This is a genomic window from Streptomyces sp. NK08204 (genome assembly GCF_020400585.1).
GTDB lineage: Bacteria > Actinomycetota > Actinomycetes > Streptomycetales > Streptomycetaceae > Streptomyces.
In genome coordinates, this window is record NZ_JAINVF010000005.1 from 56344 (window position 1) to 114014 (window position 57671).

The following is a 57671-nucleotide window of genomic DNA, read 5'->3' on the forward strand; positions in this document are numbered from 1 at the left end:
GAGGACAGTGAGCAGCACCCATGAGCGGACACCGGCGCCGACCGCCACAGCGCTCCACGGGCGGCACGCATGCCGGACGCGACCGCGCGGCAGCCGGCCACCGGACGGAACGGCGTGACCGGACGCCCCGGCAGGACATGCCGCACCGCGGCCGCAGGAGGGCGCCGCAGCGGCGGCGCTGGATCGACTACCCACGACGGGGCAGGACGGGCCCGCGCCGCTGGCTGCCGTCGGTGCGCCAGCTGCTGGGGCTCTTCCTGTTCTTCCTCGGCGGCACGGCGGCGGCCGTCGGCTATGCGTACGCCACGGTCACCATCCCCGACCCCAACCCCACGACACTGCTGCAGAACAACGTCTACTACTGGTCCGACGGCACGGTGCTGGCGACCGACGGCAGCGTCAACCGCCAGAACGTCACCCTCTCGCAGGTGCCGGCGGACGTGCAGTGGGACTTCATCGCCGCGGAGAACGCCTCCTTCTACACCGACCCCGGCATCGACCCGAAGGGCATCCTCCGCGCTGTCGTCCACATGGCCGAGGGCGGCTCCGTGCAGTCCGGATCGACGATCACCCAGCAGTTCGTGAAGAACACCTACCTGGACCAGTCGCAGACGCTCTCCCGCAAGTTCAAGGAACTGCTGATCTCGTCGAAGATCGGTGCGAGCATGACCAAGCAGCAGATCCTCCAGGGCTATCTGAACACCTGCTTCTTCGGACGCCAGGCCAACGGGATCCAGGCCGCCGCCCGTGCGTACTACAACCTCCCCGTGGAGAAGCTCGACGCGAGCCAGGGAGCGTTCCTCGCCGCGGCGGTCAACGAGCCGAGCCTCTTCCAGCGCGCGGACTCCGACCCCGCGGCCCGCAAGCAGGCTCAGGCACGCTGGTCCTGGGTGCTCGACCGGATGGTCAGCACCGGCCGACTGACGCCGCAGCAGCGGGCGCGGTACGCCGCCGTCGGATTCCCGGCACCCAGGAAGTGGACGCCCGGCGCCGGGCTCACCGGCCAGACCGGCTACCTCGTCCAGCTCGCCCGGTCGTACGCCGAGGCCCACGACCGGACCATCACGGACCGCAGCCTGAGCCGGGGCGGCTACCAGATCCACACCACCTTCGACCGGAAGAAGACGGCGGACCTGGCCAGAGCGGTCGCCGAGGTGCGCACGGAACGCCTCGACCCCGGGCACCGGCCGGTCGACCGGGACGTCCAGGTGGGAGCCGCCTCGGTGGACCCCGCGACCGGCAGGATCCTCGCCGTCTACGGCGGCGCCGGATTCGACCACGGCCACTACTCCGACAACGCCGACACCTCCGGCGTCCCGATGGGCTCCACCTTCAAGCCCGTCGTCCTCGCCGCCGCGCTCCGGCACGGTGCCGTACTGCGACCCGGCCGGCCCCCCGAGCCGATCACCCCGGCCAGCAAGTTCGACGGCGACGACGGCATCAGGATCAAGGACCAGCAGGGCCACTACGTCACGGACGACAAGGACCCCACCGGCCTCCTCCACCAGCACAACGACACCCCCGACCACTGGGGGTACATCACGCTGCGCAAGGCGATGGAGATGTCGGTCAACACGCCGTACGTCCAACTGGGCGAGGACGTCGGCTACGGCGACGTGGCGAGCACGGCAGGCGCCCTCGGCCTGCGCCCGGCCAGCCTCGCCGCCCCCAGCGCCGGGTTCTACATCGGCACCTCGACACCGAGCGCCGTACGGATGGCGGGCGCGTACGCGACCCTCGCCGCCTCCGGCATGCGCGCCACCCCGTACTCGGTGACCAAGGTGACGCACAACGGCTCCGCGCTGCCCGGCTTCACCGCCCCCGCCCCGGTACGGGCCCTGCCGGCGGCCGTCGCCGACAACGTGACCGACGTTCTGCGGGGCGTCATCGCCCGGGGCACCGGTACCAAGGCCCGGGCTCTCGGCCGGCCCGCGGCGGGCAAGACCGGCACCACCGACGACTACCGGTCGGCCTGGTTCATCGGCTACACCCCCCAGCTCGCCACCTCCGTCGTGCTCTTCCGGGAGGACCCGAACCATCCGGAGCTGCAGTCCCTGGTGGGCGTGGGCGGCCTGCAGAAGGTGTTCGGCGGTGACATCCCCACCGAGATCTGGACGCGGTACATGAGCGACGCCCTCGCCGGCCTCCCCGCCGCCTCCTTCCCCGTCCCCGCCCCCCTTCGCCACGGCACCGACGAGCCCGGCGCTCCCGCACCCTCCGCGTCCGCCGGCAAGCCGGGCGGCCACAGCCACAAGGGGACGACCCCCACCGCCCCCGGGCCGGGCACGCCGACCACCCGCCCCAAGTGCCACGGCCACAGGTGCCGCTGACCGGAGCGGTCCCCGGCCGACGGTGGCCGGGGACACCAGGGTGATCCCGCGACAGCCGGGCGCTCCCGTCGTGGTGCCGTGACGGCTCCGACGCGTTCCGGCGGGCCCGGGCGGCGGCCGGTCCCCCGAGGGCGCTTGCGCCGGTGACCACGCGCCTGTCACTCGAACGGCGCAGTCTGCCTGGTCCTCAGGCGGCGCACGGCCGACCGTTCGAAGTGACGGATCAGCGGCCGCAAGGCCAGGCAGACAAGGGAGCAGCCCATGACCGCTCAACCCCGTCCGTCCCACTCGGACGCACCGTCCGCCGGCTACGGCGACACCAGCCCCTGGGCCACCGGCGGAGCGACCTTCGCCGGGGTCCTGATGCTCGTCAACGGCATCCTGGCCGTCCTGCAGGGCATCGCGGCGATATCCAAGGACGACGTCTACGCCCGCATCGGCGACTACGTCTACAAGATCAATCTGACCGGCTGGGGCTGGATCCTGCTGGTGCTCGGGGTCATCGCCGCCGCCGTGGGCTGGGGCATCCTCTCCGGCGCCGCATGGGCCCGTGCGGTCGGCATCGCGCTGGCCTCCCTGAGCCTGGTGGTCCAGTTCCTGTTCCTGCCGTACGCACCCCTGTGGTCCCTGATCAGAATGGCCATCGACGTGTTCGTCATCTGGGCGCTGGCCTCGTACAGGCCGGCCAGGGCGCACACGTGACACGCTGACGACCGGCCGGTGACGAACCGCGCGTCGCGGACTCGGCGGGCGGCCGGCTGCCGGGCCCGCTGGACGCGTGACGGCGCGTCCGTTCGGGCGCGTCGTGATGGCGCCTGCCGCAGCCGGGCCGCACGCTGAACAGGGACGCGCCGCCGCACACCATGCGGCGGCCAGGCTCTGGGAGGACCGTGTGACCGCTTCGTCACCCGCCACCGACGCACCACCGGCCCGCTACGACGACCTGCGCGCGCTGGTGATCAACTGCACCCTCAAGCGCTCGCCGGAGACGAGCAACACCCAGGGACTGATCGACCGCAGCACGGCCATCATGAACGCACAGGGCGTACGGGTGGACGTCGTACGGGCGGTGGACCACGACATCGCCACCGGGGTGTGGCCCGACATGACGGAGCACGGCTGGGAGTCGGACGCCTGGCCGGACCTGTACCGGCAGGTGATGGCGGCCGACATCCTCGTCCTGGCCGGCCCCATCTGGCTGGGCGACAACAGCTCCGTGACGAAGCAGGTGATCGAACGCCTCTACGCCTGCTCCAGCCTCCTCAACGACGCCGGGCAGTACGCCTATTACGGCCGCGTCGGCGGCTGCCTGATCACCGGCAACGAGGACGGCGTCAAGCACTGCGCCATGAACGTCCTCTACAGCCTCCAGCACCTGGGGTACACCATCCCCCCGCAGGCGGACGCCGGATGGATCGGCGAGGCGGGCCCCGGCCCCTCGTACCTCGATCCCGGCTCGGGCGGCCCGGAGAACGACTTCACCAACCGCAACACCACCTTCATGACCTGGAACCTGCTGCACCTGGCCCGGGCGCTGAAGGACCTCGGCGGCATCCCGGCCTACGGCAACCAGCGCACCGCGTGGGACGCCGGCTGCCGCCGCGACTACGAGAACCCCGAGCACCGGTAGGGACAGGAGGTTCCAGGAACCGTGCGCGTCTCGGTCGCCCTGTTCACCGCGGACCTTCGGGTGCACGACAACCCGGCCCTCCAGGCCGCCCTGAAGGAAGCGGAACACGTGGTGCCGCTCTTCGTCGTCGACACGGGCATCCGCCGCGCGGGCTTCGTCGCACCCAACCGCGCGGCGTTCCTCGCCGACAGCCTGGCCGACCTCGACGCGGCCCTGCGCGCCCGGGGCGGACGACTGGTGGTCCGCGTCGGTGACGTGGTCGAGGAGACCTGCCGGGTGGCGGCGGAGACCGGTGCCGCGACGGTGCACATCGCCGGCGGGGTGAGCCGTTACGCGGCACGGCGCGAGGACCGGCTGCGCGCGGAACTGGCCGGTGACCGGCGCGACCTGCACCTCCACGACGCCTCACTGACCGCGGTGCCGCCGGGGGCGCTGACGCCCGCGGGCCGGGGCAGTGACCACTTCGCGGTCTTCACACCGTACTTCCGCCAGTGGGAGCGGTACCCGGTACGCGCCGTCCTGCCGGCTCCCCGGACGGTGCCGGTGCCGGACGTACCCTCGGCCCGCCTGCCGGCTGCGCGAGCCCTCGCACCGGGCCCGGCCTCGCCGGCCCTGCCCGCCGGCGGGGAATCCGAAGCCCGCCGCAGACTGCGGTCATGGCTGTCCGGCCCGCTGGCCGCGTACGAGGACCTGCACGACGACCTGGCCGCCGACGCGACGTCCCGGCTCTCCCCCTACCTGCACTTCGGCTGCCTCTCCCCGGCCGAACTGCTGCACAGGGCCCGCGCACAGGACAGCACCGGGGCGCATGCGTTCGTCCGCCAGCTCGCCTGGCGGGACTTCCACCACCAGGTGCTGGCGGCCCGCCCCGACGCGGCCGACCACGACTACCGCCCCCGCCACGACCGCTGGCGCCGCCCCGCGAAAGAGATCGACGCGTGGAAGGAGGGCCGCACGGGCTACCCCGTCGTCGACGCGGCCCTGCGGCAGCTGCGCCACGAGGGCTGGATGCCGGGCCGGGCACGGCTGCTGGCGGCGAGCTTCCTCGTCAAGACCCTGTACGTGGACTGGCGGGTGGGCGCCCGCCACTTCCTGGACCTCCTCGTCGACGGCGACATCGCGAACAACCAGCTCAACTGGCAGTGGGTCGCCGGTACCGGCACGGACACCCGCCCGAACCGGATCCTCAACCCCTGCGTCCAGGCACGCCGTTTCGACCCCCACGGCGACTACGTACGCCGCTGGGTCCCCGAACTGCGCGCACTCGACGCCCGGACGATCCACGCCGTCCCGCACCTCGACGACGCCACCCGGGCCGGCCTGGACTATCCCGCCCCGATCGTGGACCTGGCGGCGGGTGCCACCCGTTTCAAGAAGGCCCGGCAGGCCGGCTGAGCGTCGAGGGCTCTTTAAGATCTCAGGTGTCGGGGCACTGCTGGCGGGGGAGGTCTGGTGTCCGGTGCGGCGCGCGGTGTCACGGGAGTGGTCCTGGCAGCCTTCGCGACCGTGTATCTCGTCGGCGGATCCGTACTCGCGCCGGTCGTGTTCGCCCTCCAACTGTGCTACGTCCTGCCTGCCTTCCGTCGCCGGACGAGCGGCCGGCTGTGGCTGCTCGCCGCCCAGGCAGCCGTCTGCTGCTCGGCGGTGTACATCACCGGCGCGTCCGTCGGCATCCTGGGGTTTCTCGGCGGTTCGCTGCTGCTGACCCCGGCGTGGCCGCTGGCCGTACCGGTCGCGGTGGGTGCGGCACTGACCGGACCGGTGGACTCGGTCATCAGCATGGTGCTGATGAGCCTGGTGATCTACGGCCTCACCCGGCTCACCGAACGGGCCGGCGAACTCGACGCCGCCAGGCTGGGCCTGACCGCGGCCGCCGTCGCCGAGGAGCGGCTGCGGATCGCCGGTGAGCTGAACGACGGCCTCGGGCGCGGGCTCGCCGAGATCACCACCGGCGTCCGGGCCGCCCTGGCAGAGCCGGAACGCGCTGAGGGGCTGCTCGCCGAGGTCACCCGCGCGGCCCGCGCCTGCCTGGCCGACGCCCGGGGTGCCGCCGCGTCGTACCGCGCCATGTCGCTGGCACCCGAGGTGACCACGGCACGGGCGCTGCTGACCGCCGCCGGGGTGCCCGTCGAGGTGCGGATCGGGCACACCGAACCACTGGGTGCCGCGGGCGCGCTGCTCGCGGACGTGCTGCGCGAAGCCGTGACCGACGTCGTCCGGCGGTCCACGGCCACCAGCGCCCTGATCGAGACGGGCGCCGAGCGGGGACGCGTACGGCTGCGCGTCGTCAGCGACGGTGCGCGGACGGCGGACGACGAGAGCCTCGGTGACCTGCCCGGCCGGATCGCCGAGGCGGGCGGCACCCTGACGACGGGACTGACTCCCGAAGGGCGTCATGTCACGGAGGCGGTGCTCCCCGGTCTGGGCCGGCCCGGGGAACCGGCCGGCGACCGGCATTCCCACCTGCTCGCCGTCGTACTGCTCGTCACCGTGCTGGCCGGCTTCTCGCTCAAGACGCTGCTGCTCGTCCCCGCAGGCGGCGTCCTGCCGGCCGCCGCCTGCCTCGCATCGGTGGTGGTGCTGCAGGTCCGCTCGGTACGCGGGCGGCACATGGTGGCGCTGGCGATGATGGCGCTGCTCACCTATCTGCCGCTGCTCGTGTTCGGACGCGCCTGGCTGGGGGTCGCCGGCTTCCTCGCGGGACCGTTGCTGCTCGCGTTCCGTCGCGGCGTGGCCTGGCCGCTGGTGGGCTGTGTCACCGCGAGCGTCGCCCTGACCGGGACACGGCTGCGGCTGCCGCTCGCGATGACGGTCAACTACACCGTCAGCACCGTGGTCACCGGGCTCGTCGTGTACGGACTGCTGCGGCTCGCCCAGATCGTGGACGAACTACAGGAGGCACAGCGGCGGCTGGCCCGTTCGGCGGTCGTCGAGGAACGTCTGCGCGCGGCCCGCGACCTGCACGACCTGCTCGGGCACAGCCTGGCCGGCATGCTGCTCACCTGCGAGCTGGCACGCAGGCTGCCGGCCGAGCGGGTGCCTGCGGAGCTGGAGAACGTACTGACCATGGCCGAACGCGGCGAGGCCGACCTGCGGGCCGCCGTCGGCGGCGTGGGCCGGATGTCGCTGACCGCCGAGGCCGCGTCCGTACAGGCGGTGCTGGCCGCCACGGGCATCGATGCCCGGGTGTCGCTCGCCCACGACCAAGCACCGGCCGGAGCGGAGACCACGCTGAGCGCGGTCCTGCGGGAGGCGGTCACCAACGTGCTGCGGCACAGCGACGCACGGTCCTGCGCGATATCGACGGTGGCGGAGGACGGCGGGACGCGGCTGCGGGTGCGCAACGACGGGGCACGCGGCCTGCGCGGACGGCGGGGATCGTCGGGCATGGGCAACCTGACGGCCCGGCTCGCGGCCGTGGACGGGCACCTGGCGGTGGAGGCGAGCGGCGACGGCTGGTTCGAGCTGACCGCGTGGGTCCCGCACCAGCGGTGCGAACCCCGCGGGACCCGCCGGGCCGCGCGGCGGTCCGGTGCGCCGGGACCGGATCAGCCCGTCAGATCCACCCCGCCTCCGTCGCAATGCGGACGGCGTCCGTGCGATTGCGGGCGTTCAGCTTCGTGACGACGGCCGTCAGATAGTTGCGGACCGTCCCGGCCGTGAGGTGGACCTGCTGCGCGATCTCGGCGGCGTCCGCGCCCGACGCCACCAGCCGGAGCACCTCGGCCTCCCGGGGGGTGAGCGGGTTGTCGGCCAGGTCCCAGGCGGTGACCGCGAGCGAGGGGTCCAGCACCCGCTCGCCCGCCACCACCTTCCGGACGGCAGCGACCAGTTGCTCCGGTGGCGCGGTCTTCAGCACGAAACCGGCGACTCCCGCACCGAGCGCCCGCCGCAGATGTCCGGGCTTGCCGTAGGCGGTGAGCATCAGCACCCGGCAACCCGGCAGTTTCTCGCGCAGGACGGCTGCCGCCTGAAGCCCGTCCATGGTTCCCGGCATGTCGATGTCGAGCACGGCGACGTCCGGTTCGTAGACGCGGGCCGCGTCCACGGCCGCGGCGCCCGAGTCGACGGTGGCGACGACCTCGATGTCCTCCTCAAGGCCGAGCAGCGCCGCCAGCGCCCCCCTGATGACGTGCTGATCCTCCGCAAGAAGCACCCGTATCACCAGGCCACATATACCAGTTGAGCGGCACGGCGTGTCCCTGTCGTCCGTCTCGTGACGAGGTCATGCTTCGGACATGATGCCGTCCGTGGGCCGCGTCGCCTCACGACAGCAGGCTTGAACCCATGTCAGCCACAGTGCGTCTGGACGCGGTCAGCAAGGTCTACGGCAAGGGGCGGGGCGCGGTCGCCGCGCTCCGTGAGGTCTCGGTGAGCATTCCGCGGGGCAGCTTCACCGCGGTGATGGGTCCCTCCGGCTCGGGCAAGAGCACGTTTCTGCACTGTGCCGCCGGCCTCGACACGCCTACGTCGGGCACCGTCCGGCTGGGCGAGACGGACCTGTCCGCGATGAACGAGACGAAGCTGACCCGCCTGCGCCGTCAGCGGGTCGGCTTCGTCTTCCAGGCGTTCAATCTCCTTCCCGCCCTGACGGCGCTGGAGAACATCTCCCTGCCGCTGCGGCTGGCCGGTGTCCGCGCGGACAAGGGGTGGCTGGGCGAGGTCGTGCGACGGGTGGGCCTGGAAGGCCGTACGCATCACCGTCCGGCCCAGCTCTCCGGGGGGCAGCAGCAGCGCGTCGCACTCGCCCGGGCACTGGCCACCCGCCCGGAGGTGATCTTCGGGGACGAGCCGACCGGGGCGCTGGACACGATGACGGCCCGCGACGTGCTGACCCTGCTCCGGGAGACCGTCGACGACATGGGGCAGACGGTGGTCATGGTGACGCACGACCCGGTGGCGGCCTCGTACGCGGACACCGTCCTGTTCCTCGCCGACGGGCGCATCGTGGACACGATGCACGCGCCCGCCGCCGACAGGATCGCCGAACGGATGACCCGGCTGGGAGCGTGGAAGTGATGGCCCTGCTGTCCCTCGCACTGAAGACACTGCGCCACCGCAAGGCCGCCTTCGCGGGCGCGTTCGTCACCCTGGTGTGCGCCGCGGCGCTGGTCACCGCCTGCGGGATGCTGCTGGAGACCGGGCTGCGCGGCCGGGTCGCACCGGAACGCTACGCGGGCGCCCCGGTTCTCGTCGCCGGTGACCAGTCCGTGCACCGGACCGTCCACAAGTCCGGTGGCAAGACGAAGCACAAGGCCAAACCGCTCGCGGAGCGCGCCTGGATCCCGGCGTCGCTCGCCCGGACGCTGCACAGGACTCCCGGCGTACGCAAGGTGGTCACCGAAGTGACCTTCCCCGTCGGCACCGGCAGCGGCCAGGCGCAGGGCCACGGCTGGGACTCGGCGTCGCTCACGCCCTTCGCCCTGGCAGCCGGCCGGGCCCCGGACGCCGCCGACGAGGTGGTCGTCGACGCCCGCTCGGGCGCCGCCGTGGGCACCCGGCTGGCACTCCTCACGCCGGCGGGCCCCGCCACGTACCGGGTGTCGGGTGTGACGCGGCAGGCCCTGGCGGGCCAGGACACGCTGTTCTTCGCCCCGGCCGAGGCACGGCGGCTCGCGGGTCGCCCCGGCCGGGTCAGCGCCATCGGCGTCTACCCGGAGCCGGGCCGCCACCCCGACCTGACCGCGGCCCTGCGCGGCACCCGGGCACGGGAGTACACCGGCGACGGCCGCGGTGGCGTGGAGTTCCTCGACGTGCGGCAGGCGCGGGTGAAACTCGTCAGCCTCGGCGGGGCGCTCGGCGGCACGTCCCTCCTGGTCGCGGTCCTCGTCGTGTCCGGCACCTTCGCGCTCTCCATCCAGCAGCGGCAGCGGGAGATCGCCCTGCTGCGCGCCGTCGCGGCCACCCCGAAGCAGCTGCGCCGGCTGCTCGGCGGCGAGGCGCTGGTGACCGCCGTCGCCGCGGGCCTGACCGGCTCCGCCGCGGGCATCGCACTGGGTTTCTGGCTGCGGTCCCGGTTCGTGGCCCTGGGCGCCGTACCCGATCGACTGCGGCTGGTGGTCAGCCCCTTCCCCGCCTTCGCCGCGCTGCTCGCCACGGTGCTGGCCGCATGGGCGGCGGCCCGCCTCTCGGCCCGCCGGGCGGCCCGGGTACGCCCGGTCGAGGCGCTCGGCGAGGCCGCGCTGCCGACGGCGCGGCTGCCCTGGCCCCGCCTGGTGGCGGGCCTGCTGGCCACCGCCGCGGCCGTCGTGCTCACCCTGGTCCTGTCGACCCTGTCCACCGAGGCGGCCAGCAGCCCGGTGACCCTGCTCACCGCCCTGATGTGGACCGTCGCCGTCTCCCTCCTCGGCCCGCTCCTGGCCCGCGCGGCGGCCGCCCTGCTCCCCCTTCCGCTGCGCGTCTTCCGGGTCGGCGGGTACCTCGCGGCGGCGAACCTGCGGACCGGCTCCCGGCGCCTGGCCTCCGTCGTCACGCCCCTGTGTCTGCTCATCTCGATGACGTGCACGATCCTGTTCACCCAGACCACGCTCGGCCACGCCGCCCAGCGCGAGCTGGCCGCGGGCACCCGGGCCGACTACGTCCTCGGCCCCCGGATCCCCTCCGCCACCGCCCGCTCCCTGCGCCACCAGCCGGGCGTCGAGGCCGTCACCGAGGTCCTGCACACGTCCGTACGGGTCGGCCTGACCAAGTACGGCGCCCAGGCGGTGACGACCGAGGGCCTCACGCGCACGACCGACCTCGGCGTGGTCGCCGGCACCCTGGACGACCTCGGTACGGAGTCCCTGGCGATCAGCGAGAAGGCGGCCGGCCGGCTCGGCGTGTCCGTGGGCGACACCGTCCACCTCACCCTGGGCGACGGCACCCCGGCCACCCTCGAGGTCGTCGCGCTGTACAGCCGGGGCCTGGGATACGGCGACCTCACCTTCTCCCACGACCTGATCGCTCCCCACGTGGACGACCCCATGGGCACCCTCTACGTCTCGGCTCCGCACCTCGGCCGCGCCCGCCTGACCGCTCTGCTGTCGACCGTCCCCTCGGCCGGCATCACCGAGCGGGCCCGGGCCGTCAGCGCCGCCCCGTCCGACGCCGAGGTCAACTACGTGGCCATGGGCCTGATCGTCGCCTTCACCGCGATCGCCGTGATCAACACCCTGGGCATGTCGACCTCGGACCGCTCCCGGGAACTGACCCTGCTGCGGCTGGTGGGCACCACGCGACGCCAGGTGCTGCGCGTCCTGCGCCTGGAGGCACTCGTCGCCATGGCCCTCGCGACGGTCCTCGGGACCGGCATCGCCCTGCTCACCCTGACCGCCTTCGCCACCGGCATGACCGGCGCCCCCACCCCGTACATCCCCCCGCTCACCTACCTCGGCGTACTCGCCCCGACAGCCGCCCTCACCCTGACGGCCACCGCCCTCCCGGCCCGCCTGGCCCTGCGCCGGCCCCGCCGCTGAACGTGCCCGCGAACCCGTCGGCCGGCATCCCCGGCAGACCCCGCGGACCGGGTGCGGAGCCGCCTGCCCAGATTCCATCAAGACCATTTGATGTACCATGGACGCCATGGCGTCCACTGGCCAGGCCGGCCCGGCGTTCGCGCACCTGGCGGCTCACCCGGTGCGCTGGCGCCTGCTGACCACACTCGCCGACAGCGACTACCGGGTACGCGAACTCGTGACACTGGTCGGCGAGCCGCAGAACCTGGTCTCGTACCATCTGCGGCTGCTGCGCGACAGCGGACTGGTCACCGCCACCCGCAGCAGTTCCGACGGCCGCGACAGCTACTACCACCTGGACCTGGACCGCTGCGCGCAGGCCCTTTCGGACACCGGGGCCGCCCTGCACCCGACGCTGGGCGCGGGCGCGGTGCCGCCGCCGCCCGCCACGGAGGGCCCGCACCGGCCCTCCGTGCTGTTCCTGTGCACCGGCAACAGCGCCCGCTCCCCGATCGCAGAAGCGCTGCTGCGCCACCGCGCCGCCGGTCTCGCCGATGTCCTCAGCGCCGGCAGTCATCCCAAGCCCCGGCTGCACGCCAACGCCGTACGCGTACTGCGCGAGGAGTTCGGCATCGATGTCGCCGACCAGCGGCCCCGGCATCTGAACACGGTGCTCACGCACCGGTTCGACCACGTCATCAGCCTGTGCGACAAGGTGCGGGAGGTCTGCCCCGAGTTCCCGCACTCCCCGCGCCGAGCCCACTGGAGCGTCCCCGACCCCGCTGCCGCCGGCGACACCGACCAGGCCACCTACCCCGCCTTCAGGCGCACGGCGCACGACATCGACACCCGCATCCGCTACCTGCTGCCCATCCTCGCCCAGTTACAGGAGACCCGCCCGTGACGACCGCCGAAGAACTCGCCAGCGTCCGCTACATCGTCGACGACGTCCAAGCCGCCATCGACTTCTACACCACCCATCTCGGGTTCACCCTGCGCACCAGCGCCCCACCCGTCTTCGCCGACGTCACCCGGGGGCCCCTGCGGCTGCTGCTCTCCGGCTCGGCCACCTCCGGGGCCCGCGCCACCCCCGAGGACGCCGCCGGCGCCGGCCGCAACCGGATCCACCTGGTCGTCGACGACCTGGACAGCACCGTCGACCAACTGCGCGCCGCCGGACTGACGTTCCGCAGCGACGTCGTCTCCGGCCCGGGCGGACGCCAGGTCCTCATCGCCGACCCCGCCGGAAACCTCATCGAACTGTTCCAGCCCGCCAAGGGCTGGGCGGCGGCAGCGTCGACCAAGCCCTGACGGGACGCTGTCGTGAGTGATCACGGCCGGCCGGTCGGTGCCCGCCCTCGGGGCCGTCGGCGTACCGCCGTCGTCCGCGGCGACTGATCCATGCGCACGACGATGAAGGCCCGGCCTCTGCGACCTGGGCCTTCATCGTCGCGGGCCGGTGACCGGCGCCGCCCCGGCGGGGACGGGAATACGTCGTGCCGTCAGCCAGCCGACGGCGGCCAGCGCGGCCATGCCGGTGATGGACACCGTGAGCGCCCGCTGCCTGGCTCGGCCGTTGATCCGTACCAGTTCGTCGGACGCGGCCCCCGTGATGCCCCGTGACAGCAGCTTCGCCCGAAGGGCGTCGTCGGACGCGGCGGTGATCTGCACCTGGTTCTCCAGGGTCCTTGTCACCAGCTCCTTCTGACGGGCGGCCAGGACGTGGCTGTCGTTCACCCCGGCCTCGAACGCGTACAGCAGCGTCCCGGTCATCAGGGCACCGGCGAGCGCGACCCCGAACGAACTTCCCAGATAGCCGGCCGTGTAGGAGAGCCCTGTCACGTCGCTGACCTCGTCAGGCTCAGGCGCCGACTGGACGAGGTCGGTGAGCGTGGTGGCCATGCCCCGGCCCAATCCGATGCAGAGAATGCCCGGCGCGAGTGCCAGACCCACGGCGGTCACCCCCTGTGCATGCGGACTGAACAGGGCGGCGACGGCGCCGCAGCCGACCCCCATGCACACGAACGCCCCCATCGCGGCGGCACGGTGGGTCATCCGCCCGTTCCCGATGCGCCGGGCAGCCGGCCGGGCGGCCAGCAGCAGCCCCAACGCGATCGGGAGCAGCACCACTCCGCTGTGCAGCGCGCCGAATCCAAGGGTCGTCTGCAGGAAGACCGGCACCAGAAAGAGCGCACCGCCGGACACCACGAACTGCATGATCTGGGTCGAGATCCCGGTCCGCACGGTGCGGTTGCGCAGCACCTGCACCCGTACCAGCGGATCCCCGCCGCCCGTGACGAGACGCCACTCCCGTCCGGCGAAGGCGGCCAGGACCACCAGCCCCGTGCCCGACAGGACGGGCACGGGTGACAGACCGCCGCGCTCCAGCAGCGTGTGGCCGAGCACCACGAAGTCCTGCCGGGCCTTGAGCAGGCCGTACCGCCCCGCCAGCAGGCCCGCGACGTCGAGGAGGATCAGTCCGGTCGTGGACAGCACCACCCCGAGGACGTCGAAGCGCCGTCCGGTGCGTCCGGGGAACCGCCCGGCATCGACCGTACGGCGCAGGAGCCATGTCACGGCCAGGGTGACCGCAGCTGCCATCAGGAACGAGACACGCCAGGTCAGGTAGTTGGTGAGCAGGCCGCCCAGAAGAGGACCGGCCGCCGAGCCGATGCCGGACGTCATGGCCAGCGTCGACAGCACCTTGGTACGCACGGCCCCGGTGAAGGCCGTGGTGAGCATCGCCATCAGCGCCGGATGCATCAGTGCGACGCCGAGCCCCTGGAGCACGGACCATCCGACCAGCATGAACGGCAGGCTCGGGGTGAAGGAGGCGATCAGCGCCCCCAGGACGAAGACTCCGCCGCCGAGGACGAAGATCCGCCGGTACCCGTGCCGTGCGCCGAGCTTGCTGCCGGTGATCAGGAACGCGGCGACCACCAGCGCGTACAGCGAGATCACCGCCTGTACGCCGGTCAGCGTGGTGCGCAGGTCCGCGACGAGCGCCGACAGGGCCACGTTCATGGCGGTGGCGGTGTAGTTGATCAGGAGGTTCTCGACGGCGAGGAGGAGGAACAGCGTCCTGGCCCCCGGTGTCTCCCCTTCGACCGGCCCCCTGGTCCGCCGCGCTCCGTCTCGCCATCGCACGAATGCGTCCCGCCGTTCGGTCGCTGGGCCCAGGCGGGCTCCCTGCCGCCGGGACCGGCCTTCGTTGCCGGCTCTGCCGGTTCAGAGTGCACGCTGCGCACTCCCCGGGCCCGCGGGACGCGCCCGCACCGACCCGAGCGGGCGACACGGCGCACCGCCCGGCGCTGCCGGACTGCCGGGCTGCCAGGCTGCCAGGCTGCCGAGGCTGCCGGGCTGCCGGGATGCGTCGCGCGGCGCGATGTGCTGGGCTGAGGGGTGGGAACGCGCCGCACAGCGCCGCGCTCCCGCGGTGCGGCACGGGCACGTCACGATGCCCGCGCGACGGCGTCGTGGACCGAGCCAGGGCGGCGGAGATGGTGATGACCGGCAGGTGCCCGCTGAGAGTGGGTACCTTCCTGCCACCCGCCCGCCACGGTGGGGCGGCCCCGCCCGGTGCGCCCAGGGAGGTCGGCAAGATCCCGGCCGACGACCACGCGCTGTTGATGGACCTGCTGTCCGGTCTCACGGACGTCGAGTTCCTGCACGGGCTGGACATCCGCCGCTCCTGTGTCCGCAACGGCAAGGTGTACTGCGGCGAGGTCTGCCTCAACGACCTCGACCTCTACATCTGGTACGCCCGTATGGCACGGGACCCCGGCGGCTACACCCGGGAGGCGCTGCTCACGCTCAGCCTGGACGTCCCCGTCGTCCCCGATCCGGCACGCTTTTCGACCGGCCTGGACAAGTACCGGGCACACCTCCGGCTGTCCCGGGCCGGCCTTCCGGTCCCCGACACGGTCCTCCTCAGCCACCACAACACGGAAGCCGCCGCCCCCGTTCTCGCCGAGTGGGGCCGCGCCCTGCTGAAACCACGGCTGGGTTCCTACGGGCAGGGAGTCCTCCTGGTGGAGGATTTCGCGACCCTACGTGACCTGGCGGGCTACCTGGACCGCACCGTCGGGGCCGGCACGGAGGGCAGCTTCCTCCTGGAACGGGTCTGCTCCAGCAGCGGCCCGGCGGACTGGCTCGGCACCACCCTCCTCGACGGCACGTTGATGTACGGCTACCGCAAGCGCGGCCACCGCTTCACCCGCCTGTCCACCGACGTCTGGAAGGTGTACGACCCGGAAGGGGCCGGCGGTGACGTCGACGGCTGCGAAGTCCCTCCGGCACTCGCCCGGCTCGCCCAGCTCGCCCAGCAGGCCCTGGACCTGCCCCTGGTCGGTTTCGACCTGATCGTGAGCGAGGGGCGGCCGTTCATCGTGGACGAGAACACCTTCCCCGGTCTCTACCCCGATCTCTTCGCCGCCGCAGGCCGCTCGCTCGGCCGTGAACTGTTCGCCTTCGTCCAGGGTTTGATCGGAGAGCTGAGCGCGAACCGCCCCAAGGCGCCGATGCCTGCCCGCCGGGCGGCGGCGACGCTCCCGGCGCATCCCGGCCACGCCCTCGCCGACCCGGGAGGGACCGGAACCCCGATCAGCGTGCGCAAGCGCACCTGACGCAGTGGCGGGCGACTCGTCACGGGACCGCTCGACGACCGTTGCGCGGCCTGCCCCGGCTCATGCCCCATGACGTCATGTGCGGGTGATCTCCCTCAGCTTGTGAGCCGCGATCAGGTCCCCGACGTTGGTGCTCGTGTAGTACTGGGTGCCCAGCCCGGGCTGGGCGAACCAGGGCCTGGCCGGCCCGGCCTCGACCGTGAACGGCGCGATGACCTTGTAGAGGTGGTAGTTGAACGGAGGATTCGACGCGCTGTATTCGTCCAGGTTGCTCGGCGGGATCGCGCGCTCGGCGTACGGCGTGCCTTCCGGTGCGAGGAAGTTGCCCGAGTTGCCCCTGCCGAAGAGGTCGATCCGCTGCCCTGGCCGGAGCGTCAGCGCATGTTCCACGGGGCGGCCGTCGCGGAGCAGGAACCCGTGGTGGTCCGGGAACCACCAGCCGCCGACCTGCTCTGCCGGCTCCTTCTGCGGATTCGTCTGCCAGTAGCACCCAAGAAACCAGTACCGCGACGTGTTGTCGTGCGGGTGGTAGCCCCTCAGCATCCTCCCGATGGGGCCGGTGCGGGGGAGTACCTGGGGGCCGAGCCGCCAGTCGCCGTCGTGGTACGCCTCCAGTTGCGGGTGCGGCGCCGTGGTTGTCGAAACCGCCCGGTGCCGGGTCGGGCAGGAGGCGGCGCCGTGCCCGTTCTGGGCTCGTGCGGCTTGGGCGATGGCGGGCGAGACGCCGACCAGCAAGAGCGCCAGAAGGACGCTCCCCACGATGTTGCGCGGTGTGCGCATCCGAGTCTCCTTAACTGTGGCCGGCCGACGTCCCGCATCCCCACAGGTGAGGAAGTGGACAAGGACCCGCCATGCGGCCCGTTTTGTGGACGCGCTCAGTTCAGCCGCTCAACTCCGGGGCCTCGCGCAAGCAGTCACGGGTTGCCACTCGAATGGCGGCGCACGTACGCACGGGCAGCCGAACAGCACTGCGGCAATCGGTGTCGGGGGGGTGATTTTTCCGGCCCTGCGAGCGGTTCCCCGGGAAGCGGCGGGAACAGCGTTCCGACGGTGGGCCTCCGTCGCCGGCACAGACCCGACGGAGGCGCGCCGTGCCTCGCTTCCCTGCCCTCGGAGAAGACCATGACGTTTTTCAGACGCGGGCGTGCGCCCGGTGCGGTGCTCCTCATGGCTGTGCTCGGCATGCTCGTCGCGGCCGTACCGGCCGCTCCGGTCACGATCCCTCATCCGGCCCCGGTGCCGATGAAGCCCGGAACGCCGGGCGCCTTCACGCTCCGCTGGGGGAACGACCGGCGCGTCCAGGCCCGCATGCTGCGCGAGACCGTCAATCCGGGCGGCGCCCGGGTCACGGTGGGATCCATGCTGGACGCGGCCAACCGCCAGGCCCACACGGGGAACAACACCCACTGCCGCCACCGGGCCACCGGCAGCGGCGGTGCCCTGCACGGCGTACACGTGGCCGGGTTCTACTGCCTGCGCCACGACGACGCCACCGATCCCGACTGGTCCCCGCAAGGGGTCAGCGGCACCGAGGACGCCCGTTCGGGGGCCGGTACGGTGGACCGGCACAAGGCCATCGTCTTCTCCTGGCACGCCGGTCCCCCGGGAGGTTCGGGAACGGGCACCCGGCTGAGCTTCCTCGACACCGCCACCAAGAGGTACATCCACGTGCTGCTCGTGGTGCCGAACGCGTTTGGGACCGATTACAGCGAGGTGTCCGTCCACGCGGGCGGCATCGCCTGGTACCGGAACTACCTCTTCGTCACCGCCAACCAGGGCGGGCTTCACGTCTACGACACCAGGAACCTTCTGCGGCTCGCGCACAACCCGAAGGCGAGCGTCAGCCGGCACTGCCCGACAGGACGTCAGGAGCCCGGCGGCAGCTACTGCGGACGCGGGTACGACTATCTGTTGCCCGAGATCGGCCGCTGGAACAACCCGAACTCCGCCACCACCCGCTACGACTCCATGGCCCTGGAGCGCGCTCCCGGCCGCGCCCCGGAGTTCCTGACCAGCGAGTACCGGACATCGGGCGTCGGCCAGGTGGCCCGCTGGACCGACACCGAGCTGACCGGCTTCCACGGCACCATCCACCCGTACAGGGCATGGTTCCAGCCCGTCCGCTATGTCCAGGGCGCCTTCTCGCGCGGCTGCTACTACTTCAACACGGGCGGAGGAGGCAGCGGCAACCGCGATCTGGTCGTCGCCAACGCGACCGGCAACCACAGGACGCCGGTGTCGCGGACCGGCGGCCGAGGGCTGCAGGACCTCTACTGGCTCCGCTCGGCCGAACAACTGTGGACGCTCACCGAACACCCGGGCGACGGCAAGCGGGTTCTGTACGGAGTGAGCAGACCGGCCTGCCCCTGAACCTCCCGGACGGCCACCGGCCCGCAGCGTCGTCCAGGGGCCGGTGAGCAGCGATGGCGCCTGCCGGGTCCCTCGGCGTCCGACCCGGGCATCACGTCATTCAGGTGGCAGCCCCGTCGCCCGCCCGCCGGAGTCGGTGGGCGGGCGACCGCGAAGTGCGGTGGCACCGGGCGCCCGGCCCGGCCATGTTCCGAGGCCCCGGGCCGGCCTCTGTCGCGGCTTCGCCCGCGGCCCAGGGTGGCACAGAGCGGCTGTCCGGCCTTGCCAAGACGCCGCCGGCCCGGGGGCGATCACCCGCCCGAGGGTGCATCCGCTCGCGTCGTGGATGACCTCACCTGGTCCCGGTGGCGGTCCACAGCGCCTCCCCGTACAGGTGTCCGCGACCCCGGCCGTCGCCCGGTCGACGCCCGCAGGCTCGGCTCGGTGGGCGCGGAACTCCACCCGTGTCCACCCGGAGACGGTGTCGGCCGGGTCGAGCCGGTCGTCGGCAGCGTCGGCCCCTGTGGCACCGGTCCTCGCGCCCGGCGCGGCCGGTCACCCCCGCATGGCGCCTCCGCCGGCCCCAGGGCCGTGAAGGACGACGCAGGAGGCCGCGGATCTCTCCGCGGCCTCTGTGGCTCCCCCGTCCGGGGCTGCCCGGCGGCGAGCCTGCGCAGGGTCGGCACCAGCCTCGGACGACCGGCGCGCTCAGATGCCGCCTGTGCTGCCCGTCACCAGCCGGGCGACGCGTCTTCGGGCCTTGCGGCCCGCGGGCGGCGCATCACCTGCCGTCGTCCTTTGACGGCGTCACCAGCCGAGCGTGTCCTCGCCGACCCGTGTGTCCCTGGCCGGCGCGACCGGGCGAGCGTCGTGGCAGGTGAAGCCGAGTTGGGTCAGGGCCCGTCGCATCTCGCCCACCGTGAAGTCCCGGCGGTTCTGCCGGGTGATCACTTCTCCGACCTGCATCACGGGGTAGATGCGGCGGTCGATGGTCACGGACACACCGGTGACCGGTTCGGGCGTGATGCCGCTCATGGACTGTTCCACTTCGCTCTTGATCAGGTCGAAGGGGAAACGGGCGATGACACAGCGCATGGATGCCTCCACAGTGATGGGGAAGAACGCCGGAGGGCACGACCGCATGACGGCGGCCGGACGAGGGTGGACCGGGGGACGGGGGGACGGGGGGACGGGGGTCGACGGGGGTCGACGGGGGTCAGGGCGTGAGAGCGAGGACGCCCAGGGCGTAGCCGTGCTCGTCGATCACGGGGGAGACGTCCAGGGTCCGGCCCCGCATGGCGGCTTCCGCCTCGCCGAGTGCGGCCCTGGACGAGGTGAACGGTCCGCGGTCGAGCGGGATGTCCCGCAGCCGTGTCCGGTCGCTGTACCAGGAGCCGCCGCGGTGCGCGGCGAGCTGGGCCCGGGTGACCAGTCCCGCGCACCGGCCGTCCTCGTCCCGGAGGAGCAGATGCGGGACGCGCGCGCCGATGAGCACGGACAGGGCCACGTCGACCGCCATGTGGTCCTCGACCTGCGGGCCGGGGGCGTGCATGGCGTCGCGGGCGGTCAGACCGGTGCGATCGGCGCTGTCGGCCTGCTGTGTTCGGAGCGGAAACGGCGTCAAGGGCTTCTCCTCTTCGTCGGGGCGGGCAGGACGGGCGACGGCTCGTCCGGGCCGCAGGGAGTGCTTCCCCCGTGCTCGGGCTATGGGTTGTTCCTCGGTGCCGGCCGACGGACCCGCGCGGCGGCCCGGCCGCTTCCGCCACGACCGTCGCCCTGGCCGCTCGTCCCACGGCCCGTGACCCGGCCTCTGCGCTGCCGGCCGGCGGATCCCCTGCCCTCGCCCCGGCCGTCGACCGGGACGGCAAGGGTGACGGGGACGCCGGAGGGGGTCCGGGCGCCGGTGATGCGCTGCAGCTCGGCCTCGCCCGGCCGGATCCGGACGGTACGCGCCGCGATGCCGGCGTCGGCCATGAGGCGGTCCACCGCGCGTCGCTGGTGCGGCAGCACGAGGGTGACGACGGTGCCGGACTCCCCGGCGCGTGCGGTACGGCCGCCACGGTGGAGGTAGTCCTTGTGGTCGCCGGGAGGGTCGATGTTGACGACGAGGTCGAGGCCCTCGACGTGGATCCCGCGGGCGGCGACGTTGGTCGCCACCAGGACCGTGACGTGGCCGTCCTTGAACTGGGCGAGCGTGCGGTTGCGCTGCCCCTGGGACTTGCCGCCGTGCAGGGCCGAGGCGCGTACCCCGACGGACAGCAGGTGCTTGGCCAGCCGGTCAGCCGCGTGCTTGGTGTCCAGGAACATGATCACGCGTCCGTCGCGGGCGGCGATCTCGGTCACGGCGGTCTGCTTGTCGGCGTCGAGCACGTGCAGCAGATGGTGCTCCATGGTGGTGACGGCTCCCGCGGACGGGTCGACCGAGTGCACCACGGGATCGTGGAGGTAGCGGCGTACCAGGAGGTCGATGTTGCGGTCCAGGGTGGCCGAGAACAGCAACCGCTGCCCACCGGCGGGAACTTGGTCGAGCAGTGCGGTCACCTGCGGCATGAAGCCCATGTCGGCCATCTGGTCGGCTTCGTCCAGGACGGTGACGGCGACCTGGTCCAGCCGGCAGTCCCGCCGCTCGATGAGGTCCTTGAGGCGGCCGGGCGTCGCGACGACGACCTCGGCACCGCCGCGCAGAGCGCTCGCCTGGCGGCCGATCGACATGCCGCCCACCACGGTGGCGAGCCGCAGCCGCAGGGCGCGGGCGTAGGGGGTGAGCGCGTCGGTGACCTGCTGGGCCAGTTCCCGGGTGGGGACGAGGACCAGGGCGAGGGGCTGCCGGGGCTGGGCCCGCTGTCCGTCCAGACGGGCCAGCACCGGCAGGCCGAAGGCGAGCGTCTTGCCCGAGCCGGTACGGCCCCGGCCGAGGACGTCCCGGCCGGCCAGCGCGTTCGGCAGCGTGGCCGCCTGGATCGGGAACGGCGAGGTCACGCCCTCGGCCTCGAGGGCGGCCGACAGCCGTGCGGGCATGTCCAGCTCGGCGAACGTCTCGACCGCCGGCAGCGGCTCGGTGAGGGTGACCGGCAGGGCGAACTCCTGTCGGCGCGGGGCGGAGCGTGCGCCCTGGCCGCTCTTTCGTCCGGCGCCCGGACGGGGACCCTGGCGGCCCGCCCCCTGCGTACGGGAGCGGCTGCCGGGAGCGGAGCCTGCCGAACGGGTGAAGCCTGCCGAACGCGTGGATCTTCTGTCCGCGCGGAAGCCACCGGAAGTGCCGTCGGTGCGACGGGTGCGGTTCATGGAGGAACCTTCCTCGATGCGGCGTATCGAGGAATTCCGTCCAACGGTGACGACCGCACGAGGATTCGCAAGAATGAGCCGAAGAAAATAAGAAATGCCGCGCCTCGCGGCAGTGAAGCCGGGGCGGCCGACGGGCCGGAAAGTCCGGACCGCGGTAACACAATGAGCTGGGGCCCGCACCCCAAGAGCGCGGGCCCCAGCCTCATGATGCGCGAACCACTGGCTCGCGACGGTTCGCGTCAGCGTCAGGCGGGAACGATGTTCTCGGCCTGCGGGCCCTTCTGGCCCTGCGTGACGTCGAAGGTCACCTTCTGGCCTTCCTGAAGCTCGCGGAAGCCGCTGGTGGCGATGTTCGAGTAGTGGGCGAACACGTCAGCGCCGCCGCCGTCCTGCTCGATGAAGCCGAAGCCCTTTTCCGCGTTGAACCACTTCACGGTGCCAGATGCCATATTGAATCTCCCTTGGGGGGCAATGCTGGACTCCGCACTTTACGGAGCCGAGTCGCCGCGATGATTACCCCTCCGGAAAGATCCGGAAAGCTCTGCAAAGAAAAAATCTCTGGCAATCAAAACTGCAACTGCTATCACGCTAACACAGGTCGGGGGACGGCACCCATGCGTTTTCCGCGGTGTCCGGCGATTCTCGGTCCACCGCTGTCCGTATCCTGCACCGGCGGGACTAGGTATCCGTGTCGCGCCCGCCCAGCTTCCGACGCATTTCCCGGTTCAGACGGAGAGCGTCCTCGAGCTGGTCCTCGAGGGAGACGATGCGGCACGCGGCCTCGATGGGGGTGCCCTGGTCGACCAGTTCACGGGCGCGGGCGGCGACGCGCAGCTGGCGGCGGGAGTACCGGCGGTGGCCGCCTTCCGAACGCAGGGGAGTGATCAGCCCGGTTTCACCGACGGCCCGCAGAAAGGCGGGGGTGGTACCGAGAACGTCGGCGGCCCGCCCCATGGTGTAGGCGGGGTAGTCATCGTCGTCGAGGTTGCCGGCGACAGGGGCGTTCTCGGCGGGCATGGCACCTTCGTTTCGGGGACGCGGCGGGGAACCCAGGCGTGCGTGGCACCCGCGCTCCGAAGACCCAGCGCCCTCTGCCTCGTGCGAGAACCCTAACTCCGCCGGGCACACAGATGTGGCCTCGCCGTGACAGATTTCCGCGTGTGGCCACGCCGGCGCCGCTACGCCCTCGCCCACCACCGGCAAAGTACCGGCCTCCGCATGCCCGCCTCCCTGCGTCCTCCCTGCGTTCTCCCTGCGTCCAACGGCCGCTGTCAGTGGCCTCGGCTAGCTTCCGGCCATGAGCATGATCGGTGAGTACCTGCGGGTGACGGCTGCTGAGCTCGACCGGGCGATCCAGGACCCCGAATGGGCTCTGGCCTTCGCCGAAGAGGTCCAGGACGCCGAGGAGGAGACGGAGCCTGGGCCCGCGGAAGCGCGCCACTTCAGTACGTACAAGACCTGGGACATGCTCCGCTTCCTGCTGGCCCGCGCCGAGTTCCCCGTGAACGTGGTCCACGGTGAGGAGGCGTTCGCCGAGGACGAGGACTGGGGCTACGGGCCCCCGCGGTACGTGCGGCCCGAGCGGGTCCGGCTCGCGGCGGAAGTCCTGCGGGCCACCAGCTATGGCCAGCTCGTCAGCGGCGTGGATCCGGCTGAACTGACCAGCGCCGAGGTCTATCCCCTCGGATGGAGTGACGTCGGCGCCCTGGAGTGCGGGCGGCCCTGGTACGACGGCCTCACAGAGTTCTTCGAGGCTGCCGCCAGGGCGGACGACGCGATGCTCGTCTGGCTCGGCTGACGCGCTTCACGCCGCTGTCCCGTCCCGCCCGGCGAACCTCGCGAGTTCCGCGGGCAGTTGCCCGCCTCGGCCCTGCCCGCCCCCGAGCCCCTGACACCCCCGCGCTGGAATCGACGCTCCCGGTCCGCCCCCCGTCACGGCGCAGGGGGGGCGGACCGGGAGGTGAACACGGCGGGTTTCAGCCGCACGGGTCAGCCGGACCCCTTGTGCGGCCCGCCATGCCAAGCACGCGTCATCAGGCCATCCAGAAGAAGACGGCCGTCATGCGCTTCTCCTCCAGCGACTTGCCGAAGTAACCGGTGGCGCTGTGCACGAGGTTGGCGTTGTAGAGGAGCAGCCGGTTGTACTTGTGCGGGACACGGACGTCCTCCTCGAAGGCGTCCGGGGCGACGAAGCGGGTACCGAGGGCCTCGACGAGGTTGTTGTGCGGGGCCTGCACGACGTTGCCGCCGAGCCGGCCGCCGGGCAGGGACTGGCGGTAGAAGCTCGTGCCGCAGTCCTTGGGCACGTGCGGGTTCAGGTACAGCACGGCCGCGTACCGGCACAGCGCGCGGGAGTCGGTGTGCGGGCGCGGCTCGCACTCGCCCTCGCCGACCACCTGGACACAGTTGTGGTTGAGGGTGCCGCCGCCGGGCGCCTGCTGCACCCACAGGTCCTTCGCCCCGGTCGCCTTCTTCACCAGGCGCTCGATCTGGGCGAGTTCAGCGGGCTCCAGCCCCGGCATGGCGCGCAGTCCCGGCCAGGTCTCGGAGGTGTACGGATACCCCTCCACCCAGTCGTCCTTGGCCAGGCAGCGCTCCCGGACGGCGTCGATGTCCGGCAGGGCGTCGTCCAGCACCCAGTAGTCGCGGCCCTTGGTGGGCTTGCGGTACGGCAGGACGGGCAGTGCTGCGGGAACCCTGGCGGGCGGCGTGGGGGACATGCGGCGAATCTAGGACCGGATTTCCCCTTGACTCTCCCGTGGAAGAGTCAATGTTTGTCCAGCCGGAGCCGAAGTTTTCCCCATGAATGTCGAGTTTTCGTCAACGTACGCCGAGGAGATGGGCAATTCTTTGCCCGCGTCCCTGATACGCGTCGCCATCGGATCCGTACTGCTCTGCGTCCGACACCGCCCGTGGGGCGGAACCCCGACCGGGCAGGAGGCACGGTGCGCACGGTGCGCTTTTCGCGGAACGCGACGGGAACGCTCTTTGTGGGCGGCGCGTTGGCCCTCACTCTCACGGCGCTCGCCTACCCGGCCGTGCTCGGGCTGAACACCGTCACCACCTCCCAGTCGCGCGTCATCGCCGACACCCGCTGGGGCCCGCTCACGGAGGGCGACCGGGACTTCGTGGTGAAGGTGCGCGCGGCCGGCCTGTGGGAGTACCCGGTCGGGCAGATGGGCCTGCGGCAGGGCACCAGCAAGGCGGTGATCACGGCCAGCCGTCACCTGGTCGACGGACACGCGGCCCTGGACGCCACCTGCCGCAAGATAGCCCCCCTGCTGAACATCACCCTCCCCAACCAGCCGAGCCCACAGCAGCAGGGCTTCGTCAGGACGCTCGCGTCGGACAGCGGCAAGAAGTTCGACACCGACTTCGCCAACATCCTGCGGATGACGCACGGCTCGATCTTCAACACCATCGCGAAGATCCGCTCCACCACGAAGAACTCCCTCGTCCGTGCCCTCGCGGACCAGGCCAACGACACGGTGCTGGACCACATGGAGGTCATGGAGAAGACCGGTCTGGTCGACTTCGACCAGACCCTCTTCCAGCAGACCACCCCGCCCAAGCTCCCGTCCTCCGACCTGACCCCGCCGCCCCCGGCCCCCGGCCAGCCCCAGGTGGTCCTCACCCCGCCCCCGAACCCGACGTCGACCCCGGTGGACCTGAGCGCCCTCACCGGTGAACCCCCCACCACCACCTCACCCGGCCCGGCCCCGACCCCGACCGTCGGCTAGCAGCGCCGCCGGGGAACTCGTCGCCGTGTCAGCTCCGGCAGTGGTCCAGCAGCCCGCGTACGTCGGCGTCCACCACCCGGTACCTGACCACCCGCCCGTCCTTGTCCCCCGCCACGACCCCCGCCGCGCGCAACAGCCGCAGGGCCTGGGAGACGGCGGGGTCGTTCATGCCCGTCGCGATGGCCAGGTCGGAGACGGCCAGGGGGCCGGTGTGGTGCAGGGCGAGGAGGAGGGACAGGCGGTTGGGGTCGGAGAGGAGGGCGAAGCGGTCGGCCCAGGCGCGCACCTGGCCCGGCTCGCCGAGTGCGGCGATGGCGTCGCACACCCGGTGGCCGTCGATGGTGCGCCGGTCGGCGCGGTCGGGTGGCACGAGATGCATGCCGTCATCCTCGCAGGCCACTATGTGATCTTGGATACCTGCACGCCTGTGCAGCTATGCGGGCAACGTTGCGTACGCCTACGGTGGGCGGGCCGTGGTGCTCGGGAAGTCGATGCGATGTCGACGCGGCCCTCGCCACTGTGATCGGGGAGTTCCCGTTCCGTCCGGCAGCCGCCGGGCCACTGGTCGCTCGTACGCGACCGGGAAGGCAGGAACGGCGGACGCACGACCCGTAAGCCAGGAGACCGGCCACGGCATCTCACGAAGTGATCCACGAGGTGCTGGAGCGTGAACCGGATGACCCTGCCCGACCCTGCCCGGACAACCCCGACACCCCGGACGACACCCGCGGCCGGTAGGGACTTCACCTGGCGGCGCGAGGACACCCTCCGCACGGCGGGGCTCATGGCGGTGATCGCCGCGCTGCACGTCGTCGCGTTCGGTGTGCTGTACCTGATCGTCGCCCCGCAGCACTACCAGGTCGGCAACGACGTCTTCGGCGTCGGACTCGGGGTGACCGCGTACACGCTCGGTATGCGGCACGCCTTCGACGCCGACCACATCGCCGCGATCGACAACACCACCCGCAAGCTGATGGCCGACGGCAAGCGGCCGGTGTCGGTGGGCTTCTGGTTCGCGCTCGGGCACTCCAGCGTGGTGGTGGTGCTGGCGCTGCTGATCGCCGGCGGCACCCAGCTCGCCGACCGGGTCACCAGCGAGAACTCCCGCACCCACCAGGTGCTCGGCTTCCTCGGTACGACGGTCTCGGGGACGTTCCTCTATCTCATCGCCGCCCTCAACCTGGTCGCGCTCGCCGGCATCCTGCGCGTCTTCAAGGCGATGCGGGCGGGTACGTACGACGAGCAGGAGCTCGAACGGCACCTGGATTCCCGGGGGTTCATGAACCGGATCCTCGGTCGGCTGACCAGGTCCATCACCCGGCCGGGCCAGATGTACCCGCTCGGCTTCCTCTTCGGTCTCGGCTTCGACACGGCCACCGAGGTCACCCTGATGGTGATGGCGGGCTCGGGAGCGGCGGCCGGGGTGCCCTGGTACGCGGTCATGTGCCTGCCGCTGCTGTTCGCGGCCGGGATGAGCCTGTTCGACACGCTCGACGGCACGTTCATGAACTTCGCCTACCACTGGGCGTTCTCCAACCCCGTCCGCAAGGTGTTCTACAACCTCACCATCACCGGCCTGTCCATCGCCGTCGCCTTCGTCATCGGCACGATCGAACTGGTCGGTGTCCTGCACGACAAGCTCGGCCTCGACGACGCCGTCAGCGACTGGATCGCGGGCCTGAACCTGGACAGCGTCGGCTACATCATCGTCGGGCTGTTCGTGGTGGTGTGGGCGGCGGCCCTCGGATACTGGCGGTTCGCCAGGGTGGAGGAGCGGTGGACGGCGCGGGTGCCGGCCGCCGGCTCCGACTGATCCGGCTCGGGCCGGCGCCCCCGGGCGTCTAGGACCGCTCCACCGCCCCCAGGTACAGCTTCACGAAGCGGTCCACGTCGACGTCCAGCGCCACGTCCACCAGGGCCTGTTCGCGGGCGCCCCCGTGGACCTCGGACTCGCCGGGGCGGGGGCGGCGGTCGACGATCGTCTGGCCCCGGGCCGGGCCAGGGGCCAGGGAGACCTCCACCGGCAGGAGGCGGGTGGTGAGGCCCTGCGGGTCGGCGACCGCGCACACCGCGCCCGCGTCGCCGAGCCCGCCCGCCGGGTCGTCGCCGTCGGGGTCGGGCGCCGAGGGACGGTGGGCGAGCAGCTCGCCGGCCAGCCGGGTGCCGGGCTCGGTGCTCGCCCGCAGCCGCCGCACCACCTCGCCCGGTACGACGACCCGGGTGAAGACGTCGAGGCCGTACATGGTGATCGGCACCCCCGCCGTGAGCAGGATCGCTGCCGCCTCCGGGTCGTGCCAGACGTTGAACTCGGCGACGGCCGTGGCGTTTCCGGTGGCGACCGCCCCGCCCATGAACACGATCCGCTCGATGTTCCGGGTCACGTCCGGGTGGGTGCGCAGGAGGAGGGCGATGTTCGTCAGGGGCGCCGTGGGGATGAGGGTGACCGGGCGGGGGGCGGCCAGGATCTCGCGGTGCAGGAGGGTGACGGCGTCCACGTCGGCGGGGGCCCGCTCCGGCGCGGGCAGGCCAAGGTCGCCCATGCCGTCCTCGCCGTGCACATGCCGGGCCGGGCGGCCCGGCTCGATGAGCGGGCGTCCGGCGCCGCGCGCCACCGGGATGGCGGGGGCGCCCGCCTGTTCCAGCACGGTCAGGGTGTTGCGGACCACCCCGTCGACGTCCGTGTTCCCGGCCACACAGGTCACCGCCCTGAGATCCAGGCCCGGGTGGCGTACGGCGAACAGCAGGGCCAGGGCGTCGTCGACGCCGGTGTCGCAGTCGATGATCACGGGGATGGGCTGACCGGTCACGGCGGGTTCCTTCCGTCGTGCCGAATCTAGATCACTCACGGGTGTGCGTCCCACAGTCCGGTGCCGCGTGCCGCGACCCGGGCGGCGATCCTGCGCAGCAGCTCGGCCACCGGCAGTTCGCCCGGCCGGTGGCCGTCGCGCAGGCGTACGGCCGCGAGGCCCGCGGTGGCCTCCCGCTCGCCGATCACCGCCTGGTACGGCACCAGGCGCGCCGCGCGGATCCTGGCGCCGAGGGTGCCCTGCCCGGGGCCGGCGAGCTCGGCCCGCAGGCCCAGCACGCGGGCCTCGCGCACCACCGCCGCAGCCCGTTCCACCTGCCCCTCGCCCACCGGCAGCACCGCCAGCTGCACAGGTGCCAGCCAGGCCGGGAAGGCGCCGCCATGAGCCTCGATGAGATGGGCGACGGCCCGCTCGACGCTGCCGATGATGCTTCGGTGCACCATCACCGGGCGGTGCCTGGCGCCGTCGGCGCCGATGTAGTGCAGATCGAAGCGGGCGGGCTGGTGGAAGTCGATCTGTACGGTGGACAGGGTCGCCTCGCGGCCCGCCGGGTCGGCGATCTGGACATCGATCTTGGGGCCGTAGAAGGCTGCCTCGCCCGCCGCCTCCTCGTACGCGACGCCCGCCCCCGCCAGCGCCTCCTTCAGCAGCGCGGTGGCCCGCCGCCACAGGGCCGGGTCGGCAACGTACTTACCGCCCTCGCCGGGCAGCGAGAGGCGGTGGCGTACGGCGCGGATGCCGAGGTCGGCATAGGCGCGGGCGATCAGCTCCAGGGCGCCGCGGGCCTCCTCGACGGCCTGCTCCGGGGTGCAGAAGATGTGCGCGTCGTTGAGCTGGATGGCCCGTACCCGGGTCAGGCCGCCGAGGACGCCGGACAGCTCTGACCGGTACATGGTTCCCAACTCGGCGATCCGCAGCGGAAGCTCGCGGTGGCTGTGGGGCCGGGAGCGGTAGATCAGCGCGTGGTGGGGGCAGAGGCTGGGCCGCAGGACGACCTCCTCGGAGCCCTCCGCGCCCGGCCGCATGGGCGGGAACATGTCGTCGCTGTAGTGGTCCCAGTGCCCGGAGATCTCGTACAGCTCGCGTTTGCCGAGCACGGGCGAGTACACGTGCCGGTACCCGGCCGCACGCTCGGCCTCCCGGACGTACTCCTCCAGGGTGTGGCGTACGACGGCCCCGTCCGGCAGCCAGTACGGCAGCCCGGCGCCGATCAGCGGGTCGGTGTCGAACAGATCCAGTTCGCGGCCGAGGCGGCGGTGGTCGGGCAGGTGGCCGGTCGGGCGGTCGTCGATCGGCAGACGCTCGTTCACGGGGGTCTCCTCGCGTGGGCCGGGGCCGGGGCGAGGGACCGGGAAAGACGGAGGAACGCCTAAGCCCCGGGGCACTCGCCCCGGGGCTTAGGACAGGTCAGGTGTCAGCGCGCCGGGACGGTCTCCGGCGTCGTCGTGCTCGACACGAACTTCTGGGCGCGCTGCATACGGCGACGCTAACAGGGCCCGGCCCCGCAGGCCGAGTCGTTTTTCGCGACCTCGCGCGCCCCCTCACCCGGACGGCCCCGACCGCTGGTGAGCCCCCGGGCCCGGTGGTGCCGTGAGAGAAGGCACCACTCCCCTGAACCCGCTGAACCGGCCGTCCATCCAGGAGGGCACCCCCCGATGACCGCCCCCATACGCCCCCGCATCCGCGCCCAGGACATACGCCGGCGTGGCCGCCTCCACACCGCCCTCGTCACCGCCGGCCTCCTCGGCCTCGGCGCCTGCGCCGCCTTCGGGCTGCGGCACCCGCAGACCGCCCCGCAGCCCCTGCCGACCATCGACCGGCCCACACCGGTCCCCAAGACATCGGCCCGAGGCGACGGCTCCGGCCTCACCGACGCGCAGGCGCAGGCCGCGCTCATCGACCAGAACGACCTGGGCGCCCCCTGGTCCGCGACGCGCGGCGCGGCCACCTGGCGGGACGGGATGCTGAAGGCGACCACCACGGCGGCAGAGTGCCAGCGGCTGCTCGACGCGCTGTACGCCGACGAACTCCTCGGCGCCCCGCCCCGGGTGGCCATCGGCCTGGACGACACCGACACCGATGCCCAGCTCCGCTTCCAGATCGGCGCGCGCCGCCCGGCCGACGTCGACGCCGTGCTGAACTGGCTGAAGACCATGCCGGACAAGTGCGCCCGGTTCACGGCCACCACGCAGGACGGCACCGCCGAGGACGTCCGGGTCTCCGACGCCCCGCTGCCGAAGGCCGGGAACGCACGCCAGGGTCTGCACCTCACCCTGACCACGACGACACAGGACGGCGACGACACCGTCCTCACCCTGGACGTGGCCGCCGTCCGGGTCGGCCAGGACGCCTTCGCCCTCACCAACGGCGGCCTGGGCGACGTGCCCGACGAGGCGACCCAGGCCGCCGTCCAGGTCGGCGCCCTGCGCCTGGCGGACGTACGCCGGCAGGGCGGGACCCGGGTGTGAGGGCACGGTGGGCCCCGGCTCGGCGGCCCCGCCGGGCCGGGGCCAGGGCGGTGGGCAGACCGTGCCGTGCCCGGCGACGGGCATGCGCGCCTGCGCCGGCGCCAGGGCGACGTCCCGCGCGCCGCTCCGAAGGCGGCGCTCCGGCGACAACGGCAGGCCGGCTCCCGGTCAGGCCGTCAGCAGGGTGCCGGCGGCCGACGACGGCAGGCCGGACAGCACAGGACGGCACGAGCACCTGCCGCGCCCTCGGCCACCGCCGCGCCCGCGCGACTCGTCCTCGGCTTCGGCGGCGTCGGCGAACGGGCCCTCACCGAGGGCGTCGCGGCCGTCGGCCCCCTGCCGGACGGCGGGCCGTAGAGTGCCGGGGCGTGACCGACACGACCGATCCCGAGCGCGCCGACATCGGCCTCCTCCTCGACGACCTACGCGCCTGCGCCGCGCGCCTCGGGGGCACCCTGGACACGCTGGGCGACCGGCAGGCCCGTGGACCGTGCGCGCTGCCCGGCTGGAGCCGCGCTCACGTCATCACCCACCTGGCCCGCAGCGCCGACGCCTACGGCTGGCTGCTGGCCCTGGCCCGCACCGGGACGGCACCCGGGCCGCGGGCCGACGCCGCCGCCCTGGACCGGGCGCTGCGCGAGGGTGCGGAGCGGGACGCCGCCGGGCTCGTCGCAGACCTGGGCCGCAGCCTGGACCGGCTGTTCGAGGAGGCGGCGGCCATGCCCGACGATCGCTGGCCCACCCTGGTGAGCGCGCTCGCGGGCTGGCGGCACCCCGCCTGGTACACCCTCCACCGGGCCCGGCGTGAACTCGAGACCCACCACGTCGACCTGGCCCTCGGCTACACCGCCGCCGACTGGCCGGACGGCTACGTCACCTGGGCACTGGACGAGACCGTCGCCGCCCTGAGCGTGCGCGGCTTCCCCGTCGCCCGTCTCGAGGCGAGCGACCTCGGCCGTGCCTGGACCCTCGGCCCGTCCGGCCCCACCGTCACCGGCCCCGGCCACGCACTGCTCGCCTGGCTCACCGGCCGCGGCCCGGACACCCCCCTGGTGTCGGACCGACCGCTGCCGGCCCCGCCGAGGTGGCCGCAGCCGCCGGTGCCCGGCTGGGACTGACCGCTCACAGCGGTGGCTGGGCCGGGGTCGGCCCGAGGGTCGTCGTGCCGGGGGCGGTGCGGTGGCCCAGGCCGGTGCGGTAGGCGTCCAGGGCCGCCTCCACGCGGCCGGTACGGCGCAGGAGGTCGCCGAGGAGACGGCACAGGTCGGCGAGATCGCCCGCGGCACCGGCCCGTTCCAGGAGGCTGAGGGCCCGCACGTAGTGCTCCTCGGCGGCCTCGGTGTCCCGGGTGTCCTCCGCGATGATGCCCAGCAGGCGATGCGCCGCGGCGGCGTGGACCGCGCCGCGCTCGGAGGAGAAGTCACCGAGGACACCGGAGAGGAGTTCCGCGGCCTCTGCGGATTTGCCCCGACGGTGCAGGACGTCGGCCAGTTCCACCGCGGCCTGGCTGCGGTAGAGGGCCGCGCGGGACTCGGAGAGCATCGCAAGGGCCTGCCGCAGCTCCGCCTCGGCGCGTTCCAGTTCGCCGTGCTGGGCGTACACGTAGCCGCGCATCCAGTGGCAGTTGGCCAGCTCGGTGCGCAGCTGCAGCTGGCGGTACAGCTCGGCGGCCTTGGCGAGGGAGGCGTCGGCCTCGGCGATACGGCCCTCGGCGAGCAGGGTGCGGGCCACCGAGCGGTGCATCCGGGCGATCAGTGCCGGGTCGGCGGCCCGCGGGGCGAGCGCGAGGGCGAACTCGGCGGCCTGGGCGGCGCGGGCGTGCGCGCCCATGTCCATGTACGGGCCGATGACGCTGGCGTAGAGCAGGAGGAGGGCGTCGGGGTCGTGCAGGCCGCCGCGGTTGAGTTCGTCGAGGGTGGACTCCAGGAGGTAGACGGCGTAGCGGAGCTCACCGGCGAGGTAGTGGGAGACCGCCCGGCCGCGTACGGCGGGCACGCGCACCGGCAGCGACTGGCCGGCCAGCCGTTCCTCGGCCCGTTCGAAGCACTCCCGCGCCCTGCCCAGCTCGCCCGTCTCCAGGCCGCACTCGCCGAGCCCGAGCAGCGCCTCTGTCTGCTCGCCGTCGAGTCCGTGCGTCTCCGCCTCGGCGAGCAGGGCGGCGTACTGCACGGCGGCCTCCTCGGCCCTGCCGTCGGCGAGGGCGCGCCGCGCCTCGGTGAGCCGGAGCCTGAGATCGGTCGCGAGGCGGGCGGGACGGCCGACGGCCAGTTCCTCGAAAGTCACTCCAAGGCGGCTCGCGATGTGCCGGAGCGCCTCGTCGGAGGCCCTCACCCGGCCCGCCTCCAGGGTGGAGACGTAGGCGGGCGTGTAGGCAGGCTCCGCCAGCTGCTTCTGTGTCAGGCCACGCTGGGTGCGCAGCTGCTGCACACGCCGGCCCACGACTTCCGGATCATCCCGTTCCCGCATCGCCGCGCTCTCCCAACTCCCCTGGTGCCCCTTGCCGTTCGGCTCTGGCAGCCCTAGGTTAAACGGCGGATTAAGCCTGCTTAACACGCTGCTGTTGTTGCGAGGTCGCCGTGCACGGTCGTACGTCCGCACCCTACGGACACTCCCCCGCACTGCCCGACTGCCGGCTCCCTCATACCCGGCTGCGCGCGTGCGGGGGAAACTCCACCACCCGGGGCGTGACCGCGGCCGTGATCGCCGTCGTCGCCCTGATCACGGCGGCGAACGCCGGCCCGGCAGGGGCGGCGGCCCGCACCCCGGCACCGGCTCCGGCCCGGCCCCCCGCTGCGGTCCGGCCGGTGGCCCACCCATAGCAGCACAGCGCCCTCCACCCGCGGCAACGGGAACCCGGCACGGCAACGGAATCCGGCATGGTGACGGAATCCGGCGGCGAAACGTCCTGACGGTAAAACCCGCACCAAGGCGCGGGCCACCAATCGCCAGAAACCGGACAATCCCATGGTTGTACGAGAGTTGCGTATCTCACCCCCGTCGCCCGGCGCGGAGCCTCACGGCTAGGGTGAGCGGTCCGGTACTCCCGGCACGGTGATCGCAGCGATCGACGGGCCGATCCTAGGAACTCTCTCCCGCAGACACCGGCCCGGCGACCCCGGGAACCCCGGAGACCCAGGGGGCGAGACGACGGCCGAGGCCACCTGTGCCTCGTCAGGGTTGGAAGGGCACAGGGATGACCCAGAGCAGCCTGCACGGCGAAGACGCCCCGCCGCGCACCCGGCACGGCGCACGCCGGCACCGAACCGAGCGGCGGCCGGCCCGCCGGGGCCTGCGCATACTGCGCTGGTCGGCACTGACGCTGGCGGTCCTGATACTCGGCACCGCGGGAGCGGGCTACCTCTACTACCAGCACCTCAACGACAACATCAAGAAGAAGAAGCTGAACATCGGCGACTACGCCGCGCCGGAGGCCACCCCGAACGCCGACGGCCAGACCCCGCTGAACATCCTGATGATCGGCTCGGACAGCCGGAACACCGCGGAGGACCTCAAGCTCGGCGGCTCCAAGGGCGACGTGGGCCGCGCCCCGCTCGCCGACGTGCAGATGCTGGTGCACGTCTCCGCCGACCGCAGCAACATGTCCGTGGTCAGCCTCCCGCGCGACACGATGATCCCGATCCCCAGGTGCACCGACCCCGACACCGGCAAGAAGTACGAGGCGCTCTCCCTGTCGATGGCCAACGAGTCCCTGGGCCGGGGCGGACCGGGCTGCACGGTCTCCACCTGGGAGCAGCTCACCAAAATCCACATCGACCACTTCATGATGGTCGACTTCTCCGGGGTCGTGGACATGGCCGACGCCATCGGCGGCGTCCCGGTCTGCGTCAAGCAGAACGTGTGGTCGCACACCTCGGACGGGCACGGCTCGGGCCTGAAGCTGAAGGCGGGCACCACCCCGGTCAAGGGCAAGCAGGCCCTGCAGTGGCTGCGCACCCGCTACGGCTTCGAGGACGGCGGCGACATCGGCCGCACCCACGCCCAGCACATGTACATGACCTCGATGGTCCGCCAGCTTCGCAAGGACGCGAAGCTGACCAACCCCGGCGAGATGCGCAAGCTGGCGGAGGCCGCGACGAACGCACTGACCGTGGACGAGGGCCTCGGCACGGTCAAGAAGCTGTACGACCTTTCCGGGCAGCTCAAGCAGGTCCCCCCGAGTCGCATCACGATGACGACGCTGCCCACCGTGCAGTGGTCGCAGAACACCGCCCGGCTGGTGCCCGCGCCCGGGGACGCCGACGACCTCATCTCCATGGTGCGCGACGACACCCCGCTGGACGGCCGGGGCGCCAAGCACAAGGACGACCAGAAGACCGAGCCGACGTCCAAGGACCCGGCGGCCCCGGCCGGGGAGCTGGCCGTGCAGGTCCGCAACGGCACCGGCGCCGACGGCCAGGCCCCCGCGTTCCAGCGGGCGAGCGCGGTCCAGCAGGTCCTGGTGCAGAAGGGCTTCACCCGGGCGCTGGTGGACACCACGCCGGCCACCGAGCCCAGAACGACCATCCTCTACCCCAGCGCCGACCTGAAGGGCGACGCCCAGGCCCTGGCCAAGGCGCTCGGGGTGCCGCTGGGCCAGGTGCGCAAGTCGACGGACGTCTCCGGGGTCACGCTCGTCGTGGGCGCGGACTGGCGCACCGGCACCGCGTACCACGCGCCCGAGAAGCCGACGCAGGCCCCCAGCACGGCGTCGGTCCTGCACGGCGACAAGACGGACGCCTGCATGTCGGTGCAACCGGGCTTCACCTGGTGAGGCCCGCCCGGACCGCGCGCCTGCACCGGCCCCCGGTGAAAACCGCCGCACGAGCGGTCCCACGAGCGACCCACGGCCCTCCCCCGGCCGCGTGACCTCTGTCGCGGCCTGTGCCGCCGCCCGCACCCGCTGGGCCTCACCGCCGCCCTCCAGGTCCCGGACCTGGAGGACTTGCATCGTGATCTGCACCGCCGCCCCGAAGTGTCCGCAGTCGCCCCCCGGTGTCCGCACGCCGGCCTCCGAAACACTGGCGCTGTTGTCGGCGGCATGACCTAGCCTTTCCACAATCGCCACTCGAGGCACGACGGTTCGCAGGGAATTCATCCACGCCGCGCCCGTGCGGCGCCCCAATTCTCTTTTCGTTCCGGGGGGTTCGAATCAGCGTGCGTATGCGCACTCTCACGGCCGCCACCGCCCTGGCGGTCATCTTCAGCTCGGCGACCCTCGCCGCCACGCCGGCCTCGGCCGACTCCAGCAAGGTCCTGCCGATCAAGTCGGCGGGCGACATCGTGGTGGACGGCGTCCACCAGCGGGTCTTCATCAGTGACCCGTACCAGGGCAAGGTCGTGGCCACCGACTACAGCGGCACCGTCGTCGGCTCGGTGACCTCTCTGCCGGGCGTCACCGGCCTCCAGCTCTCCGCCGACTCGGGCACGGTGTACGCGGCCTCGCCGGGCGCGAACGCGATCGTGGCCATCGACACGACGACGGTGACGGAGTCCACCCGGTACGCGACCGGCGATGGCACCGACCCGGCCCACCTCGCCCTGGCCGGCGGCAAGCTCTGGTTCGGCTACGGCACCACCGAGCACGGCCACATCGGTTCGCTGGACCTGTCGGGCACCGAGCCGGTGGTGGCCCTGGACCAGGACCCGGACACCGACTACCCCGGCGCCCCGCTGCTCGCCGCCACGCCTGGCGCCCCGAACACGCTGGCCGCAGCGGCCCCGGAGTACTACGGCTCCTGGCTCGGCGTGTACGACGTGGCCAACGGCACCGCAACCCGCACCGCCCGCTACGGCGACCTCGGCTCGACGTCCGACCTCGCCCTCACGCCCGACGGGAGCCGCCTGATCACGGCCAACCCGGGCAATCAGCACCATGTGTGGCAGACCTCGGACCTCACCCCGCTGCCCGGCTACACCACCGAGTACCACCCGAGCTCGGTCGCGATCGCGGGCGACGGAACGGTCGCCGCGGGCACCGACACCCCGTACGACCCGTCGCTGTACATGTTCCGGCCGGGCGCCACGACCCCGGTCCGCGAGTACACCTGGCCCGACACCGACAACATCTCCGGCTACGACGAGCTGGGGAACGCCAGCCTCGCCTGGGAACCGGGCACGGGCGCGGGCCGGCTGTTCGCGCTGACCCACAACTACGACAGCGTGTACACGCTGCGCGTCCTGACGGACTCCACCAAGTCCAAGCCGGTGCTGACGGTCGACGCCCCCGCCACCGCCACCCGCGCCAAGACCCTCATCGTCAGGGGCAAGCTCGCCACGACGCTGCCGCTGCCTCCCGGCATCCCCCTGCAGGTCACCCGTACCGACCTGGACTCACCGAACGGCAAGTCGCTCGGCACCAAGCCGCTCAGCATCGGCGGCAAGTTCTCCTTCACCGACACACCGCCGGCCGGCGGCAAGGTCACGTACACGGTGACGTACGCGGGCGACGCGCAGCACACCGCCGCGAAGGCCTCCGACACGGTGGACGTCTCCCGCGCCAAGCCGACGCTGACCCTCAACAACAACGGCAAGGTCTACTCCTACGGCAAGGACGTGACGTTCACGGCCCACCTGGGGACGACCTACAAGAACCGCACGGTGGAGATCTGGTCCAACCCCTTCGGCTCCGACAAGCCGAACACGTTGGTGAAGTCCGGCAAGGTCAACTCCTACGGCAACCTGTCCGTCACCCTGAACCTGAAGCGGGACGCCACGCTCACCGCGAAGTTCGCCGGCGACGCCCGCTACACCCCTGCCTCCGCCACCAGCGTCGTCGGCGCCCGGGTCAGCGTGTCCACCTCGGTCAGCGGCCACTACAAGTCGGCGAGTGCGTGGGGCCACACGTACTACTTCTTCCACAAGACCAAGGACCCGCTGTTCACCACGAAGATGACGTACTACCCGGGCCGCCGGCAGCGCTTCGACTTCCAGGTGTACTACGAGGGCAAGTGGTACGACGGAGACTCGCAGTACTTCCCGCTCGGCTCCGACGGCATCTCCAAGGTCCAGGTGACCGGAGACCACGCCGGGGACGTCGGCTGGCATTTCCGGATGCGCTCCGACTACATCAACAGCTTGTCGGGCGACATCGTGAACTCCACGACGTACGGCCCCTGGAAGTACTTCACCTTCACCAGCTGAGTCCGTCAGTGGGCCTGGAGCTGCCGCAGGTGCCGCTGGACGTTCTCCAGCGCGCCCTGTCGGCGGCCCGGCACCCGTAGCCTCAACTCCGCGAGCACCAGCCCGATTTCCCGGGCCGGTGCCGCGTCCTCGATCCGCCCCCACTGGTGATGGGCCCGGTCGACAGCGGCCTCCACGGCCGCCGAGTCGGCCCCCTGCCCCGCCTGTAGCCGGGCCGCGGCCACCGCCATCCAGGCCCGGCAGCTGCGTACGGCGTCCCCGGCGAACATCGCAAGATCGGCCCGCACTTCGGCCCAGTGCAACGCCTCTTCGGACCCGGCTCCATGAGCACGTACGGCCGCCTGCTCGAGCCGGGCAGCGATCAGATCGGCATCCCCGTGCCGTCCGTTCTGAACAGCGGCGGCAACGGCTGCGTGGGGATCCTGCCTCGGCACAGGAAGACCCGACTGCGCGCGTGGCCGCCCGAAACCGGCCTGCCCATCCGGTTGGCCGAGACCATCCCGCCCGCCGAGGGAACCGGGACCAGCCTGCCCACCCGACGGCATGAGACCGCTCTGCCCCTCCCGAGACCCGGGACGCGTGGGCGCGTGGGCGAGCGGGGGTCTGGGGGCGGGGCCCCCAGGGATGGCCAGCAGCAGGTCCCGCCCGGCGCTCGCCTCGGCGATCCGGGCCACCGCCTGTTCGTGCAGCTCCGCAAGCCCCGGCCGGTGCCCGCTGCGCAGCACCGTGGCCACCGCCTTCATGTACAGCGGCTCCGCCACACCGGCCCGCCGCCCCGCTGTGGCGGGCGCGACACGTCCGTACACCGCCGTGTTGCTGCCACAGTCGAGCGGTCGCTCGGCGAGGCACTGCCACGTCTCCGCGTCCGCGTGCAGGTCGACGATCAGCGCGGTGTCCGCGGCGGACCGCAGCCGCAGCTCCTCCCGGATCCAGTGCCAGGGCAGTGCGGTGTAGCGGACGGTCGCCGGGGTGGTGCGGGCCAGCGCGAGGTGGGGCAGCCGCTGCCGGCGGTCCAGTTGCAGTTGGCCCGCGATGTACAGGGTGAGCGGCCCGGGGGCCGCCGCGGCGGCGCGCAGCCGGGTGAGGACGGCCTGTGGTTCCAGCGGGTCGGCGAGTTCGACCACGTTCGCGGTGTCGGTGCCGGCGAGCACGGAGGGCGCGACGGCGGCGAGGACCGGCAGTACACCGGCCGCGTCCACCAGGCGTCCTCGGCCCACCGGCGAGGCCGCGAGCAGCAGCACGGTTCCGGGCATCGTCCCTCCCCTGTCGACGCTGTCGACCCTGTCGATCGCTCTCCAGCCAGCACCGTAACCGCTGCCGCTGGAGACCCGCGCGTCATCAGGACTGCAAACGTTCCCGTCCGTCCTCTTCGGCCACCGCCCGGCGGAGCGCGAAGACGGTGGTGTCGTCCTCCAGCCGCCCCTCGCAGTGCCGCAGGACGCCATCGCGGACCAGCCGTACGAGAGGCAGGGGTTCGGCCCGGCGCGGGTCGTCGCCGATCAGGCGGGCCACTTCCCGGGCCAACGGGTAGAACTCGCCGGGGCCGTTGCGCGCCTCGGTCACCCCGTCGGTGACCAGGAGCAGGGTCTCCTCGTCGGCCAGCGGCACCCGGCGCACCGGTGGCGGACCGTCCGCCAGTTCACCGAGGCCGAGCGGCAGCCCGTCGCCGGCGGGCAGCACACGGACACCGTACGGGCCGACCGCGAGCGGCGGTTCATGCCCGAAGTTGACGACCTCGACGCACGCCTCACCGGCCCCGTCCCCGTTGACCGGGCCGGCGCCGGGAAAACCGATCAGCACGGCCGTGGCGAACCGGTCGCCGTCGTCGCGGCCGAGCGCGGTGTTCTGGATGCGGTGCCGGACCATCCGTGCCTCGAGCCGCTGGGCGACGGTCGCGAGGTCCGCCTCGTGGTACCCCGCCTCCCGGAAGGTGCCGAGCAGCGCGGCGGCGGTCTCCACCGCGCCCAGCCCCTTGCCCTGCACGTCCCCGATGAGCACGCGGGTGCCGTGCGGGCCGGGCTGGATGTCGTAGAAGTCGCCGCCGACCCGGGCGTCGGTGTCGGCGGCGAGATAGACGGCCGCGTGCTCCAGGCCCGCCCACACCGGTGGCATCGGGCGCAACACCGTACGGCGGGTGGTCTCGACGATGTCCCGCATGCGCAGCATCCGACGCTCGCCGCGGAGCCGTACCACGCAGGCCAGGGTGGCGAGGACGCCGCCGAGGCCGACCAGGATGAAGTCGGGCAGCCCGGCCCGGTACCGGTCGGGCGAGACGGTGTCCATCACGAGGTAGGTCGCCATCGCCAGCACCGCATACGTGGCGGTCGTCCACATCCCGCAGAGGGCGGCGGCCGTGCCGGGCACGAGGACGGCCCAGGAGATGAACCGGTACGGCGCGCTGGTGAAGAAGTCGAGCAGGATGACGCCGACGAGCAGCAGCAACGGCGCCCAGCCGACACCCCGGCCCCAGACGCGGGGCAAGAGACTGCGCCGCAGGACCTCGTCGTCGGGCGCGCCAACCAGGCCCTTCATGTGCTTCAGCCAAGCACGGGACGGCACCGCCCGCATCCGGGCGCCCGGTTCACCCGGTGCTCACAGGCGCTCACCCGTCACTCACCGGCGCTCGTCCCCTCACTCACCGGCGTCCGCCCGTCACTCACCCGGCCGACTTGCCAGGCCGTGCCCCCAGGTGTGCCCTGGAAGGCGGGGGCGAGGAGAGAGGAGAACTCTCATGGCTCAAGCGGCACCCGCGCTCGGCGCGGCCCGCTCGCCGAACGTCTTCGACGAGCGCACCCACAGGATCTCCCGGGTGGCCGTACCGGTCGCACTGGGGCTGGTCTACGGCTACTGGGTCGCGGCCAACGACCGGGCCGGCGGTCCCATCACCGGCGGGAACCTGCTGCTCGGGTTCATCAGCGCGCTCGTGTTCGCGGTGGTGTGCATGGGCCTGCTGGCCGTGGGACCGCGGCTGAGACGTGAGGTGCACGCGCTCGCGTGGACGGCGTTCGTCGGCTGCGCGTTCGGGTTCATGTACAGCGCGACCGGAGCCGCGGCGCTCAGGTCCGTGGGCATGGCGCTGGCGGTCTCCGGGGCCACCCTCGTGGCGTTCTTCTACTGGTACTACACGCACGAGGACGCTGAAGGGCACCGCGTCCGCTGAGTGCCCGTCGAGCGTCGCCGGACGACACCGGACGACGTACGTACGCGGGCCCCGGCCGAGGACGGCCGGGGCCCGTGCACTCCCCTGCGTTTCCCTCCTCACCACAGCACCAGGAAACACCCGTTCGGGTGAACCCTCCACCGGAGAGCGGAAGGCGCCCTCCCAGCTCGGCATTTCACCCGTTCACAGACGATTCCACCCGATCGCAGTCGTGCCGCTCGCGCGGCGGCCTCCGGAGCTCTTGCCTGGAAGGGTGCCCCCACGTCTAAGGAGCGCCCTGTCGGCCGTACTGCTCGCCCTGTCCTGTCTCCTCGTGCCGTTCGGCGCGCTGGCGGCCTGGGCGTCGTACGGGCTCGCCGACACGGGCCGGTACGTCACCACGATGGCACCGCTCGCCGCCGACCCGGCCGTGCGGGAAGCCGTCGCGGACGCGATCGGTGACGGCATCGTGCGCGAGGTGGACCAGCGCCTGGACGTCCGCCCGCTGCGTGGTTCCGTCCGCCCGTTCGTCCACGACGCGGCGCGCTCCTTCACCCATACCCGTGCCTTCCGGCTGGCCTGGGAGACCGGGAACCGGGTCACGCACGACGCCGTGCTGCGCGCCCTGCGCGAGGACCGGCAGGACGACACGGACGGCGACCGCCCCGTCACCGTCGACTTCGCCCCCGTCACCGCCCAGGTCAAGCGCCTGCTCACCCGCGACCATGTGCCGCTCGCCGCGCGCATCCCGGTGGAGCACACCGCGGTCGCCGTGCTCCCGGCGGCCGAACTCGCACCGCTCCGGAAGGGGTTCCACTTGCTCGAAGTCGCCGGTTTCTGGCTCCCGGTGGCCGCTGTGGCCTTCGCCGTCACCGGAATCGCAGTCGCTGTCCGCCGCAGGCGCGTCATCGTGGCGACCGCGCTGGGCACGGCCCTGGGCGGCGCCCTGCTCGGCCTCGCGCTGACCGCCGGCCGGGCCCTGACCCTCGACGGCCTGCCCGCCGGCGTCTCCCACCCGGCCGCGGGCGCGGTCTACGACGCCCTCACCGCCACCCTTCGCACGGTCTCCTGGCTGCTGCTCGCCCTCGGCCTGACCGTGGCCCTGACCGCCTGGCTCACCCGGTACCTCCGGCCGTCCCGGCGCCCGCGGCCGTCCCGCCCCGCGCGAGGCCGGCGAGAGTCCGCAGCGCCCGAACAAGCTCCGGCTCAGGCGCCGACGCGAGCCCGAGCCTGACCGCGTCCGGGGTCCGGCTCGCGCCCACCGAGAAGGCCGTACCCGGCGTGACCGCGATGCCGTGCGCCCGCGCGGCGGCGGTGAAGGTGTCCGCCCGCCACGGCGCGGGCAGCTCCCACCAGGCGAAGTAGGCCCCTGGATCGGACCGTACGGTGAAGCCGGCCAGTTCCTCGGCGACCAGCCGCTGCCGCCGCTCCGCCTGCCACCGCTTGGCGGCCACCAGCCGGTGCACGGTCCCGTCCCCGATCCACCGCACGGCGGCCTCCAGCGCGAAGGCGCCCGCGCTCCAGCCCCCGGACCGCACGGCCCGCTCCACCGCCTCGACCCGCCCGGCCGGTGCGACGATGAACCCGATCGTGAGCCCCGGCGCGACCCGCTTGGACAACCCGTCCACGAGGTGGCCGAGTTCGGGGACGAGCGAGCTGAACGCAGGCTCGCCCCCGGGCCGCAGGAAGGACCAGATCCGGTCCTCGACCACCGGTATCTCCAGTGACCTCATGACTTCAGCCAGTTGGGCACGGCGTTCGGGGCCGATGGTGAGCGATGTCGGATTGTGCAGGGTCGGCTGGAGGTAGAGGGCCGACAGGGGAGTGCTGCGGTGGGTGGCGGCGACCGACTCGGGCAGCGGTCCCTCGGCGTCCGTGGCGAGCGGGACCAGAACGCAGCCGAGCCGGGCCGCGATCTCCTTGACCAGCGGGTACGTCAGCGGTTCGACACCTACCCGGCCACCGGGCCGGACCAGCGAGGCGAGCGTGGCGGCGATGGCCTGGCGGGCGTTGCCGGTGAACAGGATCGTCGCCGGGTCGGGCCACGGCGTTCCGGTGGTGCCGCCGGCAACACCTTCGGCGGCGCCGGCGGTGGCGAGCAGCCCGGCGACCGCCTCCCGGGCGGCACCGGTGCCGGTGGCCGCGGCGGGGCGCAGTACAGCCTCGAGCGCGTCCGGCCGCAGCAGCGGGGCGAGGGCCGGGGCCAGCAGCTCCGTCTGGCCCGGCACGGAAGGGTAGTTCAGCTCCAGGTTGACCGGTGCGACACCGGCGGCCTCGGTCAGCGCGCGGCCCGGCTGCCCGTCCAACTCGGTGGCCCGCACGAACGTGCCGCGCCCGACCTCGCCCACCACAAGGCCCCGGCGCACGAGTTCGCCGTACACGCGTCCCGCCGTCGAGGGCGCGATCCCGCGCCGCCGGGCGAACACCCGCTGCGGCGGCAGCCGTTGCCCCGGCCGCAGCCGCCCGCCGGCGATGTCCTCCGCGATCCGGTCGGCGATACGCCGGTAGTCCCCCACAACACCCCCTGTTCACATGGTGCGTTGGATTGCACCGAGGGCAAAGATTTTATTGCCCCGAGCGAGGGGCCGGACCTAGGGTCGGTCACATGCCACCGTTCCTCGCATACGACGACAAAACCCCTGAATCCTTCACAACCTCGACGCTCCACAGGGCCCCCACCCCCACGCCACCGTCCGGCGCCGCCGGGACCACCGGAACCACCGGGACCCCGCTGGTCCTGATCCACGGACACCCCTTCGACCGCACGATGTGGGCCCCGCAGCTGGCGGAGTTCGCCACCGCCCGCCGGGTGATCGCCCCCGACCTCCGCGGCTACGGCGCCTCTCCCGTGACCCCCGGCACGGTCCCGCTGGACCGGCATGCCCAGGACATCGAGGAACTCCTGGACGCCCTCGGCGTGGACACGTTCGTCCTCGGCGGCCTGTCCATGGGCGGCCAGATCGTGATGGAGTGCTACGACCGCTTCGGCGACCGCGTCCGGGGGCTGGTCCTCGCGGACACCTTCCCCGCTCCGGAGACCCCCGAGGGCAGACTCGCCCGGCGCGCCATGGCCGAGCGGCTGCTGGCGGAGGGCATGCGCGGGTACGCCGACGAGGTCCTGGAGAAAATGGTCGCCCCCTACGCCGACCCCGCCGTCAAGGCCCACGTCCACCGCATGATGACGGCCACCGCTCCCGAGGGCGCCGCGGCGGCCCTGCGCGGCCGGGCCGAACGCCCCGACTACCGCGACCTGTTGACGAAGGTGGCCGTCCCCGCGCTGGTGGTGGTCGGCGCCGACGACACGTACACCCCCGTGTCCGACGCCGAGGCGATGCACGCGGCCCTGCCGGACTCCGAGCTGTGTGTCGTCGCCGGGGCGGCGCACATGCCGAACCTGGAGCGTCCGGAGGAGTTCAACGGGGCGCTGGGAAGGTTCCTGGCCCGCGTGGACGCGCGCCACCGAAGTAACCCAAACGAGCTGTACCAGCCATAATGGCCGCATGTCCCGCGAGTTCCCGATCGGCCTCACCCCTCCCGACTGGCTGGTCCGGAACCTCCAACCGCAGCAGGCCCCGGTCAACCGGCCGGCCGTGGTCCGGGCCGCCATCGCCATGGCCCTCCCCCTGGCCGTAGGACTCGCGGCCGGACAGCCCGGCTACGGCGCGCTCGCCTCGATGGGCGCCCTGTCCGGTGTCATCGGCGACACCGCCGACGCCTACCGCATGCGCATCCTCAACATCGCCGTCCCGCAGCTCTTCGGCGCGGTGGGCGTGACCCTGGGCGCCCTCGTCTACGGCCACGGCTGGTACGCGGTGGCGGCGGTCACCGGGGTGGCCCTCCTCTCCGGGATGATCTCGACCATCGGCGCGGTCGCCTCGGTGTCCGGCCTGCTGCTCCTGCTCAACTGCGCGATCGGTGCGGGCCTCCCGCTGCCCGGTCCCTGGTGGCTCGCCCCCGCCCTGATGACCGGCGGCGGCCTCCTCGTCCTGCTCCTGGCCCTGCTGGCCTGGCCGCTGCGCTCGGGCGTCCCCGAACGCGCGGCGGTGGCGGACACGTACCGGTCGGTGGCGGCCCTCCTCGCCGCCTCCGGCACGGACGAGCGCACCGAGGAGTACGACGAGGCCCGCCGGGCGGTCACCCAGTCGCTGAACCAGTCGTACGACCTGATCCTCGCCCGGCGCGCCCGCCATCACGGCCGCAGCCCAGACCTGACCGTTCTGCTCGCCGAGTTGAACGCGATCACCCCCGTACTGGAGGCGGCCCCGGCGGCACACCTGTACGGCCGCCCGCTCCCCGCGGAGATCCCCGAGGCGCTCCACCACCTCTCCCAGGCCATCGAGACGGGCTACCGGGGCCCGATCCCCCTCCCGGACCTCCCCCCGCCCACCACCGAGACGGCCAGAGCCGTCGACCACGCACTACGGCACGCGGCCAAGGTCGTCGCCACGCCCGACGTCGACCCCCGGGGCATCGACGACCGCCTGGGCCGCCCCGCCACGCTGCGCATCCGCACGGCACGAGCCGCCCGCGGCGTCATGCTCTCCGCCAGCTCCTGGCACTACGGCCTGCGCCTGGCCCTGTGCATCGGCCTCGCCCAGGCGCTGGTGTCGCTGATCCCGGTTCCGCGCTCCTACTGGGTCACCCTGACCATCACCTTCGTCCTCAAGCCCGACTTCGGCTCCGTCTTCTCCCGGGCCCTGCTGCGCGCGCTCGGCACGGTGGCGGGACTGGTGATCGCGGCGGCGGTGCTGGCGGAGGTGCCGCGCGGCTGGGCGGACGTACCGGCGATGCTGCTCCTGGCCCCGCTCATCCCGGCGATGACCCCCCGGGGCTACGGCTACCAGACGACAGCGATCACCCCGGTGATCCTCCTCCTCTCCGACATCCTCAACCACCAGGGCACGGCCCTGCTGCTCCCCCGTCTGCTCGACTCCCTGATCGGCTGCGCGATCGCCCTGATCGTCGGCTACCTCCTCTGGCCGGAGAGCTGGCACAGCCGGGTGGGCGACCGCCTGGCGGACGCGGTGGCGGACACGGCGAGGTACGTGGAAACGGCGTTCACGGAACCACCCGCGGGCTCATCGGACCCGGCGGCAGCACGGGCCCGCATGCGTCGCCGCCTCTACCGCGACCTGTCGGTCGTCCGCACGGAGTTCCAGCGGGCCCTGACGGAACCCCCGCCGATGGGCCGCCGGGCGGCGGCCTGGTGGCCGCTGGTGGTCGCGGTGGAACGCATCGTGGACGCGACGACGGCGGCCAGGGTCCGGGTCCGCCACGGGGCCCAGCCCCCCTCCCCGTCGGAAGTCGCCCAGATAACCCTGCAACTGAGGGAGCTGTCGGAAGGACTCCGCCAGGCGGACACCCTGATCGCGGTCCGCACGGATCTGACGGGCCCGTCGGACAGTGTGCTGGAACCTTTGCGCCAGGAAGTGGCCACGGCCAGGGCGATCGCGTCGCCGCACTGAGATCGTCATCCGGGGCCGCTAACCTTACGTGTCCGTCCTGGCCAGGGATTGGCGGGCATCACCTCATGCGAAGGGTTGCGCACATGGGCATTCTCACTCTCCTGCGGAACACATTCGGCCGCTCCCGCAAAACACGTGCTGCCGAAGCAGAGGGTGCGCACCAGCTCCCCACGCAACCCGAACCCGCCCCCGAACCCGCCGAGCCGCCCGCGGACACCCAGGAACACGACCTGGTAGCAGCGGCCTTCGACAACATCAGGGTCCCCCGCCCAGCGTCCCCGGCAGACCCGCTGCAGGTGGAAACACCGGCGCACGAGCAGCAGGCGACGCACACGGAGGCGGAGGAGCCGGAGGCCACCGAGGCGGAGGCCACCGAGCCGGAGGCCGCCGAGGCAGAAGCCACCGAGCCGGAGGCCGCAGAGGCAGAGGTCACCGAGCCGGAGGCCGCCGAGCCGGAGGCCGCAGAGGCAGAGGTCACCGAGCCGGAGGCCGCCGAGCCGGAGGCCGCAGAGGCAGAAGCCACCGAGCCGGAGGCCGCCGAGCCGGAGGCCGCAGAGGCAGAAGCCACCGAGCCGGAGGCCGCCGAGCCGGAGGCCACCGAGCCGGAGGCCGCAGAGGCAGAGGTCACCGAGCCGGAGGCCGCCGAGCCGGAGGCCGCAGAGGCAGAGGTCACCGAGCCGGAGGCCGCCGAGCCGGAGGCCGCAGAGGCAGAGGTCACCGAGCCGGAGGCCGCCGAGCCGGAGGCCACCGAGCCGCAGGCCGCAGAGGCAGAGGTCACCGAGCCGGAGGCCACCGAGCCGCAGGCCGCGGAGGCACAGGCCACAGAGGCACAGGCCGCAGACCCGCAGGCCGCGGAGGCACAGGCCACAGAGGCACAGGCCGCAGACCCGCAGGCCACAGAGGCACAGGCCGCAGACCCGCAGGCCACAGAGGCACAGGCCACCGAGCCGCAGGCCACAGAGCCGCAGGCCACCGAGCCGGAGGCCGTAGAGGCAGAGGCCGCGGAGGCACCGGCCACCGAGCCGGAGGCTCCTGCCTCCCTGGCCGCAGAGCCAGAGGCCGTCGAGGCGAGGGCCGAGGAACCGGAGGCAATGGAGCTGAAGGCTTCCGATGCCATGGCCGCAGAACAGAAGACCCTCGAGCCGGAGGCAGCGGACCCGGAGGCTTTCGCTGCCGTGATCCAGGAGGCGGAGGCAGCGGAGCTGACGGGTTCCGACGCCGTGGCCGCGGAGCCGGAAACCGGAGAGCCTGCGGTTGCGGAGCAGAAGACCCCCGAGGCGGACGCCGCGGACCTCAAGGTTTCCGCCCCTGTGACCCCGGAGCCGGAGGCCGCTGAGCCGGAGGCCGCTGAGCGGGAGGCCGCTGAGCCGGAGGCCGCTGAGCCGGAGGCCGCTGAGCCGGAGGGCGTCGAGGCAGAGACCGCGGAGCCGAAGGCCGCTGAGCCGGAGGGCGTGGACTCGGAGACCGCCGAGCCGAAGGCCACGGACCTGGAGGCCGCCGCCTCGGAGTCAGCGGAGCCGGAGGCTGTGGCGTTCCCGGAGGCCGGGGAGCCGGTCGCGGCCGCGGTCGCCGACGGCGGTGACGCACCGCAAGGGCAACCCGCAGACGACGACGTAACCGGCACGGGTGGTGCCGGTGGGAACGGAACCGGCGCCGAAGGCGAAGCCGAGGCGACGCCCGCCCACACCCAGCCCGCCCACGACGACGAAATCGACACCGCCGGCGCAGCCGAGACCGCGGTGGAGAGCGCCCCCGCGACCCCCCTCGCCCGCGTGGAGTCCCACGCCCCCTCCCTCGCCTCCGCCTGCGAGGCCGCCGCCACCGCCCTCCGCGAAGCAGGCCTCACCGGCACCCGCGCGAAGCTGTACCTCGTGCTCGACCGCTCCGCGAGCATGCGTCCGTACTACAAGGACGGCTCCGCCCAGGCCCTCGCCGACCAGGCCCTCGCCCTCGCCGCCCACCTGGACCCCGAGGCCACGGTCCACGTCGTCTTCTTCTCCACGGAGGTCGACGGCACCACCGATCTCACCCTCGCCCCCGGCCACGAGACCAGGATCGACGAGGTCCACTCCGGCCTCGGCCGGATGGGCCGCACCAGCTACCACGCCGCCGTGGAGGCCGTCCTCACCCACTACGAGAAGAACGCGGATCCGTCGGCCCCCGCCCTCGTCGTCTTCCAGACGGACGGCGCCCCCGACGCCAAGACCCCGGCCACCCAGTCCCTGACCGGGGCCGCCGAGAAGCACCCCTCCGTCTTCTTCTCCTTCGTGGCCTTCGGCGAGCACGACAACAAGGCCTTCGACTACCTCCGCAGGCTGAAGACCGGCAACACGTCCTTCTTCCACGCGGGGCCCGCCCCCCGTGAACTGACGGACACGGAGCTGTACCAGGGCGTGCTCGCGACCTGGCGACCGTAACCCAGCGTAACCACGGCTCGACGCTCTCCGGCCGCCCCTTCCCACCCGGCAAAACGGGAAGCGGGCGGCCCACCCCTGTCAGCTACGATTTCAAGGTTCGAAACCGCAGAAAACGCAGCGACCTGGGAGCAGCCACGATGGCTCGACACCTCATCACCAGCGCCCTTCCCTACATCAACGGGATCAAGCACCTGGGCAACATGGTGGGGTCCATGCTCCCGGCGGACGTGTACTCCCGGTACCTCCGCCAGCGCGGCCACGACGTCCTGTACATCTGCGCCACGGACGAGCACGGCACCCCCGCCGAGCTGGCCGCGAAGGAGGCCGGCCTCTCGGTCGCCGAGTTCTGCGCCCAGGCGCATGACGCACAGAAGGCGGTCTACGACGGCTTCGCGCTGGCCTTCGACTACTTCGGCCGCAGCTCCTCCCCCGAGAACCGTGACATCACCCAGCACTTCGCCCGCAAGCTGAACGAGAACGGCTTCATCGAGGAGCGGGCGATCCGCCAGGTGTACTCGCCCGCCGACGGCCGCTTCCTCCCCGACCGCTACGTCGAGGGCACCTGCCCCCACTGCGGCTACGACAAGGCCCGCGGCGACCAGTGCGAGAACTGCACCCGGGTCCTGGACCCGACCGACCTGATCAACCCGCGCTCGGCGATCTCCGGCTCCACGGACCTGGAGGTCCGCGAGACCAAGCACCTCTTCCTCCTCCAGTCGAAGCTGGAGAACGAGGTCCGCGAATGGGTCGCCAAGCACGACAAGGACTGGCCCCAGCTGGCCTCCTCCATCGCCCACAAGTGGCTGACCGAGGGTCTGCACGACCGCGCGATCACCCGAGACCTGGACTGGGGTGTCCCGGTCCCCGCGGACACCTGGCCGGAGCTGGCGGCCGAGGGCAAGGTCTTCTACGTCTGGTTCGACGCCCCGATCGAGTACATCGGCGCGACGAAGGAGTGGGCCGACCAGGACCCGGAGAACCGCGACTGGAAGTCCTGGTGGTACGACGCCGACACGGACGTCCGCTACACGGAGTTCATGGCCAAGGACAACGTCCCCTTCCACACCGTGATGTTCCCCGCGACCGAGCTGGGCGTGCGCGAGCCGTGGAAGAAGGTCGACTACGTCAAGGCCTTCAACTGGCTGACGTACTACGGCGGAAAGTTCTCCACCTCGCAGAAGCGGGGTGTCTTCACCGACCAGGCCCTGGAGATCCTCCCGGCGGACTACTGGCGCTACTTCCTCATCGCCAACGCGCCCGAGTCGGACGACTCCTCCTTCACCTGGGAGCACTTCACCGCCACGGTGAACAAGGACCTCGCCGACACCCTCGGCAACTTCGTCAACCGCGTCCTGTCCTTCTCCCGCAAGCGCTTCGGCGACGACGTCCCGGCCGGCGGCGAGCCGGGCGAGGCGGAGGCCCGCCTCGGCGAGGAGATCGCCTCGCTGCTCGCCGAGTACGAGTCGCACATGGAGACCCTCCAGTTCCGCAAGGCCGCCGCCGCGCTGCGCGCCCTGTGGTCGGCCGGCAACTCCTACCTGGAGGAGAAGGCCCCCTGGCTGGAGATCAAGACGGACAAGGACGGCGCGGCCCTCACCCTGCGCACGGCGATGAACCTGATCCACCTGTACGCGGTGGTCTCCGAGCCGTTGATCCCGACGACGGCGAAGGCGATGCGCCAGGCGTTCTCCCTGGCGGACGACACCGCCGCCTGGATCACCGCGGATGAGGCGAAGGCCCTGACCGCCGTCCCGGCCGGCACCCCGTTCACCGTGCCGCCGGTCCTGTTCGCCAAGCTGACGGACGAGGACCTGGAGACGTACAAGGAGCGCTTCGGCGGCCACGGCGCCTGATCCCCAGCCGACGGCTCAGCCCACCTCCGCATAGACAGAGGCCCGGAAACACCCCGTTTCCGGGCCTCTGCGCGTCTGCATTCGGCGATCGAGGGCGATCGAGGAGGCGTGAACGTTTCCTCCCTCCCCGAACGGGTGAACCATTCCCCGTGCGGAACACCCCGGCTCTTGATCCCTCTACGTTGACCGCATGGTCACATCCACCCACGAGGCATCTCACCGGATCTTCCAGGACAGGCCGGAGCTCCTGACCCCTGTCTTCGGCCTCCTCGGAGTCCCGATGTCCGCCAAGGCATCGGTGTCGGTCCTCAGCGCCGACGTGACGGAGATCCAGCCTCTGGAAAGACGCGTGGACACCGTCCTGCGCGTCGAACCGTCGGACGGGGACGCCTTCCTGCTCGCCATCGAAACGCAGGGCCTGCGCGACAACCGCAAGGCGACGAGCTGGTCGTACTACGTGGCCTATCTGCACGAGAAGTTCTGCCTTCCGGTGCTGCTGCTCGTCACCTGCACCGACCGGCGTACGGCGCGGTGGGCGACCGGACCATTCACCTGCGAGGTGCGGGGCTGGACCACCCACAGCACACATCCGCTGGTCCTGAGCCCGGACAACGTGCCGATGATCACCGACCGGCGTACGGCTGCGCGGAACCTGGCGATGGCGACGTTCTCCGCCATCACGCATAGCAAGAATCCGGAAGCCACAGCCATACTGGAGGCCCTGTTCGGCGCCCTGCAGGAGACAGACCCGCAGACCGCCCTCTACTTCAGCGGCCTACTGGAGATCGGCCTGGGGGACACTCCGGCCCGACAGACATGGAGAAAGCTGATGAGTTTCACCAACTTCTTCCCCGGCCGGGGCACCCTGCTGGAGGAGACCTACCTGGAAGGCCAGACCAAGGGCGAGGCCAGGGGCGAGGCGAGGGGCGAGGCGAGGGCCATCCTTCGCTTCCTCGAGGTACGCGGCATCACCGTCCCCAAGGAGGCCCGGGAACGCATCGCCGACTGCACCGACCTCGACCTCCTCAACCGCTGGCTGGACCGGACGCCCCACGTGGAAAGCGTCGACGAACTCTTCGCCGAGGACGCGGGGAACACCGCGGACCGGACCGAAGCCTGACCCACGGCGCGATCATGATCGACGACGACGTGGACTCTTCACCGGAACTGATGGACCTCCTCCGGATGTGCATGCTGTCCGTGGGCCTCGCTGTGCCGCCGGAGCGCGTGCTGGGCGACTTCCGTGCCGGGCTGGAGAGGTTGAGACAACAAGGTTCCGTCTCCCTCCGGAGCATGGCCCGCGTCCGGGCCCAGCTGGACAGACGGCCCGGTGACGAGCACGAGGACGAGGACTGGGTCAGGGGATACACCGCCGGATACACCGCGGCGTGGGCCGGGGCGGTCCTACGGGTCCTGGAGGTGCGCGACATCGAGGTATCCAAGGAAATCTTCCGCCCTCTGTCCCTGTGTCCGGACGCGGACGCCCTCACCCGCTACCTGGACCGCGCCGTCACGGCGAGCACGCCGGAGGAACTGTTCACCCCCGACCTGATGAGCGGTACGTAGGGCTGTCGGCGTGCGTCGAGCGGCCCGGGAGCGAGGCGTTCCCGGGCCGCTCTGACGGGGTGCGGCTCACCGAGCCGGCAGTTCAGCTTTGTCTTCCAGGCCGGGTAGAGCGGGCCGGACAGCCGCTGTCGGCTTCGAACCGCGTGCTCCGTCGCGGCGAGGTACGCGCCACTCACCGGCTGCCGGGGTGCGCGAGACCATCGGACGGCGGGGGATCGCGGAGCTGAACTCCGCCGTCGCACTGCACTGACGGCCGTGGAGACGTACAAGGAGCGCTTCGGCGGCCGAGCGGCCTGGTCCCGGCCGCGCCCCCACCGTGGCCGTGGCGCCAGGCGCCGCCCCGGATGATCTACAGTGCCCGCGGCGGGCAGTCGACCCGCCATGCAGTCACTCGCACGCGACTCAGGGGTGGGGATTTGATCATTTCGACATCGGCTGCTGCTCCGCAGCGGCAGCCCTCGGCTGCGCGCCGCACGGCCGCCGTTGCGGCGGCCGGGGCCATGACTCTCGTGGGCATTGGGCTCATGGCGCCGACCGCGCATGCGGCCGAGAGTGACATCTCGTTCTCGAACGTCGTGTTCAACAACGGCAAGCCCATCGTCGTCGGCATCAGCGCCGAGGTCGAAGCCCCGTTGACGTACACGGTGAAGAGTAACGTGACGCTCGACGACTGGTGGGTCGATGCGTACCGCACCAATGGGTCCACCAGGTACACACTCTCGATCTCGACGACCCAGTGGGGCTGTCGCCAGTCCTCCGCTGGCGGCTACACCTATCGCGACTGCGACGAGACGATGACCATCGACCCCGACGGCATGCCGGGCGGCAATGGCGGCAAGCTCGTCAACAGTGATGCCACCAACTGGAATTCCCTCGGCACGGGCATCAAGAAGGGCGGCAGTTACGACACCGACCTGCTCTCCGCGACGGTCCGCCTCCAGCGTGCCTCGCGTATCCAGAACATGAACGCCTCCCCGGAGCCCGTCACCAAGGGCAAGACGATCACCGTCACCGGCACCGTGCAGCGGGCCAACTGGAGTCTGCACCGCTACGACAACTACGGCGACCGGCTGGTGAAGCTGCAGTTCAAGCCCGCCGGTTCCAGCACCTACACCACGGTCAAGTCGGTGACCGCCAGCAGTACCGGCTATCTCAAGACCACGGTGACCGCTTCCCAGGACGGCACATGGCGCTGGCGCTACAGCGGCAACTCCACGACCGGCGCCAGCAACTCTGCTGCCGACTACGTAGACGTGAACTAAGTCGCCCAGGCGCCCTCGACCTGCGCCTCGGTAGCCGCACCTGACCGTGCAGGGAGGCCCCCACTCCGGCGGGGCCTCCCTGCACGCCGGGACATGCTGCCCACCCCTGCCCGACCGGCATAGCGGCCAAGGGGTGCTCCCCGCTCTCGCGCGAGTCGGCAACTCGCCAACGGGACGGATACTACGGCCGGGGCGCAGATCGCCAAGCAATCAGAGCCCCGAGGCGTGACCCACGAAGTGCGTCCACGCCTTCGGCGCCAGCGCGAGCTGTGGGCCTGCGACGTTCTTGGAGTCGCGGACGTGGACGGTGCCGGGGGTGACGGCAAGCTCTTCGCGGAGGTTTTCGCGGCGTACGGCAGGGCATTCCCGCGGGCCGCCCATCGCGGCCGGTGTCGGCCTCATCTAGGGTCTGGCCTCATGTCCACGCAAGAGCCCCCGAGCCTCCACCAGGCCACCATCGACGCCATCACCTCCTACGCGGGCCGCGCCACCCTCGGCTTCCAGCGGGCCAACCGCCCCGGCCCGTACGGCACGCTCTTCTGGTTCAACGAGCTGCTGGAGTCGACGGAGGAGGCGGACACGGTCCGCCCGTTGCTGCTGACCGCCGTCGAGCAGACCCGCTACGAGGTCGCCGAGCTGGCCCCGCGGCCGGAGATGTGCGACCCGGGGCCGAGCGCGGAAAGGTCGCTGATCACGCAGTTCGCGCAGGGCTGGACCGAACTCGCCGGGCTCGGCGTGGCCGTCCAGTCCACGGCGTTCCTGGACGCTTACGCCGCCGACAGGGGCTGGAGCTGGAAGACGGACGAGATCACCGACGGCGTCGCGGCCCGCACCGAGGACATCGACCGGATCACCGCCGAGCCGGTCACGGCGTACGCCCTGGGCCATGACGTGGCACGGAGGACCGGGGCCCGGGAGCAGGCGGTCGTGGTGGGCGCCCTGGCGCGCATGCAGGACGGCACGATCCGCTGGAGCACCGAACTCCCGACGGGCTGCGTGGGCGCGCCCGTCTTCTACTCCGCACCCGATGACGACGAGGAAGGCCCCGACAGCTTCAAACTGGTCTGCGCCGGTGTCCTCCTGCCCGCCGACAACAAGGGCTTCGGGCACCACCCGGTGGCCACGTTCGACCGGATCCGCGAGGCCCTCTCGGCCTTGCCGGTCCTCGAACCGTCGCCGTCCACCCGCGGACGCCGTTGGTGGCACCGCCGGAAGTGAGAACGAACGGCCGGCCGGGACTCGGCCAGGCCGCCCACACTCACCGCATTCTCCGGCCCGGCAGAGGCACCCGGGCCGGAAGTAAGAACCTGGAAAGAGGCTGGTAAAGTCCGCTCACTTGGGCGAGGGCGGAGGTCCTCGCCGGGAGGGAATCTCAGGTGGGCAGACACGCCCTGAGACGGGGCGGGCTGACCGCTGCCGTCTTTGCACTCACGGTCGCCGTCGCGACCCTCACCGTGGCCTCCGGGGGCGGCGAACCCGCCCGCGCGGCCACCGCGCAGACCGCCGGAACGACGGAGATCGTCCTCAACGATCCGCGCACCGACACGCCTCGCGTGGAACGGCTGCTCGCGGCCGGCGACACCGGCTTCCTGCACCGGCAGAGCGGCGTCGCCGGACTGCTGTGGACGAGCTACGAGGACGGCAGCACCGTCCCCGTCAACGGCCCGCCCCTCAGCTCCGGCTACCAGCCGTACCAGCCGACCACCACCAGCTGCTACGACATCGGCCTCCCATGCCCCTCGGGCACCTTCGGACAGGGCGCCGACACCGTGGCGCTGCCGCACCGGACCTACACCGAACCCGTGTCGCTGTGGACCCCGGACGGCGCCCTGCGGACGCTGGACATGCCGAGGCTCGACTACGTCGGCACCTACGGCACCACCGTCGTCGCCGCCGAGCAGGACACCTCCCTCGACGGCTCGGGCGTGCCCGGCACCGGGCTGGAACTGCTCGACTACGTCGACGGCAAGCAGCGCACCCGCGTGGCGACCGGAAACCCGGCCGACAAGCAGTGGAAGACGGGCACCACCTACCGGCGCACCGGCGACGCCAAGGGCGCGTTGCTCGCCTACGCCACCTCCGACAGCTCGACCGGCACCACCTCCTACGACGTCGACTACCTCGACTTCGCCACCGCCGAGCTCACCCAGGTCTTCAGCGGCGCCGACAGCGGGCTGTCGCTCGTGCTCACCGGCGACCGGATCGGCTGGTACAGCCCGGACGCCGGACTGCACCTCAAGCCCCGCGCCGACCTCGGCGCCGAGGAGACCGCTCCGGTGCCGGGCAACGGCACGCCGGGCTTCTCTCCCGTGCTCGTCGGGAACTGGCTCGTCCTGATGCCGTCGGACACAGGCGCCGTCACGGCCGTCTCCCTGACCGACGGCACCACGAAGACCCTGCTCGGCCGCTCCTACGGCACGCCCGTGGCCACGCCCGGCGGCGATGCCCTGGTCGTCGGCGGCACGGGTGCCGCCGACTGGTGGGTGCAGCGCGTCCACCAGGGCGCGGACGGCACCCCCCAGCTGGAGAAGGTGTACAAGGTCGCGCCGTACGAGAACCACAAGACGGGTCTCGCGCTCAGCCGGGGCAGTCTGCGGGTGGCGCAGGACAATCCCAGCAGCTCCATGGACACCACCTCGGTGCGCACCCTGACCACGAACGGCAGCACCACGCTGGCCGCGTCCGACGCCACCGCCGGCGACTCGGTCAGCCCCGTGTGCCCGTACGCGGGCACCACCTGCTCGGCGATGTGGGGCAACAAGGGCACCGACCCCGAGGACGTCTACCTCGGCACGTTCTACGACGCCAACGAGGGCGGCAGCGGCCTGGAGAACGCCGACCGGCTGGTCGCCATCGGCGACGCATGGTCCAACAGCTACCTGGAGTTCGGCACCGGGGGCGGCAGGATCGTCGACGTCTCCGACGGATACGCGGTCTACAACTCGGGGGGCTCCTCCCCGATGCAGTACGTCGGCGAGTTCGGTTACGGCCAGAAGCTGAAGCGTTCCGTCCGCGCCGCCGCCCTGAACGGCTCCACCCTCTGGAGCGCCACCTCCACCGCCGGCCAGGTCACCTCGTACAGCCTCACCGAGGGCAAGACCCTCACCACGGTGACGATCCCCGGCGCCGGCTGCGTCCCCACCGAGCTGCAGGCGGCGGGCCGCTGGCTGTACTGGTCCTGCGGGACGGCCTCGGCGGGGGTGTACAACACCAAGGCCGGTACGTCGGTCGCCGTCACCCCCGGTGACGTGCTCCTCGGCGACGGCTTCACCGTCCGCCACGACCACGACCACGACGAGCTGGTCCTCACCGACGCGGCCACCGGGGCCACCCGCGTGGTCGCCGCCGAGGTCCCCGACACCGGGCTGGCCGTCGACCGCCGTTACCGCTGGACGGTCGACGAGTACACCGGCCTGGTCGCCTGGTTCGACAGGTACGAGCAGACGCGCGTCGCCACCACCGGCGTGACCCCGTCCGCCGTGACCGCCTTCGAGTCGAGCGCCGGCAGCTACGCCACCCCGTCCTCCTCCGCCTCCTGGAACGGCGAGTGGCTGCTGTCCCGCCCCGTCACCTCCTGGTCGCTGACCTTCACCTCGGTGGAGAGCGGCGAGACCGGCAAGGCCACCCGCACGATCACCGGCGGAGCCTCCACCGCCCGGGTGTCGGCGGGCTGGAACGGCAAGACCGCGACCGGAAGCCGCTTCCCGAACGGCATGTTCAGGTGGACCCTGACGGCGACGGGCCTCGGCACGTCCACCGCCACCACCGTGAAGACCGGCAGCGGCTTCCTCGACAACGGGGCTCCGGTGCGGCACGACTTCGGCAGCCCCGACGGCCCGGACGGCCTCGGAGACCTCCTGACCCTCAACTCCTCCGGCACGCTCACCTTCCAGATCGGCACGGGAACCGGGAAGTTCTCGGAGAAGGTCAGCGGCAGCGGCTGGGCGACGAGCATCAAGGCGGTCCCGTTCGGCGACCTGAGCGGGGACCGCTGCAACGACGTGCTGGTGCGGCTGAGCAGCGGGGCCCTGCGGCTGTACAAGCCGGGCTGCGGCGCCGCGCTCAAGCCGACGACGTCGTACACGACACTGGCGACCAGCGGCTGGACCCAGTACGACGTGCTGACCTCGCCCGGTGACATCAGCGGTGACGGCCGGGCGGA

48 protein-coding genes and 1 riboswitch (1 of these 49 running past the window's edge) are annotated in these 57671 nt (G+C 72.2%); of the genes, 31 read left to right on the forward strand and 17 right to left on the reverse strand.

The genetic code is table 11. The features are described 5' to 3' along the window. Positions 1 to 20: 20 nt before the first annotated feature. From K7G59_RS09930 to K7G59_RS09950, 5 genes are all read left to right on the forward strand, one after another. On the forward strand, positions 21 to 2330 hold the full coding sequence (locus tag K7G59_RS09930) for a transglycosylase domain-containing protein (RefSeq protein WP_225832410.1): 2310 nt from the start codon (positions 21 to 23) through the stop codon (positions 2328 to 2330). 261 nt (positions 2331 to 2591) lie between these two features. Beyond that, positions 2592 to 3032, forward strand: coding sequence for a hypothetical protein (locus K7G59_RS09935; RefSeq protein ID WP_225832412.1), 441 nt, complete (start codon positions 2592 to 2594; stop codon positions 3030 to 3032). Positions 3033 to 3222: 190 nt separating this feature from the next. Next, positions 3223 to 3960 carry a flavodoxin family protein gene (locus K7G59_RS09940; RefSeq protein ID WP_225832414.1) on the forward strand — a complete coding sequence of 246 codons (738 nt, stop codon included), beginning with the start codon at positions 3223 to 3225 and terminating at the stop codon, positions 3958 to 3960. A gap of 21 nt (positions 3961 to 3981) precedes the next feature. Then, complete coding sequence (locus K7G59_RS09945; RefSeq protein ID WP_225832417.1) at positions 3982 to 5355, forward strand: deoxyribodipyrimidine photo-lyase; 1374 nt, start codon at positions 3982 to 3984, stop codon at positions 5353 to 5355. A 57-nt stretch (positions 5356 to 5412) separates the two neighbouring features. Further along, positions 5413 to 7584, forward strand: coding sequence for a histidine kinase (locus K7G59_RS09950; protein WP_225832420.1), 2172 nt, complete (start codon positions 5413 to 5415; stop codon positions 7582 to 7584). Here the strand turns inward: K7G59_RS09950 and K7G59_RS09955 are convergent. Next, the gene (locus K7G59_RS09955) at positions 7517 to 8125 is read right to left on the reverse strand and encodes a DNA-binding response regulator (RefSeq protein ID WP_225832422.1); all 609 of its coding nucleotides are present in this window, start codon (positions 8123 to 8125) and stop codon (positions 7517 to 7519) included. The genes K7G59_RS09950 and K7G59_RS09955 overlap by 68 nt on opposite strands. A gap of 122 nt (positions 8126 to 8247) precedes the next feature. Here K7G59_RS09955 and K7G59_RS09960 point away from each other — a divergent pair, with 122 nt between their 5' ends. From K7G59_RS09960 to K7G59_RS09975, 4 genes are all read left to right on the forward strand, one after another. Continuing rightward, a complete protein-coding gene (locus K7G59_RS09960) occupies positions 8248 to 8979 on the forward strand; it encodes an ABC transporter ATP-binding protein (RefSeq protein WP_225832426.1) in 732 nt (243 codons plus the stop codon). Then, positions 8979 to 11414, forward strand: a complete 2436-nt coding sequence (locus K7G59_RS09965; protein ID WP_225832428.1) for an FtsX-like permease family protein — start codon at positions 8979 to 8981, stop codon at positions 11412 to 11414. The genes K7G59_RS09960 and K7G59_RS09965 overlap by 1 nt, the downstream gene beginning before the upstream one ends. Before the next feature lie 106 nt (positions 11415 to 11520). Then, a complete protein-coding gene (locus tag K7G59_RS09970) occupies positions 11521 to 12297 on the forward strand; it encodes an ArsR family transcriptional regulator (RefSeq protein WP_225832431.1) in 777 nt (258 codons plus the stop codon). Then, positions 12294 to 12704 carry a VOC family protein gene (locus K7G59_RS09975; protein ID WP_225832433.1) on the forward strand — a complete coding sequence of 137 codons (411 nt, stop codon included), beginning with the start codon at positions 12294 to 12296 and terminating at the stop codon, positions 12702 to 12704. The genes K7G59_RS09970 and K7G59_RS09975 overlap by 4 nt, the downstream gene beginning before the upstream one ends. A 132-nt stretch (positions 12705 to 12836) precedes the next feature. Here K7G59_RS09975 and K7G59_RS09980 read toward each other — a convergent pair whose 3' ends face one another. Further along, a complete protein-coding gene (locus K7G59_RS09980; RefSeq protein WP_225832435.1) occupies positions 12837 to 14540 on the reverse strand; it encodes an MFS transporter in 1704 nt (567 codons plus the stop codon). Positions 14541 to 14923: 383 nt separating this feature from the next. Between K7G59_RS09980 and K7G59_RS09985 the strand changes: the two genes are divergently transcribed. Continuing rightward, the gene (locus K7G59_RS09985) at positions 14924 to 16018 is read left to right on the forward strand and encodes a RimK family alpha-L-glutamate ligase (RefSeq protein ID WP_225832437.1); all 1095 of its coding nucleotides are present in this window, start codon (positions 14924 to 14926) and stop codon (positions 16016 to 16018) included. 75 nt (positions 16019 to 16093) lie between these two features. Here the strand turns inward: K7G59_RS09985 and K7G59_RS09990 are convergent, their stop codons facing one another. Further along, positions 16094 to 16798, reverse strand: a complete 705-nt coding sequence (locus tag K7G59_RS09990; protein ID WP_225832439.1) for a TNT domain-containing protein — start codon at positions 16796 to 16798, stop codon at positions 16094 to 16096. Between the two features lie 342 nt (positions 16799 to 17140). On the opposite strand from K7G59_RS09990, the gene K7G59_RS09995 reads away from it, so the two are divergent. Beyond that, positions 17141 to 18388 (forward strand): hypothetical protein, encoded by a 1248-nt coding sequence (locus tag K7G59_RS09995; protein ID WP_225832441.1) that lies wholly within the window; start codon positions 17141 to 17143, stop codon positions 18386 to 18388. 786 nt (positions 18389 to 19174) lie between these two features. Here the strand turns inward: K7G59_RS09995 and K7G59_RS10000 are convergent. The 5 genes from K7G59_RS10000 to K7G59_RS10020 all read right to left on the reverse strand — a co-directional run bounded on the left by K7G59_RS10000 (position 19175) and on the right by K7G59_RS10020 (position 22669). Next, complete coding sequence (locus K7G59_RS10000; RefSeq protein ID WP_225832443.1) at positions 19175 to 19462, reverse strand: SCO5918 family protein; 288 nt, start codon at positions 19460 to 19462, stop codon at positions 19175 to 19177. 121 nt (positions 19463 to 19583) lie between these two features. Next, positions 19584 to 19991: a hypothetical protein gene (locus K7G59_RS10005; protein WP_374114206.1), complete on the reverse strand. Its 408-nt coding sequence runs from the start codon at positions 19989 to 19991 to the stop codon at positions 19584 to 19586. Between the two features lie 80 nt (positions 19992 to 20071). Beyond that, positions 20072 to 21652, reverse strand: coding sequence for a DEAD/DEAH box helicase (locus K7G59_RS10010; RefSeq protein WP_225832445.1), 1581 nt, complete (start codon positions 21650 to 21652; stop codon positions 20072 to 20074). A 245-nt stretch (positions 21653 to 21897) separates the two neighbouring features. Next, positions 21898 to 22101, reverse strand: coding sequence for a cold-shock protein (locus K7G59_RS10015; RefSeq protein ID WP_007383480.1), 204 nt, complete (start codon positions 22099 to 22101; stop codon positions 21898 to 21900). A gap of 229 nt (positions 22102 to 22330) precedes the next feature. Beyond that, the gene (locus K7G59_RS10020) at positions 22331 to 22669 is read right to left on the reverse strand and encodes a MerR family transcriptional regulator (RefSeq protein WP_225832447.1); all 339 of its coding nucleotides are present in this window, start codon (positions 22667 to 22669) and stop codon (positions 22331 to 22333) included. Between the two features lie 280 nt (positions 22670 to 22949). Between K7G59_RS10020 and K7G59_RS10025 the strand changes: the two genes are divergently transcribed. Further along, positions 22950 to 23450, forward strand: a complete 501-nt coding sequence (locus K7G59_RS10025) for a YfbM family protein (protein ID WP_225832449.1) — start codon at positions 22950 to 22952, stop codon at positions 23448 to 23450. 235 nt (positions 23451 to 23685) lie between these two features. On the opposite strand, the gene K7G59_RS10030 is transcribed toward K7G59_RS10025, so the two are convergent. Beyond that, positions 23686 to 24372, reverse strand: a complete 687-nt coding sequence (locus K7G59_RS10030; RefSeq protein ID WP_225832452.1) for a DUF6445 family protein — start codon at positions 24370 to 24372, stop codon at positions 23686 to 23688. 270 nt (positions 24373 to 24642) lie between these two features. On the opposite strand from K7G59_RS10030, the gene K7G59_RS10035 reads away from it, so the two are divergent. After that, complete coding sequence (locus tag K7G59_RS10035) at positions 24643 to 25392, forward strand: DUF4142 domain-containing protein (protein WP_225832454.1); 750 nt, start codon at positions 24643 to 24645, stop codon at positions 25390 to 25392. A 28-nt stretch (positions 25393 to 25420) separates the two neighbouring features. On the opposite strand, the gene K7G59_RS10040 is transcribed toward K7G59_RS10035, so the two are convergent. Next, positions 25421 to 25771, reverse strand: a complete 351-nt coding sequence (locus K7G59_RS10040; protein ID WP_225832456.1) for a metalloregulator ArsR/SmtB family transcription factor — start codon at positions 25769 to 25771, stop codon at positions 25421 to 25423. Between the two features lie 64 nt (positions 25772 to 25835). Then, positions 25836 to 26040, forward strand: a riboswitch (cobalamin riboswitch). A 28-nt stretch (positions 26041 to 26068) separates the two neighbouring features. On the opposite strand from K7G59_RS10040, the gene K7G59_RS10045 reads away from it, so the two are divergent. After that, on the forward strand, positions 26069 to 27205 hold the full coding sequence (locus tag K7G59_RS10045; RefSeq protein WP_225833087.1) for a HoxN/HupN/NixA family nickel/cobalt transporter: 1137 nt from the start codon (positions 26069 to 26071) through the stop codon (positions 27203 to 27205). 28 nt (positions 27206 to 27233) lie between these two features. On the opposite strand, the gene K7G59_RS10050 is transcribed toward K7G59_RS10045, so the two are convergent. Next, the gene (locus tag K7G59_RS10050) at positions 27234 to 28199 is read right to left on the reverse strand and encodes a nucleoside hydrolase (protein ID WP_225832458.1); all 966 of its coding nucleotides are present in this window, start codon (positions 28197 to 28199) and stop codon (positions 27234 to 27236) included. Between the two features lie 35 nt (positions 28200 to 28234). Then, entirely contained in the window at positions 28235 to 29467 is a 1233-nt protein-coding gene (thrS, locus tag K7G59_RS10055; RefSeq protein ID WP_225833089.1) for a threonine--tRNA ligase, read from the reverse strand. A gap of 387 nt (positions 29468 to 29854) precedes the next feature. On the opposite strand from thrS, the gene K7G59_RS10060 reads away from it, so the two are divergent. The 3 genes from K7G59_RS10060 to K7G59_RS10070 all read left to right on the forward strand — a co-directional run bounded on the left by K7G59_RS10060 (position 29855) and on the right by K7G59_RS10070 (position 31785). After that, complete coding sequence (locus K7G59_RS10060) at positions 29855 to 30667, forward strand: hypothetical protein (protein ID WP_225832460.1); 813 nt, start codon at positions 29855 to 29857, stop codon at positions 30665 to 30667. A gap of 66 nt (positions 30668 to 30733) precedes the next feature. Next, entirely contained in the window at positions 30734 to 31024 is a 291-nt protein-coding gene (locus K7G59_RS10065; protein ID WP_225832462.1) for a hypothetical protein, read from the forward strand. An 11-nt stretch (positions 31025 to 31035) separates the two neighbouring features. Then, positions 31036 to 31785, forward strand: coding sequence for a maleylpyruvate isomerase family mycothiol-dependent enzyme (locus tag K7G59_RS10070; protein WP_225832464.1), 750 nt, complete (start codon positions 31036 to 31038; stop codon positions 31783 to 31785). 4 nt (positions 31786 to 31789) lie between these two features. Here K7G59_RS10070 and K7G59_RS10075 read toward each other — a convergent pair whose 3' ends face one another. After that, complete coding sequence (locus K7G59_RS10075) at positions 31790 to 33133, reverse strand: helix-turn-helix transcriptional regulator (protein ID WP_225832466.1); 1344 nt, start codon at positions 33131 to 33133, stop codon at positions 31790 to 31792. 218 nt (positions 33134 to 33351) lie between these two features. Between K7G59_RS10075 and K7G59_RS34645 the strand changes: the two genes are divergently transcribed. The 3 genes from K7G59_RS34645 (at position 33352) to K7G59_RS10085 (ending at position 37807) form a co-directional block, all read left to right on the forward strand. After that, positions 33352 to 33486, forward strand: a complete 135-nt coding sequence (locus K7G59_RS34645; protein ID WP_263976206.1) for a hypothetical protein — start codon at positions 33352 to 33354, stop codon at positions 33484 to 33486. A gap of 374 nt (positions 33487 to 33860) precedes the next feature. Then, positions 33861 to 35438, forward strand: coding sequence for an LCP family protein (locus K7G59_RS10080; RefSeq protein WP_225832468.1), 1578 nt, complete (start codon positions 33861 to 33863; stop codon positions 35436 to 35438). A 389-nt stretch (positions 35439 to 35827) separates the two neighbouring features. Next, positions 35828 to 37807 carry a YncE family protein gene (locus tag K7G59_RS10085; RefSeq protein ID WP_225832470.1) on the forward strand — a complete coding sequence of 660 codons (1980 nt, stop codon included), beginning with the start codon at positions 35828 to 35830 and terminating at the stop codon, positions 37805 to 37807. 5 nt (positions 37808 to 37812) lie between these two features. On the opposite strand, the gene K7G59_RS10090 is transcribed toward K7G59_RS10085, so the two are convergent. Together K7G59_RS10090 and K7G59_RS10095 are read right to left on the reverse strand one after the other, a co-directional pair. Further along, positions 37813 to 39060: a hypothetical protein gene (locus K7G59_RS10090; RefSeq protein WP_225832472.1), complete on the reverse strand. Its 1248-nt coding sequence runs from the start codon at positions 39058 to 39060 to the stop codon at positions 37813 to 37815. An 85-nt stretch (positions 39061 to 39145) separates the two neighbouring features. Beyond that, positions 39146 to 40339 carry a PP2C family protein-serine/threonine phosphatase gene (locus tag K7G59_RS10095; RefSeq protein WP_225832475.1) on the reverse strand — a complete coding sequence of 398 codons (1194 nt, stop codon included), beginning with the start codon at positions 40337 to 40339 and terminating at the stop codon, positions 39146 to 39148. A 199-nt stretch (positions 40340 to 40538) separates the two neighbouring features. Between K7G59_RS10095 and K7G59_RS10100 the strand changes: the two genes are divergently transcribed. Beyond that, positions 40539 to 40967, forward strand: coding sequence for a hypothetical protein (locus tag K7G59_RS10100; protein ID WP_225832477.1), 429 nt, complete (start codon positions 40539 to 40541; stop codon positions 40965 to 40967). A gap of 253 nt (positions 40968 to 41220) precedes the next feature. Next, positions 41221 to 42180 carry a hypothetical protein gene (locus K7G59_RS10105; protein WP_225832479.1) on the forward strand — a complete coding sequence of 320 codons (960 nt, stop codon included), beginning with the start codon at positions 41221 to 41223 and terminating at the stop codon, positions 42178 to 42180. Here K7G59_RS10105 and K7G59_RS10110 read toward each other — a convergent pair. After that, the gene (locus K7G59_RS10110) at positions 42062 to 43462 is read right to left on the reverse strand and encodes a PLP-dependent aminotransferase family protein (protein ID WP_225832480.1); all 1401 of its coding nucleotides are present in this window, start codon (positions 43460 to 43462) and stop codon (positions 42062 to 42064) included. The genes K7G59_RS10105 and K7G59_RS10110 overlap by 119 nt on opposite strands. A gap of 89 nt (positions 43463 to 43551) precedes the next feature. Between K7G59_RS10110 and K7G59_RS10115 the strand changes: the two genes are divergently transcribed. From K7G59_RS10115 to K7G59_RS10145, 7 genes are all read left to right on the forward strand, one after another. After that, a complete protein-coding gene (locus tag K7G59_RS10115; RefSeq protein WP_225832482.1) occupies positions 43552 to 44439 on the forward strand; it encodes an alpha/beta fold hydrolase in 888 nt (295 codons plus the stop codon). Between the two features lie 7 nt (positions 44440 to 44446). Next, the gene (locus K7G59_RS10120) at positions 44447 to 46411 is read left to right on the forward strand and encodes an FUSC family protein (protein WP_225832484.1); all 1965 of its coding nucleotides are present in this window, start codon (positions 44447 to 44449) and stop codon (positions 46409 to 46411) included. Between the two features lie 296 nt (positions 46412 to 46707). Further along, positions 46708 to 48828 carry a VWA domain-containing protein gene (locus tag K7G59_RS34970; RefSeq protein WP_225832485.1) on the forward strand — a complete coding sequence of 707 codons (2121 nt, stop codon included), beginning with the start codon at positions 46708 to 46710 and terminating at the stop codon, positions 48826 to 48828. Positions 48829 to 48965: 137 nt separating this feature from the next. After that, a complete protein-coding gene (metG, locus tag K7G59_RS10130; protein ID WP_225832487.1) occupies positions 48966 to 50681 on the forward strand; it encodes a methionine--tRNA ligase in 1716 nt (571 codons plus the stop codon). Positions 50682 to 50871: 190 nt separating this feature from the next. Further along, positions 50872 to 51801, forward strand: a complete 930-nt coding sequence (locus K7G59_RS10135; protein ID WP_225832489.1) for a hypothetical protein — start codon at positions 50872 to 50874, stop codon at positions 51799 to 51801. Positions 51802 to 51815: 14 nt separating this feature from the next. Next, positions 51816 to 52247 carry a hypothetical protein gene (locus K7G59_RS10140; RefSeq protein WP_225832492.1) on the forward strand — a complete coding sequence of 144 codons (432 nt, stop codon included), beginning with the start codon at positions 51816 to 51818 and terminating at the stop codon, positions 52245 to 52247. Positions 52248 to 52663: 416 nt separating this feature from the next. Continuing rightward, positions 52664 to 53509, forward strand: coding sequence for a hypothetical protein (locus K7G59_RS10145; RefSeq protein ID WP_225832494.1), 846 nt, complete (start codon positions 52664 to 52666; stop codon positions 53507 to 53509). Positions 53510 to 53719: 210 nt separating this feature from the next. Here the strand turns inward: K7G59_RS10145 and K7G59_RS10150 are convergent, their stop codons facing one another. Further along, the gene (locus tag K7G59_RS10150) at positions 53720 to 53890 is read right to left on the reverse strand and encodes a DUF397 domain-containing protein (RefSeq protein WP_225833092.1); all 171 of its coding nucleotides are present in this window, start codon (positions 53888 to 53890) and stop codon (positions 53720 to 53722) included. 36 nt (positions 53891 to 53926) lie between these two features. Here K7G59_RS10150 and K7G59_RS10155 point away from each other — a divergent pair, with 36 nt between their 5' ends. Together K7G59_RS10155 and K7G59_RS34975 are read left to right on the forward strand one after the other, a co-directional pair. After that, positions 53927 to 54727: a hypothetical protein gene (locus K7G59_RS10155; protein ID WP_225832496.1), complete on the forward strand. Its 801-nt coding sequence runs from the start codon at positions 53927 to 53929 to the stop codon at positions 54725 to 54727. Between the two features lie 158 nt (positions 54728 to 54885). Further along, positions 54886 to 57671, forward strand: partial view of a VCBS repeat-containing protein gene (locus tag K7G59_RS34975; RefSeq protein WP_225832498.1) — the 5' portion only. Its footprint extends 424 nt past the window's final position; only the first 2786 of its 3210 coding nucleotides appear in the window; it begins with the start codon at positions 54886 to 54888; its stop codon lies beyond the right edge, outside the window.

Excerpts from the sequence above, each read along its gene's own strand:
- K7G59_RS09930 (WP_225832410.1), top strand. The coding sequence starts at position 21 with ATGAGCGGACACCGGCGCCGACCGCCACAGCGCTCCACGGGCGGCACG.
- K7G59_RS09935 (WP_225832412.1), top strand. The coding sequence starts at position 2,592 with ATGACCGCTCAACCCCGTCCGTCCCACTCGGACGCACCGTCCGCCGGC.
- K7G59_RS09960 (WP_225832426.1), top strand. The coding sequence starts at position 8,248 with ATGTCAGCCACAGTGCGTCTGGACGCGGTCAGCAAGGTCTACGGCAAG.
- K7G59_RS09965 (WP_225832428.1), top strand. The coding sequence starts at position 8,979 with ATGGCCCTGCTGTCCCTCGCACTGAAGACACTGCGCCACCGCAAGGCC.
- K7G59_RS09970 (WP_225832431.1), top strand. The coding sequence starts at position 11,521 with ATGGCGTCCACTGGCCAGGCCGGCCCGGCGTTCGCGCACCTGGCGGCT.
- K7G59_RS09990 (WP_225832439.1), bottom strand. The coding sequence starts at position 16,798 with ATGCGCACACCGCGCAACATCGTGGGGAGCGTCCTTCTGGCGCTCTTG.
- K7G59_RS09995 (WP_225832441.1), top strand. The coding sequence starts at position 17,141 with ATGACGTTTTTCAGACGCGGGCGTGCGCCCGGTGCGGTGCTCCTCATG.
- K7G59_RS10000 (WP_225832443.1), bottom strand. The coding sequence starts at position 19,462 with ATGCGCTGTGTCATCGCCCGTTTCCCCTTCGACCTGATCAAGAGCGAA.
- K7G59_RS10010 (WP_225832445.1), bottom strand. The coding sequence starts at position 21,652 with ATGAACCGCACCCGTCGCACCGACGGCACTTCCGGTGGCTTCCGCGCG.
- K7G59_RS10015 (WP_007383480.1), bottom strand. The coding sequence starts at position 22,101 with ATGGCATCTGGCACCGTGAAGTGGTTCAACGCGGAAAAGGGCTTCGGC.
- K7G59_RS10020 (WP_225832447.1), bottom strand. The coding sequence starts at position 22,669 with ATGCCCGCCGAGAACGCCCCTGTCGCCGGCAACCTCGACGACGATGAC.
- K7G59_RS10025 (WP_225832449.1), top strand. The coding sequence starts at position 22,950 with ATGAGCATGATCGGTGAGTACCTGCGGGTGACGGCTGCTGAGCTCGAC.
- K7G59_RS10030 (WP_225832452.1), bottom strand. The coding sequence starts at position 24,372 with ATGTCCCCCACGCCGCCCGCCAGGGTTCCCGCAGCACTGCCCGTCCTG.
- K7G59_RS10040 (WP_225832456.1), bottom strand. The coding sequence starts at position 25,771 with ATGCATCTCGTGCCACCCGACCGCGCCGACCGGCGCACCATCGACGGC.
- K7G59_RS10045 (WP_225833087.1), top strand. The coding sequence starts at position 26,069 with ATGACCCTGCCCGACCCTGCCCGGACAACCCCGACACCCCGGACGACA.
- K7G59_RS10060 (WP_225832460.1), top strand. The coding sequence starts at position 29,855 with ATGACCGCCCCCATACGCCCCCGCATCCGCGCCCAGGACATACGCCGG.
- K7G59_RS10075 (WP_225832466.1), bottom strand. The coding sequence starts at position 33,133 with ATGCGGGAACGGGATGATCCGGAAGTCGTGGGCCGGCGTGTGCAGCAG.
- K7G59_RS10080 (WP_225832468.1), top strand. The coding sequence starts at position 33,861 with ATGACCCAGAGCAGCCTGCACGGCGAAGACGCCCCGCCGCGCACCCGG.
- K7G59_RS10085 (WP_225832470.1), top strand. The coding sequence starts at position 35,828 with ATGCGCACTCTCACGGCCGCCACCGCCCTGGCGGTCATCTTCAGCTCG.
- K7G59_RS10090 (WP_225832472.1), bottom strand. The coding sequence starts at position 39,060 with ATGCCCGGAACCGTGCTGCTGCTCGCGGCCTCGCCGGTGGGCCGAGGA.
- K7G59_RS10095 (WP_225832475.1), bottom strand. The coding sequence starts at position 40,339 with ATGAAGGGCCTGGTTGGCGCGCCCGACGACGAGGTCCTGCGGCGCAGT.
- K7G59_RS10100 (WP_225832477.1), top strand. The coding sequence starts at position 40,539 with ATGGCTCAAGCGGCACCCGCGCTCGGCGCGGCCCGCTCGCCGAACGTC.
- K7G59_RS10115 (WP_225832482.1), top strand. The coding sequence starts at position 43,552 with ATGCCACCGTTCCTCGCATACGACGACAAAACCCCTGAATCCTTCACA.
- K7G59_RS10120 (WP_225832484.1), top strand. The coding sequence starts at position 44,447 with ATGTCCCGCGAGTTCCCGATCGGCCTCACCCCTCCCGACTGGCTGGTC.
- metG (WP_225832487.1), top strand. The coding sequence starts at position 48,966 with ATGGCTCGACACCTCATCACCAGCGCCCTTCCCTACATCAACGGGATC.
- K7G59_RS10135 (WP_225832489.1), top strand. The coding sequence starts at position 50,872 with ATGGTCACATCCACCCACGAGGCATCTCACCGGATCTTCCAGGACAGG.
- K7G59_RS10140 (WP_225832492.1), top strand. The coding sequence starts at position 51,816 with ATGATCGACGACGACGTGGACTCTTCACCGGAACTGATGGACCTCCTC.
- K7G59_RS10150 (WP_225833092.1), bottom strand. The coding sequence starts at position 53,890 with ATGGGCGGCCCGCGGGAATGCCCTGCCGTACGCCGCGAAAACCTCCGC.
- K7G59_RS10155 (WP_225832496.1), top strand. The coding sequence starts at position 53,927 with ATGTCCACGCAAGAGCCCCCGAGCCTCCACCAGGCCACCATCGACGCC.